Annotated in this window: 46 protein-coding genes and 1 pseudogene (2 of these 47 running past the window's edge); 27 read left to right on the top strand and 20 right to left on the bottom strand. The window is 73.4% G+C overall.

Annotated elements, in window-relative coordinates:
- A protein-coding gene (locus ACZ4QV_RS27175; RefSeq protein WP_361157153.1) for a HelD family protein crosses the window boundary here: on the bottom strand, positions 1-1,791 show its 5' portion. The gene continues 291 nt to the left of window position 1, outside the view; only the first 1,791 of its 2,082 coding nucleotides appear in the window; the start codon lies at positions 1,789-1,791; the stop codon falls past the left edge of the window.
- A 431-nt stretch (positions 1,792-2,222) separates the two neighbouring features.
- Here ACZ4QV_RS27175 and ACZ4QV_RS27170 point away from each other — a divergent pair, with 431 nt between their 5' ends.
- Positions 2,223-2,414, top strand: coding sequence for a hypothetical protein (locus tag ACZ4QV_RS27170; RefSeq protein WP_361157019.1), 192 nt, complete (start codon positions 2,223-2,225; stop codon positions 2,412-2,414).
- Between the two features lie 262 nt (positions 2,415-2,676).
- A complete protein-coding gene (locus tag ACZ4QV_RS27165; protein WP_467763554.1) occupies positions 2,677-3,918 on the top strand; it encodes a glycosyltransferase 87 family protein in 1,242 nt (413 codons plus the stop codon).
- A gap of 24 nt (positions 3,919-3,942) precedes the next feature.
- On the opposite strand, the gene ACZ4QV_RS27160 is transcribed toward ACZ4QV_RS27165, so the two are convergent.
- Positions 3,943-5,586: a DNA repair helicase XPB gene (locus tag ACZ4QV_RS27160; RefSeq protein WP_361157017.1), complete on the bottom strand. Its 1,644-nt coding sequence runs from the start codon at positions 5,584-5,586 to the stop codon at positions 3,943-3,945.
- A gap of 204 nt (positions 5,587-5,790) precedes the next feature.
- Between ACZ4QV_RS27160 and ACZ4QV_RS27155 the strand changes: the two genes are divergently transcribed.
- A complete protein-coding gene (locus ACZ4QV_RS27155) occupies positions 5,791-6,189 on the top strand; it encodes a Uma2 family endonuclease (protein ID WP_467763533.1) in 399 nt (132 codons plus the stop codon).
- Between the two features lie 43 nt (positions 6,190-6,232).
- Here ACZ4QV_RS27155 and ACZ4QV_RS27150 read toward each other — a convergent pair whose 3' ends face one another.
- Positions 6,233-8,866 (bottom strand): helicase-associated domain-containing protein, encoded by a 2,634-nt coding sequence (locus tag ACZ4QV_RS27150; protein WP_361157007.1) that lies wholly within the window; start codon positions 8,864-8,866, stop codon positions 6,233-6,235.
- A gap of 188 nt (positions 8,867-9,054) precedes the next feature.
- On the opposite strand from ACZ4QV_RS27150, the gene ACZ4QV_RS27145 reads away from it, so the two are divergent.
- Positions 9,055-10,389, top strand: a complete 1,335-nt coding sequence (locus tag ACZ4QV_RS27145; protein ID WP_361585141.1) for a hypothetical protein — start codon at positions 9,055-9,057, stop codon at positions 10,387-10,389.
- Positions 10,390-10,476: 87 nt separating this feature from the next.
- On the opposite strand, the pseudogene ACZ4QV_RS27140 reads toward ACZ4QV_RS27145, so the two are convergent.
- The 4 genes and pseudogenes from ACZ4QV_RS27140 to ACZ4QV_RS27125 form a co-directional block, all read right to left on the bottom strand.
- A pseudogene (locus tag ACZ4QV_RS27140) lies at positions 10,477-11,533 on the bottom strand (ABC transporter substrate-binding protein).
- 31 nt (positions 11,534-11,564) lie between these two features.
- A complete protein-coding gene (locus tag ACZ4QV_RS27135; RefSeq protein ID WP_361585136.1) occupies positions 11,565-12,419 on the bottom strand; it encodes an ABC transporter ATP-binding protein in 855 nt (284 codons plus the stop codon).
- Positions 12,416-13,504 carry a FecCD family ABC transporter permease gene (locus tag ACZ4QV_RS27130; protein WP_361156997.1) on the bottom strand — a complete coding sequence of 363 codons (1,089 nt, stop codon included), beginning with the start codon at positions 13,502-13,504 and terminating at the stop codon, positions 12,416-12,418. Before ACZ4QV_RS27130 ends, ACZ4QV_RS27135 begins: the two co-directional genes overlap by 4 nt.
- On the bottom strand, positions 13,501-14,529 hold the full coding sequence (locus ACZ4QV_RS27125) for a FecCD family ABC transporter permease (protein WP_361156994.1): 1,029 nt from the start codon (positions 14,527-14,529) through the stop codon (positions 13,501-13,503). The genes ACZ4QV_RS27130 and ACZ4QV_RS27125 overlap by 4 nt, the downstream gene beginning before the upstream one ends.
- Positions 14,530-14,624: 95 nt before the next feature.
- Between ACZ4QV_RS27125 and ACZ4QV_RS27120 the strand changes: the two genes are divergently transcribed.
- Positions 14,625-15,308: an HAD family hydrolase gene (locus ACZ4QV_RS27120; protein WP_467763532.1), complete on the top strand. Its 684-nt coding sequence runs from the start codon at positions 14,625-14,627 to the stop codon at positions 15,306-15,308.
- A 19-nt stretch (positions 15,309-15,327) separates the two neighbouring features.
- Here the strand turns inward: ACZ4QV_RS27120 and ACZ4QV_RS27115 are convergent, their stop codons facing one another.
- Positions 15,328-15,567: a hypothetical protein gene (locus ACZ4QV_RS27115; protein WP_030022254.1), complete on the bottom strand. Its 240-nt coding sequence runs from the start codon at positions 15,565-15,567 to the stop codon at positions 15,328-15,330.
- A gap of 223 nt (positions 15,568-15,790) precedes the next feature.
- Between ACZ4QV_RS27115 and ACZ4QV_RS27110 the strand changes: the two genes are divergently transcribed.
- Positions 15,791-16,174 (top strand): cold-shock protein, encoded by a 384-nt coding sequence (locus tag ACZ4QV_RS27110; protein ID WP_031001692.1) that lies wholly within the window; start codon positions 15,791-15,793, stop codon positions 16,172-16,174.
- Between the two features lie 22 nt (positions 16,175-16,196).
- Here ACZ4QV_RS27110 and ACZ4QV_RS27105 read toward each other — a convergent pair whose 3' ends face one another.
- Genes ACZ4QV_RS27105 through ACZ4QV_RS27090 form a run of 4 tightly spaced genes read right to left on the bottom strand, consistent with a single transcriptional unit; the run spans position 16,197 to position 19,830 of the window.
- Positions 16,197-17,048: a 1,4-dihydroxy-6-naphthoate synthase gene (locus tag ACZ4QV_RS27105; protein ID WP_467763531.1), complete on the bottom strand. Its 852-nt coding sequence runs from the start codon at positions 17,046-17,048 to the stop codon at positions 16,197-16,199.
- A complete protein-coding gene (locus ACZ4QV_RS27100; protein ID WP_361156985.1) occupies positions 17,045-17,839 on the bottom strand; it encodes a futalosine hydrolase in 795 nt (264 codons plus the stop codon). The genes ACZ4QV_RS27105 and ACZ4QV_RS27100 overlap by 4 nt, the downstream gene beginning before the upstream one ends.
- Positions 17,840-17,875: 36 nt before the next feature.
- Positions 17,876-18,388: a hypothetical protein gene (locus ACZ4QV_RS27095; RefSeq protein ID WP_361616171.1), complete on the bottom strand. Its 513-nt coding sequence runs from the start codon at positions 18,386-18,388 to the stop codon at positions 17,876-17,878.
- A gap of 26 nt (positions 18,389-18,414) precedes the next feature.
- Entirely contained in the window at positions 18,415-19,830 is a 1,416-nt protein-coding gene (locus ACZ4QV_RS27090) for an MFS transporter (RefSeq protein ID WP_467763530.1), read from the bottom strand.
- On the opposite strand from ACZ4QV_RS27090, the gene ACZ4QV_RS27085 reads away from it, so the two are divergent.
- The 3 genes from ACZ4QV_RS27085 to ACZ4QV_RS27075 all read left to right on the top strand — a co-directional run bounded on the left by ACZ4QV_RS27085 (position 19,784) and on the right by ACZ4QV_RS27075 (position 25,073).
- Complete coding sequence (locus tag ACZ4QV_RS27085) at positions 19,784-20,125, top strand: hypothetical protein (RefSeq protein ID WP_361616202.1); 342 nt, start codon at positions 19,784-19,786, stop codon at positions 20,123-20,125. The two genes, ACZ4QV_RS27090 and ACZ4QV_RS27085, sit on opposite strands and share 47 nt — an antisense overlap.
- 279 nt (positions 20,126-20,404) lie before the next feature.
- Positions 20,405-21,322 (top strand): DUF3027 domain-containing protein, encoded by a 918-nt coding sequence (locus ACZ4QV_RS27080; RefSeq protein ID WP_361585125.1) that lies wholly within the window; start codon positions 20,405-20,407, stop codon positions 21,320-21,322.
- A 484-nt stretch (positions 21,323-21,806) separates the two neighbouring features.
- Complete coding sequence (locus tag ACZ4QV_RS27075; protein WP_467763529.1) at positions 21,807-25,073, top strand: sacsin N-terminal ATP-binding-like domain-containing protein; 3,267 nt, start codon at positions 21,807-21,809, stop codon at positions 25,071-25,073.
- Positions 25,074-25,155: 82 nt separating this feature from the next.
- Here the strand turns inward: ACZ4QV_RS27075 and ACZ4QV_RS27070 are convergent, their stop codons facing one another.
- Positions 25,156-27,549 carry an HAD-IC family P-type ATPase gene (locus tag ACZ4QV_RS27070; RefSeq protein ID WP_361156973.1) on the bottom strand — a complete coding sequence of 798 codons (2,394 nt, stop codon included), beginning with the start codon at positions 27,547-27,549 and terminating at the stop codon, positions 25,156-25,158.
- Positions 27,550-27,737: 188 nt separating this feature from the next.
- Positions 27,738-28,025, bottom strand: a complete 288-nt coding sequence (locus ACZ4QV_RS27065; RefSeq protein WP_361156970.1) for a DUF2530 domain-containing protein — start codon at positions 28,023-28,025, stop codon at positions 27,738-27,740.
- 285 nt (positions 28,026-28,310) lie between these two features.
- Here ACZ4QV_RS27065 and ACZ4QV_RS27060 point away from each other — a divergent pair, with 285 nt between their 5' ends.
- Positions 28,311-29,780 carry an NCS2 family permease gene (locus ACZ4QV_RS27060; RefSeq protein ID WP_467763528.1) on the top strand — a complete coding sequence of 490 codons (1,470 nt, stop codon included), beginning with the start codon at positions 28,311-28,313 and terminating at the stop codon, positions 29,778-29,780.
- A gap of 24 nt (positions 29,781-29,804) precedes the next feature.
- Here the strand turns inward: ACZ4QV_RS27060 and ACZ4QV_RS27055 are convergent, their stop codons facing one another.
- Positions 29,805-29,993, bottom strand: coding sequence for a ribbon-helix-helix protein, CopG family (locus tag ACZ4QV_RS27055; protein ID WP_073759267.1), 189 nt, complete (start codon positions 29,991-29,993; stop codon positions 29,805-29,807).
- 130 nt (positions 29,994-30,123) lie between these two features.
- Between ACZ4QV_RS27055 and ACZ4QV_RS27050 the strand changes: the two genes are divergently transcribed.
- The 3 genes from ACZ4QV_RS27050 (at position 30,124) to thpR (ending at position 32,660) form a co-directional block, all read left to right on the top strand.
- Positions 30,124-30,573 carry a MarR family winged helix-turn-helix transcriptional regulator gene (locus tag ACZ4QV_RS27050; protein ID WP_030669441.1) on the top strand — a complete coding sequence of 150 codons (450 nt, stop codon included), beginning with the start codon at positions 30,124-30,126 and terminating at the stop codon, positions 30,571-30,573.
- A 29-nt stretch (positions 30,574-30,602) separates the two neighbouring features.
- A complete protein-coding gene (locus ACZ4QV_RS27045; protein ID WP_361585117.1) occupies positions 30,603-32,009 on the top strand; it encodes an MFS transporter in 1,407 nt (468 codons plus the stop codon).
- An 84-nt stretch (positions 32,010-32,093) separates the two neighbouring features.
- A complete protein-coding gene (gene thpR, locus ACZ4QV_RS27040; protein WP_361156962.1) occupies positions 32,094-32,660 on the top strand; it encodes an RNA 2',3'-cyclic phosphodiesterase in 567 nt (188 codons plus the stop codon).
- A gap of 275 nt (positions 32,661-32,935) precedes the next feature.
- Here the strand turns inward: thpR and ACZ4QV_RS27035 are convergent, their stop codons facing one another.
- Positions 32,936-33,934 (bottom strand): aldo/keto reductase, encoded by a 999-nt coding sequence (locus tag ACZ4QV_RS27035; RefSeq protein ID WP_361156960.1) that lies wholly within the window; start codon positions 33,932-33,934, stop codon positions 32,936-32,938.
- A gap of 89 nt (positions 33,935-34,023) precedes the next feature.
- Positions 34,024-34,713, bottom strand: coding sequence for a GDSL-type esterase/lipase family protein (locus ACZ4QV_RS27030; protein WP_361633990.1), 690 nt, complete (start codon positions 34,711-34,713; stop codon positions 34,024-34,026).
- A 200-nt stretch (positions 34,714-34,913) separates the two neighbouring features.
- Here ACZ4QV_RS27030 and ACZ4QV_RS27025 point away from each other — a divergent pair, with 200 nt between their 5' ends.
- Positions 34,914-35,930, top strand: coding sequence for a hypothetical protein (locus ACZ4QV_RS27025; RefSeq protein WP_467763527.1), 1,017 nt, complete (start codon positions 34,914-34,916; stop codon positions 35,928-35,930).
- 54 nt (positions 35,931-35,984) lie between these two features.
- Here ACZ4QV_RS27025 and ACZ4QV_RS27020 read toward each other — a convergent pair whose 3' ends face one another.
- Entirely contained in the window at positions 35,985-36,755 is a 771-nt protein-coding gene (locus tag ACZ4QV_RS27020) for a TetR/AcrR family transcriptional regulator (RefSeq protein ID WP_467763526.1), read from the bottom strand.
- Positions 36,756-36,879: 124 nt separating this feature from the next.
- Between ACZ4QV_RS27020 and ACZ4QV_RS27015 the strand changes: the two genes are divergently transcribed.
- Positions 36,880-37,887: an ATP-binding cassette domain-containing protein gene (locus ACZ4QV_RS27015; RefSeq protein ID WP_467763525.1), complete on the top strand. Its 1,008-nt coding sequence runs from the start codon at positions 36,880-36,882 to the stop codon at positions 37,885-37,887.
- A complete protein-coding gene (locus ACZ4QV_RS27010; RefSeq protein WP_361156947.1) occupies positions 37,884-38,711 on the top strand; it encodes an ABC transporter permease in 828 nt (275 codons plus the stop codon). The genes ACZ4QV_RS27015 and ACZ4QV_RS27010 overlap by 4 nt, the downstream gene beginning before the upstream one ends.
- 75 nt (positions 38,712-38,786) lie before the next feature.
- On the opposite strand, the gene serC is transcribed toward ACZ4QV_RS27010, so the two are convergent.
- Both serC and ACZ4QV_RS27000 read right to left on the bottom strand, forming a co-directional pair.
- Complete coding sequence (gene serC, locus ACZ4QV_RS27005) at positions 38,787-39,905, bottom strand: phosphoserine transaminase (RefSeq protein ID WP_361585096.1); 1,119 nt, start codon at positions 39,903-39,905, stop codon at positions 38,787-38,789.
- 17 nt (positions 39,906-39,922) lie between these two features.
- On the bottom strand, positions 39,923-40,957 hold the full coding sequence (locus ACZ4QV_RS27000) for a helix-turn-helix transcriptional regulator (RefSeq protein WP_467763524.1): 1,035 nt from the start codon (positions 40,955-40,957) through the stop codon (positions 39,923-39,925).
- A 73-nt stretch (positions 40,958-41,030) separates the two neighbouring features.
- On the opposite strand from ACZ4QV_RS27000, the gene ACZ4QV_RS26995 reads away from it, so the two are divergent.
- The 11 genes from ACZ4QV_RS26995 to ACZ4QV_RS26945 all read left to right on the top strand — a co-directional run.
- Complete coding sequence (locus ACZ4QV_RS26995; RefSeq protein ID WP_467763523.1) at positions 41,031-42,473, top strand: FAD-binding oxidoreductase; 1,443 nt, start codon at positions 41,031-41,033, stop codon at positions 42,471-42,473.
- A 71-nt stretch (positions 42,474-42,544) separates the two neighbouring features.
- Positions 42,545-45,520 carry an FAD-binding and (Fe-S)-binding domain-containing protein gene (locus ACZ4QV_RS26990; RefSeq protein ID WP_361616158.1) on the top strand — a complete coding sequence of 992 codons (2,976 nt, stop codon included), beginning with the start codon at positions 42,545-42,547 and terminating at the stop codon, positions 45,518-45,520.
- A gap of 104 nt (positions 45,521-45,624) precedes the next feature.
- Positions 45,625-46,608 carry an EamA family transporter gene (locus ACZ4QV_RS26985; protein ID WP_467763522.1) on the top strand — a complete coding sequence of 328 codons (984 nt, stop codon included), beginning with the start codon at positions 45,625-45,627 and terminating at the stop codon, positions 46,606-46,608.
- A gap of 706 nt (positions 46,609-47,314) precedes the next feature.
- Entirely contained in the window at positions 47,315-48,124 is an 810-nt protein-coding gene (locus ACZ4QV_RS26980) for a TIGR03084 family metal-binding protein (RefSeq protein WP_361156935.1), read from the top strand.
- The gene (locus ACZ4QV_RS26975) at positions 48,121-49,827 is read left to right on the top strand and encodes an acyclic terpene utilization AtuA family protein (RefSeq protein ID WP_467763521.1); all 1,707 of its coding nucleotides are present in this window, start codon (positions 48,121-48,123) and stop codon (positions 49,825-49,827) included. The genes ACZ4QV_RS26980 and ACZ4QV_RS26975 overlap by 4 nt, the downstream gene beginning before the upstream one ends.
- Positions 49,824-51,422, top strand: coding sequence for an acyl-CoA carboxylase subunit beta (locus ACZ4QV_RS26970; RefSeq protein WP_467763520.1), 1,599 nt, complete (start codon positions 49,824-49,826; stop codon positions 51,420-51,422). Before ACZ4QV_RS26975 ends, ACZ4QV_RS26970 begins: the two co-directional genes overlap by 4 nt.
- A gap of 7 nt (positions 51,423-51,429) precedes the next feature.
- A complete protein-coding gene (locus ACZ4QV_RS26965) occupies positions 51,430-53,328 on the top strand; it encodes an acetyl/propionyl/methylcrotonyl-CoA carboxylase subunit alpha (RefSeq protein WP_467763519.1) in 1,899 nt (632 codons plus the stop codon).
- A gap of 103 nt (positions 53,329-53,431) precedes the next feature.
- Positions 53,432-54,601, top strand: a complete 1,170-nt coding sequence (locus ACZ4QV_RS26960; RefSeq protein ID WP_361156920.1) for an acyl-CoA dehydrogenase family protein — start codon at positions 53,432-53,434, stop codon at positions 54,599-54,601.
- Positions 54,602-54,763: 162 nt separating this feature from the next.
- Positions 54,764-56,356 (top strand): 4-coumarate--CoA ligase family protein, encoded by a 1,593-nt coding sequence (locus tag ACZ4QV_RS26955; RefSeq protein ID WP_361585079.1) that lies wholly within the window; start codon positions 54,764-54,766, stop codon positions 56,354-56,356.
- Positions 56,353-57,159, top strand: coding sequence for an enoyl-CoA hydratase family protein (locus ACZ4QV_RS26950; RefSeq protein WP_467763518.1), 807 nt, complete (start codon positions 56,353-56,355; stop codon positions 57,157-57,159). Before ACZ4QV_RS26955 ends, ACZ4QV_RS26950 begins: the two co-directional genes overlap by 4 nt.
- A protein-coding gene (locus ACZ4QV_RS26945; RefSeq protein ID WP_361156913.1) for a TetR/AcrR family transcriptional regulator crosses the window boundary here: on the top strand, positions 57,147-57,671 show its 5' portion. It continues 162 nt past the right edge of the window; 525 of the gene's 687 nt are visible here — the first part of the coding sequence; it begins with the start codon at positions 57,147-57,149; its stop codon lies beyond the right edge, outside the window. The genes ACZ4QV_RS26950 and ACZ4QV_RS26945 overlap by 13 nt, the downstream gene beginning before the upstream one ends.

Here is a 57,671-nt window from a genome sequence, read left to right as displayed (position 1 = left end):
CTCGGCCGCGATCAGGCCGATCGATCCTTCCTTGGCCAGCGCCTCGTGGCAGGCGGTGATGACCGCGTCGTCCAGCTCCGCCGACGGCACCGGGCGGACCGCGAAGTCCCCCGCGGACTCACGGACCGAGGTGGCCTCGGTCAGGTCGGGCGCGATCGCGGGCAGCAGCCGGGAGGCGTACGCGATCACCTCGCGCGGCACCCGGAAGCCGAGCGTCAGCTCCTCGATCCGCGCGCCCGGCTTGCCCAGGTGGGCCAGCGCCTCCTCCCACGTGTCCGTGGACCACGGCGTGGTGCCCTGCGCGATGTCGCCCAGGATCGTCGCCGAACCGGTCGAGCAGCGCCGCCCCACCGCCCGGTACTGCATCGGCGACAGGTCCTGCGCCTCGTCCAGCACCACATGCCCCAGGGAGTGCGTACGGGAGACCAGGTCCGCCGCCTCGTCGATCAGCACCGCGTCCGCCGCCGACCACTTGGCGCTCTTCACGCTGCGGGCCGGCTTCGCCCACAGGATCGTCTTCTGCTCCTCCGGCGTCAGGATGCCCTCCGCCTGCGCGGCCAGGAACTCCGCGTCGCACAGCAGCCGCAGCACCAGCTTCGCCGGATCGACCGGCGGCCACACCTCCTTGACCACGGCCTTGACCGCCGCGTTGCGCGCCACCGCGTCCTGCACCCGGTCGTCCGGCGCCTCGCCCGCCTGCTCCATCCGTACGAGCACCGCGTGCGCGATGCGCTGCGGCAGGGCCTCCCGGGCCGCCCCGTAACGGATGTCGCGGCGCCGCAGTTCCTCGACGATCTCCTCGATCTCGTACGCCGGCACCCGCCAGCGCCGCGAACCGCGCACCACCACACACGCCTCGGACGGCGCCCGCACCTGCGACCACACCGCCCGGCGCAGCACCTCCGCCAGCCGCGCGTCCCCCTTGACCGTCGCCGCCGCCGCGTCGTCCGTGCCCCGCACCTCGACGTGCGCCACCAGGTCGTCGACGGTGGCCTGCTTGACCTCCAACTCGCCCAGCGCGGGCAGCACCTGCTCGATGTAGTGCAGGAACGAACGGTTCGGACCGATGACGAGCGTGCCGGAGCGGGCCAGCCGCTCGCGGTGCGCGTACAGCAGGTAGGCGACCCGGTGCAGGCCCACCGCGGTCTTTCCGGTGCCCGGCGCCCCCTGGACACAGACCGTGCCGCCGATCCCGGCGCGCACGATCTCGTCCTGCTCCGGCTGGATCGTCGCCACGATGTCGCGCATCGGCCCCACCCGCGGCCGTTCGATCTCGGTCTGGAGCAGCTTGCTGTGCTGTTCCGCCTCGGCCGGGTCGGTCAGGTGCTCGTCCTCGTACGCGGTCAGCCGTCCGCCGGTGTAACCGAAGCGGCGGCGCAGTTCGAGGTCCATCGGGTCCTTCTTCGAGGCCCGGTAGAACGGCTGCGAGACCGGCGCGCGCCAGTCGATGACCATCGGGTCGCCGTCGGCGTCGTGCACGTGGCGGCGGCCGATGTAGAAGTTCTCGCCCGCCGCGCCCTCGGCCGCGTCCACGCCCGGGGCGTGCAGGTAGTCCAGGCGGCCGAAGAACAGCGGGGTGTGGGCCAGGTCGGCGAGCGCCTTGATGCGGGCGTCGACCTCGCCCTGGAGCACTTCGGCGTTGACCCAGTTCGCGGTGACGTCCGCGATGTTGAGCGCCTCGGCGTCCGCGCGCATGGCGCGCAGCGCCGCCCGGGAGGCGGCGAGGTGGGCGCGTTCGCGCTCCAGCGGGTCGGGGTGGGCGGCTGCCTGGTCTTGGGCGTGCGAGGGCACGGTGTTGCCTCCGGCGGATCCGGCCACGGAGGTACGGGACGGCGTACTCGTACTCGTCCGTACTCCTGGGCGTCTGCAGATGCGTGTCAGATGCGTTCAGATGCGTGAAGCGGGAAGCCGGCCGGTTTCCGTGCGGCCGGCGGCACTCCGCTCAGGCTCTGAGGGAGGCGGGCAGACCGGCGATTGTAGCCAGCAGGTATCCGGGGCGCCAACGGATTTCCGCGGCGGGACGGCCGGCGGTGACGAGGGCGTGCCCGGCAGTCGCCCGGCCGTCCCGCCCCCGGCTTTCCGCCCGGCGGACCCCTGACCTTCCGCCCGGCCCCGTCCATCTCCCGTAGGGGGCGGGATCGGCCCTGGGACTGACCAAAGGCCGGTCAGGGATGGACCCGTGGGCCGATGTGCGGGCTCCTGGCGAAAACCATCATGGAGACATGAGCAGCGCAACCATCACCCCAGGCACTCTGCACCCGACCCACGGCGCCACCGCCCTCGGCGCGGACGCCGGCCACGCGCAGCACACCCACGAGCAGCGGCACATCGTCGGCAACGTCTTCCGCGCGGTCAAGGTCTTCGCCGCCGCCGCGGTCAGCGTCGTCCTCCTCGGAGAGTACGCGGAGGACTGAGCCCGGACCACGAGTACGCCGGGATTTCCGAATCCGGGCCCGCTCCAGCACCCGACCGATACCCAACCAGCATCCGGACGACCGGAAACCGTTACAAACAGTCGGTCTCGATCGACTAGCGTCGCCGCAGACAGCGTGCGTCCGGCGACGAGGAGGGGCCAAACAAGTGTCTGCCGCCGAGGGGACGCGGTCGCTACCGCACAGACGGCCGTGGACGCGGCATCTCACGCGCCCGGACAAGAAGACGATCGCCGCAGCGGTACTGCTCCTGCTGTCCCTGGCCGGGCTGGCCGCCGTGTTCCGGCTGGTGAGCCTGTCCATGTCGGACATAGCGGTCTACCGCGCCGAAGGTGAGGCCGCGGCGACCGGCGGTGACCTGTACGGCTTCACCGTCACCGAGTGGAAACTCCCCGCGACCTACCCGCCCTTCGCGGCCCTGCTGTTCATCCCGACGACCTGGCTCCCGCTCGGTGCTCTCAAGGTCGCCTCCGTCCTCGTCAACGTGGCCCTCGTCCCGGTCCTGCTGCACCTCTCGTACAAGGCCGCGTACACCCCCGGCACCGGCGGCTCCACGGGCGGGTCCCGGCTGCGGCGCGCGCGGACCCTGCCCGTCGTGCTGGCCGCCACCGCGGTCGCCGTCTGGCTCGAACCGTTCTTCCAGACGCTCGTCTTCGGACAGATCAACATCGCTCTGACCTGCCTCGTCCTGTGGGACCTGGCCCGCCCGGACGGCGCCCGCCTGAAGGGCTTCGCGGTCGGCGTCGCCACGGGTGTCAAGCTCACCCCGGCGGTGTTCGCCGTCTATCTGCTGATCACCGGCCGGGTACGGGCCGCCTGCACCGCCCTGGCCGGTTTCGTCTGCTCCGTCCTGCTCGGCGTGCTCGTCCTGCCGGACGCCAGTGTGGAGTTCTGGACACAGCGGATGTTCGAGACCGGCCGGGTCGGCAAGGCGTGGATCGTCGACAACCAGTCCTTGCAGGGCCTGCTGGCCCGCTGTCTGCACACCGAGGAACCGGGCCTGCTGTGGGCGGGCGCGGCGCTGCTGACCGGCATGGCCGGACTCCTCGTCGCCCGCCGGGTGTACGTGCGGCGCGGCCTGGACTCCTGGGGCGTGCTGTGCACCGCGGTCACGGCCCTGCTCGTCTCGCCGATCAGCTGGTCCCACCACTGGGTGTGGTGCGTACCGCTGCTGGTCACCCTCGGGGCGCACGTCCGCGGCGTACGGTGGCGCCGCGTGCTGCTGGTCGCCGTGGCGGTCCTCTTCACGGCCCGCACGATGTGGGTACTCCCGCACCAGGGCGACCTCGATCTGCACCTCTCCTGGTGGCAGCAGCCGCTGGCGGCCCCGTACCCGGTCCTGGGGCTGGCGCTGCTGGCGGCGGTGGCCTGGTGGAGCCGCCGAACCCCGGCCGCCCCGCCGGCCGTCCTGGCCCGCCGCCCCTTCCCGCTGCCGCGCACCGCCCGCCCGTCCCGCGAGCTGAGCACCCGCGTCCCCGAACGCTGAGACCGGGCCGGGGCCGGTCCCCGCTCAGTCGTCGGCGAGCAGCTCCGTCGCGTCCACGATCCGGTACGCGTACCCCTGCTCCGCCAGGAAGCGCTGCCGGTGCGCCGCGAAGTCCTGGTCCACGGTGTCGCGGGCGACCACCGAGTAGAACCGCGCCTCGTGCCCGTCCGCCTTGGGCCGCAGCACCCGCCCCAGCCGCTGCGCCTCCTCCTGCCGGGACCCGAACGTGCCCGACACCTGGATGGCGACCGTCGCCTCCGGCAGGTCGATCGAGAAGTTCGCGACCTTGGAGACGACCAGCACGGAGATCTCCCCCTCCCGGAACGCGTCGAAGAGCTTCTCGCGCTGCGCGTTGGTCGTCTCCCCCTTGATCACCGGCGCGTCCAGATGCTCACCCAGCTCGTCGAGCTGGTCGATGTACTGCCCGATCACCAGGGTCTGCTCGCCCTGGTGCCGCCGGACCAGCGACTCGGTCACACTCTGCTTGCTGGCCGTCGTCGCGCAGTACCGGTACTTCTCCTCCGGCTCGGCCGTCGCGTACGCCAGCCGCTCCGATTCGGTCAGGCTGACCCGCACCTCGACACAGTCCGCCGGCGCGATGTACCCCTGCGCCTCGATCTCCTTCCACGGCGCGTCGAAACGCTTCGGGCCGATCAGCGAGAAGACGTCCGACTCGCGCCCGTCCTCCCGCACCAGCGTCGCGGTCAGCCCCAGCCGCCGGCGGGCCTGGAGGTCCGCCGTGAACTTGAAGACCGGCGCCGGCAGCAGGTGCACCTCGTCGTAGACGATCAGGCCCCAGTCCCGGGAGTCGAACAGTTCCAGGTGCGGGTAGACGCCCTTCCGCTTGGTCGTCAGTACCTGGTACGTGGCGATGGTGACCGGCCGGATCTCCTTCTTCGTGCCGCTGTACTCGCCGACCTCGTCCTCGGTCAGCGAGGTCCGCTTCACCAGCTCGTGCTTCCACTGCCGCGCCGAGACGGTGTTGGTGACCAGGATCAGCGTGGTCGCCTTGGCCCGTGCCATCGCACCGGCCCCCACCAGCGTCTTTCCGGCGCCGCACGGCAGGACGACGACACCCGACCCGCCGTGCCAGAAGCCCTCGACGGCCTGCTCCTGGTAGGGCCGCAGCGACCAGCCGGCCTCGTCCAGCTCGATCGGGTGCGCCTCGCCGTCCACGTACCCGGCCAGGTCCTCGGCCGGCCAGCCCAGCTTGAGCAGCGTCTGCTTGATCTGCCCGCGCTCCGACGGGTGCACCACCACCGTGTCCGGGTCCAGCCGGGCCCCCACCAGCGGCTGCATCTTCTTCGACCGCAGGACCTCTTCCAGCACCGGCCGGTCGGTGCTGGTGAGCACCAGTCCGTGCGTCGGGTGCTTGCTCAGCGTCAGCCGCCCGTACCGCGACATCGTCTCGGCGATGTCCACCAGCAGCGCGTGCGGCACCGGGTAGCGCGAGAACCCGACCAGCGCGTCCACGACCTGCTCGGCGTCGTGCCCGGCGGCCCGCGCGTTCCACAGCCCGAGCGGCGTCACCCGGTACGTGTGCATGTGCTCGGGCGCCCGCTCCAGCTCGGCGAACGGCGCGATGGCCCGGCGGCACGCCTCCGCCTGCTCGTGGTCGACTTCCAGCAGCAGCGTCTTGTCGCTCTGGACGATGAGAGGTCCGTTCACGCGCCTCGCCTTTCGCGTCACCTGCACCCGGCCGTTCCCCAGCCCGACCGCGGCACCCGGCCGTCCGTACGGCCAAACGTCCAGTGTGCCTCATGGGCGGGCGGTCACATCGGGGTCGCTGCGGGGACGCGGCACCGCAGCGGGGCGGAGCGAGCGGGGCGGTGCCGAGCCGGCGGCGCGATGTCAGTGGCCGGTGTCACACTGATGTCGACGGCTCCGGTCGAGGTGCTGGGGGCGGTCAACGTGGTCCTGCCCGACGGCCTCTTCATCCCGGACATCGCCGTGGTGGATGCCGCCGCCGCTGCCGCTCAGGACCCGACGCATTTCGACGCCGAGGCCGTGCTGCTCGTGGCCGAGATCGTTTCGCCGTCGTCGTCCGGGCGCCGCACCGACCGGCTGCTCAAGCCGTCGTATTACGCCGAGGCCGGTATCGAGCACCTGTGGCGGCTGGAGCTGGAGCCCGTGCCCACCCTGGTCGTCTGCGAGCTGGAGAACGGCCGTTATGTGGAGCGGGCCGTGGCCGAGGCCGGGCGGACGACGCTGATCGAAAAGCCGCTTCCGGTCGAGGTGGACCCGGGAGCACTGGTGCGTCAGCGGCGCTGACGGGTTCAGGGAGCGGGCGCTTCCTGGAGCCGTGGCCGCCCCCTCACGAAGCCGTCTCGTCCGCCAGTTCCGCGACGCCCGTGATGCGGTGGAGGGGGAAGGTGCGGACCTCGTCGGCGGTGTGGTCGTAGGCGGTGACGAAGCCGCCTTCGACGCGGACGGGGGCGATGACGCGCTGGCTGGCGGCGCCGTCGGCGTTGACGTAGCCGATCCAGAGGGTGGCGTTGGTCAGGACGGCCGCCTGCATCGTGGCGAGGGTCTCGGCGGAGGCGGTGCGCGGCAGGGCGCCGGGGGCCGGGGTGGGGGCGCTCGCCGGCTTGCGCTCGGCGGTCGCCGCCAGGTCGCCGGCGCGGATGGCGCGGACGGCCGCTTCGAGGAGGGTGGTGTCCGGCGCGGGCGGGCCCTCCGGGACCGGGGTGGGCGCGGCGCGCTGCGGGGTGCGGTAGGCGTCCGGGCGGGCGATGAGGACGTCGCCCTCGGCGGACTCGGCGGCGGGGGCGTAGCCCATCGCGCGCAGACCCTCCAGGAGCTGTTCGGGCGCGGTGGCCGAGGCCAGCACGGTCGGGGCGAGCCGGCGCAGGCGCAGGGCCACGGCGCGGCGGTCGGCGAGGATCTCCGTCAGGAGCGCGTCGTCGTCGCAGCGTACGTAGGCGGAGGCCGCGCCGATGCGGAGCCGGCCGTGGCGCCGGGCCACGTCGTCGATGAGGTAGGCGAGCGGTTGCGGCACCGGGGTGCGGGAGTGCGCGGTGAGGAAGGACCGGAGCTCGGCGGCGGAGCGGCCGGCGTCCAGGGCACGGCGTACGGAGGCCGGGGTGAAGCGGTAGACGGTGGCGCCGCCCTTGGACTCGATGTCGGCGAGCACGCCGAGCGCGTCGGCGAGGGGGCGTTCGAGGGGGCCGGGGGCGACAGCGGTCAGGTCGGCCTGGAGGAGGACGTGGTCGAGGGGTTCGGGGAGGAGCGGGGCGAGGAACGCGGCGGCGCGCGTGGCGGGGTCCTCCGCGCCGGTGGGCGCGGCCTCGGTGCCGGCTTCCAGGAGGACCCGGGTGTGGGTGGCGAGGGCGCCGCGGCCGGTGATGCCGAGGAGTTCGGCTTCGGCGAGCGTCCACCGGGCGATACGGGAGCGCAGGTCGTCGGTGGCGGCCGGGGCCGGGGAAGCGCCCGCGTTACGGGCGGCGTTGGCGTCGGAGGCGGTGGCCGAGGGGGAAGTGGTGGCGGTGGCCGGGTCGGGGCGGCGGGCGGCCGCCTTGGTGCCGCTGTTCGCGGCGGAGACCGCCGCCGTCCGGCCCGCGCCGCGCAGCGGGCGTTCCCAGCGGAGCCGGTCCAGTACGGCTTCGGCCGGTACGGACGTGCCGGGGGCCAGGGACGCGAGCAGGGTGAGCGTCCGGCGGCGTACCTCGGGGGCCGCGGAACGGTCGAGGTTCGGGCCGAGCGCGGACAGGGCGCGGCCCTTCGGGTCGGGGGTGCCGACCAGTCCGGCCGTACGGGTCGCCGCGAGCCAGGCCGTGGCCAGCCGCGCCCAGCGTTCCTCGGCCGGCAGCCGGCGCCAGTCCTCGGCGGCCGGGGTGGGCGCGTACCGTTCGTCCGCTTCGCCGTCGGACGCCAGCAGCCCGGCGGCGTAGGCGAGTTCCAGCCAGAACGCGGCGGTCTGTTCGGTGACGTCCAGGGCGGCGGCGGTGCGCTTGAGGTCGCGGACCGACAGGCCGCCGGCGCGGAGGACACCGGGGCCGCCGAGGTCCCACTCCTTGAGCAGTTCCTCGACGGTGGCCAGCGCGGTGAACGCCTGGCCGGCGGCGGCGCTGTCCACAAGCTGTGGATCGCGTTCGGTGGTGGGCGCGAGGGCGGGCGGCAGCGGCTCGGGAACGCGGTGCGCGCGCCCCGCGCGCAGGTGGAGCGCGGCCTCGCGGGGGAGGACGACGTTGCGCGGACCGGCGGGCAGCAGCAGGCCACGGTCCAGCAGCCACTGGAGGTGCGCGGCGGGCCGGTCGGTGACGGCACCGTACGGCGGGCCCCAGACCAGCCGGTCCAGTACGTCGCGTGCCTCGCCGGGCGCCCCGTCGAGCAGCGCGGCCATCCGCGTACGGTCCTCGAACAGCCCGGTCAGGGCGGCGACGGCGGTCACCGGGTCATGGGTCGCGGCCAGCCCCGCGGCGGCCAGGATCTCCTGGAGGCGGCCGGGCGACATGCCGGACGTGGCTTCGGCGACGGTCGGCCCCAGGCCGGTGGGGGAGGGGTGCGCGGGACCGGGCGCGAGCAGTTCGCGGGCCGTACGGACGAGGCGCAGCCGGTCGTCGCCGCCCCAGACCAGCGCCTGGTCGCGCAGGGTGCGCAGGGCGCGGGGCAGTTCCGCGGTGACGGCGGCGGTGATGTCGGGGGTGTTGTCGGAGGTGAGGTCTGCCGCTTCCGTGTCTGCCGGGTCTCCCGCCATCAGCCCGAGCAGCGTCTCGAACGGGCAGGGATCCGGCGCCACCGCCAGTGCCTCGGCGGTCTGCAGCGCGAAGCGGTCCAGGCGCTCCACGGCGCGGACGACCGAGGCGCGGGTGCCGGCCCGGGTGGCGAGCTGGGTGAGATCGCCGGGGACCGGGTTGAGGAGGTCGGGGCGGGCCCGCAGCAGGTCGGCGAGCCCGCTGTCGGGGCGGGTGCGGAGCTCTTCGGCGAGCGTGCGGGGTGTTTCACTCATCCGCTACACGGTAGCGGGGGCGTGTGACGTTGGCGGGTGCAGCGCCGTGCCGGACGGCGGCCGCCGGATACGGGCGACGGCCGGCCGGGTCCGTGCACCGCGAGGGCCGGTCGGCGCCGCCGCCGCCGTAGGAGGGGCGATCGGGGGTACGGTCTCGGGAGGAACCGGGCTGTGCCACAGGGGATTTCGTGGGGATCGAGAGCGACCAGCTGGTCTTTGACTATCTGAGCCGGGTCGGTGATCTGGCCCAGCAGCGCGGGCTGTCCTCCGGGGCGCGGATGCGCCTGGTGGCCGAGCTGCGGGCGCAGGTGGACGCGGCGAAGCCGGACACCGTGCCCGGCGTGAGACGTGTGCTGGCCCGGCTCGGTACGCCCGAGGCGGTGGTGACGGCGGCGGGCGGCGGCGCGCCCGCTCCGCTGACGCCGCAGGCCGCTGCGGAACCACCGGCGCGGCCGGGCCTGCGCGACAAGCTGGGCGGGGCCGCGCGCCGCTTCGGCACGGGCGGTGCGGGCGGAAACACGGGCGGGGGCCCGGGCGTACCCGGCGAGGCGGGCGGTACCGCGGCCCCCGGGCCTCAGGACGCCGGCCCGGCCCGGAGCGGCGGTCCGGCCAGGGGCGGTGGCCTGCCGGGCCTGTCCGGCCTCGGTGAAGGGCTGCGCGGCCTGGCCGGAAAGGTCCCCGCGCCGCGCGACGGCAAGCGCCGCTCCTCCCGCGCCCGGGAACCGGAGCCGCCGCCGACCGCCTCCCCGCCGCACCTCGCCGGCTTCGACGAGCTGGGCGACAGCACCGTCGCCTTCGGTGAGGGCGCCGACGAGCCCGACTGGTGGCGCGTGGAGGACGGCCCGCTCGGTCCGTACGGGTCGTACGAGCCCGGTGAGACGGTGCCCGGCTTCGTCGGCGGCATCGAGATCCCCGAGATCCGCGAACGCCCGCCGGGCGAGCGGGAGGACGGCCCGCTGTCCCTGGAGAAGGGCGAGCGGGAGGCGGACGACGCGGAGGACGCCGACGCGGAGGCGGGCGGCGAGCACGGCGAGGAGGCGGCCGAGGCGCCGCGCACCGGCGTGCTGGCCCGGGTACTGCCGCGCGTCCTCGCGTGGCGCCGGCAGCCGGCCGCGTCGGAGCCGGCCGCGCCGGAGCCGTACGCCGAGGAGCCCGAGCCGGCGGAGTACGTCCGGGCCGCGCGGCCGCCGCTCAGCCCGGTCCTGCTGCTGGCCGTGCTGCTGCTGGTCGCGGGCGCGGTGCTGGGGTCCTGGCTGGCGCTCGCGGGCGGCTGGGCGCTCGCGTACACCTCCCGGCGGCTGCCGCGCGGCGAGGCGAGGTTCGCGGCGCTCGGGGTGCCGGGGGTGATCGTCGGCGGGCTGGTGGTGTGGCTGTGGGGCCGTGTGGACGGGCGGTGGGGCGAGCCGATCGCCGACGGGCAACTGGGGCACGAGCTGACCGGGGTGCTGCCGGTGGTGGTCCGGGTCGCGGCCGTCGCCTCGGCCCTGTTCCTGGTGTGGCGGATGCGGCGGCAACCGCGCTGAGCGGTCGCCGGGGCGGGCGGACCGTACGAGATCCGTCCCGCCCGGCCGCCGCCACCGTCCCCCTGCTGCGCCGACCGCCTGCTCCCGCTATTTCTGCGTCAGCTTCTCCTGAAGCTGGGACAGGATCTTGTCGGCCGCCGTGTAGCCGATGCCCTGGATCCACAGTTCGTCGTCGACGCGGAAGGTCCGGCCGTTCCTGGCCGCCTTCATGTTCTTCCACAGCGCGCCGCCGGTGACCCGCGTCTCCTTGGACTTCTCCGGGCTGCCGTACGCCGAGTAGAAGACCGCGTCCGCGTCGGCCCGGTTCATCTGCTCCGCGCTGACCTCGATCATCATGCCGTCCGGCGCGTCCTGCACCACGCTGGTCGGGCCGGTGCCGACGTCGTTCAGGATCGTGCCGATGTAGCTGCGGCAGCCGTAGATGCGGGTGTCGGCGCCCTCGACGAAGCGGACGACGTTGGTCGTGGTGCGCTGCGCGGCCGCGGCCCCGCCGAGCGCCGCGCTGACCCGCCGGGCGTGGGCCTCGTACGCGGCGACCGCCCGTTTCGCCTCGGGTGGCGAAGTTCTGCTTCCAGGGATAGCCGGTGGTCTCCGTCATGACCGTGGGCGCGATGGCCTTGAGCTGCGCGTACCGCCCGCCGTCGCGGACCTTGCTGGTGAGGATCAGGTCGGGCTTGAGGGCGGCGACCGCCTCCAGGTTGGGCGCGCCGATCTTGCCGACGTCCTCGATGCCCGCGAGCTTGTCCTTCGGCAGGTAATTCAGGAAGCCGCCCGCCACGTCGGAGCGGGTGGCGCCGACCGGCCGGACCCCGAGGGTGATCGCGGAGTCCAGTTCCGCGGTGTCCAGCACCACTACCCGCCGCGGCGCGTCGGGCACCTCCACCTCGCCCTGCGCCGTACGCACCGTGTGCCGTCCCGCGCCGGAAGCGGGCCGCGCCCAGGTGGTGGCGGGCTGGGCGGGGCAGTCGGCCGCCCTGGCCGAAGAGCCGGAGCCACCGGAACCGCCCGTACCGGATGATCCGGACGACCCGCCCGCACCGCAGGCGGACAGCGCCACGGAAGCGGCCAGGGCGGAGGTCACGGCGAGCGCGGCACGGCGTCGTCCGGCCCGCCGGGCTCGGCGGGGAACTGCGGAGAGCGGCATGACAAGCCCTTTCGGCTGGGGAGCGGCGCGGTCACTCAGACCCGGGCGCGGCGTCGGCCGTCCCCGGAGCCTGCCAAGGCCGCCCCGGAACCACCAGGGGCGAGCCCGTCACCGGATCCGGTACCACCACCGACTCCAGCCCGAACACCTCGCGCACCAGTCGCGCCGTGACGACCGCCGACGGCCGCCCCTGTGCGACGATGCGCCCTTGCTTCATCGCCACGAGGTGGTCGGCGTAGCGCGCGGCCTGGTTGAGGTCGTGCAGGACGGCGACGACGGTGCGTCCCCGGTCGTGGTTGAGCTGCCGGATCAGGTCCAGCACCTCGACCTGGTGCGCGATGTCGAGGTAGGTCGTCGGCTCGTCCAGGAGCAGCAGGTCGGTCTCCTGCGCGAGTGCCATCGCGATCCACACGCGCTGCCGCTGCCCGCCGGACAGTTCGTCCACCGCCCGGTCGGCCAGTTGCGTCACGTCCGTACGGTCCATGGCCTCGGTGACGGCCTGTTCGTCCGCCTCGGACCACTGCTGCCACCAGTGCTGGTGCGGCTGGCGGCCCCGCGAGACCAGGTCGGCGACGGTGATCGCCTCGGGTGCCACCGGGGACTGCGGCAGCAGCCCCACCGACCGGGCGATCTTCCTGGTGGGAAGGCGGGCCAGGTCCGTACCGTCCAGCAGGACCGCGCCCCGGCGCGGTCTGAGCAGCCGACCGAGCGCCCGCAGCAGCGTGGACTTGCCGCAGGCGTTGGGGCCGACGACGACGGTGACCGCGCCGTGCGGGATGTCGAGGTCGAGCCCCTCGACGACGGTGCGGTCCTCGTAGGCGAGCGTCAGGTCCCGCGCCGTGAGACGGCTGACGGCGACAGCCGCGTCCTTGCTGCCCTCGGTCACGCGCGTCCTCCCACGGCCCGGCTGCGGATGATCAGACGGATCAGGTACGGGGCGCCGACGGCCGCGGTCAGCACCCCCACCGGTAGTTCGGTCGGTGCGAGGAGCTTGCGGGCCAGCAGGTCGCCCGACACGACGACGACCGCGCCGAACAGCGCCGAGCACAGCAGCGGGAGCTGTGCCGTACGGGTCAGGCGGCGGGCGGTCTGCGGGGCGAGCAGCGCCACGAAGTCGACCGGCCCGGCCGCGCCGGTCGCCATCGACGCCAGCACCACGCCGAGCGCGGCCAGGCCGAGACGGGTGCGGTTCAGCCGTACGCCGAGGGCGGTCGCGGTGTCGTCGTCCGTCGTGACGGTGCGCTGGGCGCGGGCCGCCCACAGGACGGCGGGCAGCAGCGCCGTCAGCGCCCAGCCGAGCGGCGCGGCCTCGGCCCAGCCGCGCCCGTTGAGGGAGCCGGTCAGCCACACCTGCGCCTGCTGGGCCGCGGTGTAGTCGCCCTTGGTGAGGAACAACTGGGTGACCGAGCGCAGCGCGACGGCGAAACCGATGCCGATCAGGACGAAGCGGGTGGCGTGCAGGCCGCCGCGCCAGGCGAAGACGTAGCCGAGGGCGGCGGCGAGGACCCCGCCGGCGACCGACAGGTAGGGCAGGACGGCGTACGAGGTGACGCCGTACGTCATGGCGCCCACCGTCAGCGCGCTCGCGCCCTGGGTGATGCCGATGACATCGGGGCTGGCGAGCGGGTTGCGGGCCACGGTCTGGATCAGCGCGCCCGCCACCCCGAAGGCCGCGCCGGTCAGCAGCCCGACCACCATCCGGGGCAGCCGCAGCGTCCCGACGACCAGCCCGGCGGACGACGGCTGCCCGAAGACGGCCTTCAGCGCCTCGCCGGGGGCCACGAAGGACTCGCCGACGCACAGGTACGCCAGGCAGACGGCGGCGAGCAGCACGGCGAGCACCCCGGCGACGGCCGCCGCCCGCCGGTGCACGAGGAAGGAGCCGCGCCCGGCCCGCACGAGGCCGTAGCCGGCGGGCCGCGCCCGGCCGTGCCGTACCGCCGCGCCGGGGCCGGTGGCCGGTGCCGTCACGCGGGCACCGCCTTCCGCCGTACGAGGGCGACCAGGAACGGGACGCCGATCAGCGCCGTCATGACGCCCGCCGGCACCTCGGACGGCGGGAACAGCACCCGTCCGACGGTGTCCGAGACCAGCACGACGACCGGGCCGAGCAGCGCCGCCATCGGCAGCAGCCGGCGGTGGCCGCCGCCCACCGCCGCGCGGGCGAGGTGCGGTACGGCCAGGCCGACGAAGGCGATCGGTCCGGCCGCCGCGACGCCCGCGCCGGTCAGCACGGTCGCGCCGAGCCCGGCCACGACGCGTACCGCGGCGACGTGCTGCCCGAGCCCCTCGGCCACGTCGTCGCCGAGCGCCAGGGCGTCCAGGCCGCGCGCGGCGGACAGCACGAGCACCGCGCCCGCCAGCAGGAACGGCCAGATCTGCGCGGCGACCTCGCTGTCCCGGCCGGTCAACGAGCCGACCTGCCAGAACCGGAACTCGTCCAGCGCCGCGGCCTTCGTCGTCAGCACCGCCATCGTCACCGCGACGAGCAGCGCGTTGACCGCCGCGCCGGACAGCGCCAGCTTCACCGGCGTCGCGCCGCCCCGCCCGGCGGCCGCGATCGCGTACACGGCGACCGAGGCGGCCCCGGCGCCCGCGAAGGCGAACCAGACGTATCCGCCGAGGGTGTGCACGCCCAGGAAGGACAGCGCCAGGACCACGCCCACCGAGGCCCCCTGGCTGATGCCGAGGACCCCCGGGTCGGCGATGGGATTACGGGTGATGCCCTGCATGGCCGTGCCCGCCAGGGCGAGCGCGGCGCCCACCATCAGGCCGATCAGCGTGCGGGGCAGCCGCAGGAAGCGCACCACCTGCGCGGCGTCGCCGTCCCCGCCGTGCAGCAGCGCGTCGAACACCTCGGACGGGGCCAGCTGGCGGCTGCCGACCGCGAGGGAGAGGAAGACCGCCAGCAGCAGGGCGAGCACCGCCGCCGCCGTCAGGCCGACGCGACGTCTCGGCAAAGGGGCTCTGGGACTGCGGGACCGGACGACCGGCATCGGTTCCCTTCGCGGGGGCGTCGCGGGGTGCGCGCGGGCGGGGCGGAGCCAGGCGGGGCCAGTGTAGGCCCGGACCACCACGGTCATCGGCCACAATGGCCACCATGGCTTCGCACAACCCGGTACCCGGTCCCACGGTCGCCACGGCCTCGCAGCAGCTCACGGTCGGCTTCGACCTGGACATGACGCTGATCGACTCCCGCCCCGGCATCAAGGCGGCCTACCAGGCGCTGTCCGCCGCGACGGGGACGTACGTCGACGCGGACGCGGCGATCACCCGGCTCGGGCCGCCGCTGGAGCAGGAGATCCGCCGGTGGTTCCCCGAGGAGCGGGTCGCGGAGGTCAGCGACCTGTACCGCGAGCTGTACCCGGCCCACGCGATCACCGGGACGCTCGCCATGCCGGGCGCCCGCGAGGCGGTGGCCGCCGTCCAGCGCCACGGCGGGCGGGCGATCGTGGTCACCGCGAAGTACGAGCCCAACGCCAAGCTGCACCTGGCACACCTGGACATCGGCGCGGACGCCGTCATCGGCTCGCTGTGGGCCGAGGCCAAGGCGGAGGCGCTGCGCGCGTACGGCGCGTCCGTCTACGTCGGCGACCACACCGGCGACGTACGCGGTGCGCGGACCGCCGACGCGGTGTCCGTCGCCGTGGCCACCGGACCGTGCGACGCGGACGAGCTGCGCGCGGCCGGCGCCAACGTCCTCCTCGACGACCTGACCGGCTTCCCGGCCTGGCTGGAGGAGTACGTGGCGGAGCGGGCGCGGCGCAGCGCGTGACGACGCGAGGCGCCCGCGTCTACGCCGTGGAGGACTTCGCCTGCCGGCGCTGCGCCGCGACGGAACGCAGCACTCCGGCCCCGGCGATGAGGAACCCGGCGCCCATCAGCATGCAGACCCAGTAGAAGACGGACGGCAGCGGATCGGCCCCCACGAACAACGGGGTCACGGTGGCGAGAGTGGCCACCGCGCCAATCAGGAAAACAATCGCGCCGATCCGGACCAGCAGATCCCCGGCCTGGGGAGTTTCGTCAGACACATGACCAGGGTAAGTCCGGGCCAGAAGCGCGGAGGAACCACCCGGCGACGTCTTGTCACCGGGCACCGGACCATTAGCCTTGGGGGGTGGCGGGTCCGGTGGCCCGCTGCACTGCTATCCAGAGCTGTTTTTCCCGCAGAAGACGCAAAAAACACAGTTAACGCAGAAAACGCGCAATCCGGACCCCAGTGGTTTTCCGACGAGTACGAGGACGAGGACAGACGTGCCTACCGGCAAGGTCAAGTGGTTCAACAGCGAGAAGGGCTTCGGCTTTCTCTCCCGCGACGACGGCGGTGACGTCTTCGTGCACTCGTCGGTGCTGCCCGACGGCGTGGACGCACTCAAGCCGGGCCAGCGCGTCGAGTTCGGCGTAGTGGCCGGCCAGCGCGGTGACCAGGCGCTTTCGGTGACGATCCTCGACCCCGCGCCGTCGGTGGCGGCGGCCCAGCGCCGCAAGCCGGACGAGCTGGCGTCGATCGTGCAGGACCTCACCACGCTCCTGGAGAGCGTCACCCAGCAGTTGGAGCGCGGCCGCTACCCCGACAAGGCGCACGGCTCGAAGATCGCCGGCATGCTCCGGGCGGTCGCCGACCAACTGGACGTCTGACGGCCGGCCGGGCGCGGCCCGGTCAGCCGAAGCTGAGCGCATCGCGGCCGAGGGGCGGTACGAGCCCCTCGGCCGCGGCGCGCGTGAGCAGCCCGCGCACGGCCGCGTAGCCGTTCTCGCCGAGGTCGGCGGTGAACTCGTTCACGTACAGGCCGATGTGCTGGTCGGCGACGGCCGGGTCCATCTCCTGCGCGTGTTCCAGCACGTACGCGCGGGACGCCTCGGTGTCGTCCCAGGCCATCCGTACCGATTCGCGGGCCGCCGCGGCCAGCTCGCGCAGCCGCTCGGCGCCCAGCGAGCGCTTGGCGATGATCGCGCCCAGCGGGATCGGCAGCCCGGTCGTGCGCTCCCAGTGCTCGCCCATGTCGGCGAGGCAGCTCAGGCCGTAGTTCCGGTACGTGAAGCGGGCCTCGTGGATGACCAGCCCGGCGTCCACCCGGCCGTCCCGTACGGCCGGCATGATCTCGTCGAACGGCAGCACCTCGACCGCGCCGACGCCGCCCGGCACCTCTTCCGCCGCCCACAGCCGGAACAGCAGGTACGCCGTCGACCGCTCGCTGGGCACCGCCACCGTCTTGCCCGCCAGGTCCTTGGCCTCGCCCGGCTTCTTGGTGAGCACCAGCGGGCCGCAGCCGCGCCCCAGCGCACCGCCGCACGGCAGCAGCGCGTACTCCTCCAGCACCCACGGCAGCACCGCGTACGACACCTTCAGGATGTCCAGCTCGCCGCGTTCCGCCATGCCGTTGGTGATGTCGATGTCGGCGAAGGTGACGTCCAGCGCGGGGGCGCCGGGGACCTTGCCGTGCGCCCACGCGTGGAAGACGAAGGTGTCGTTCGGGCACGGCGAATAGGCGATCTTGAGCGCGTCGCTCATGGCGTCCTCCAGGAGGTGGGGGCCCCGGCCGCCGTCAGAACGCGGGGGAGCGCGGCGCAGGCGGCGGAGAGCGCGCCGAGCGCCTCCCCGATGCGCCACGCGGCGCGGTCGCGCGGGCCGACGGGGTTGGAGACCGTACGGATTTCGAGCACCGGCAGGCCCTGCGCGGCGGCGGCCTCGGCGACTCCGAAGCCCTCCATCGCCTCGACGAGGGCGCGCGGGTGGCGCGCGGCGAGGCGCGCGGCGTGCTCCGCGCTGCCGGTCACGGTCGACGCGGTGAGCACCGTGCCGCACGCGGCGCCGGTGGCCGCGGCGAGGGCTTGTACGAGGGCCGGCGGCGGGGTGTGGACGACGGTGCCGAAGCCGAGCTCGGTCACCGGAAGGAAGCCGTCCGGGGTCTCGGCGCCCAGGTCGGCGGCGACGATCGCGTCCGCGACGACCGCGGAACCGACCGCGGCGCCGGGGCCGACCGCGTCCGGACCGGGCCCGAAACCGCCTCCGATCCCGGCGGAGATGACCAGGTCGTAACCGGCTCCGGCACAGATTCCGGCGGTCAGCGCGGTGGCCGTACCGGCGGCAGCGGCGGCCGGGCCGACCCCGGCCGCGAGCACGTCGAGGACCGCGCCGGCCCGCTCGTGCGCGGACGGCGCGGCCGTCCGTACCCGGTGCAGTACGCAGCCGCCCGCGGGCAGCGCGACGATCTCCGCGCCGCCGTCACCGGCCACGCCCGCGACCACCGCGTCGCGCTCGGCCGCGACGGCGGTGACGACCAGGACACGCGGCACGGTCACCTCACCACCACCAGCCTCACGCGTACCTCAGCGGACTCAGGATTCCGCGCGCTTGAGCTTGACGTTCCACACGCCCGTGTACTTGCCGCCCTTGGTGGCCACGACGGACACCACGGTGGAATCGGCCAGACTGCGGGTCTGCTGGTTGACGAAAAGCTGGTCCGTGCTGCCGACGACCTGGTACGTCTGCTTGCTGACGTTGGTGATGGGGCTGTTGTTGGACAGCGCGATCCAGCCGTCCTCCGCCACGTCCGGCTCGACACCGAGGCGCAGCTTCTCGCCCGGGTGCACGGTGAGCGTCTTCTTCGGCTCGGTGGTCAGGCACTTGGTGAACTCGGCCTGCGCCTTCTTGTCGCTGGCGGCCAGATCGCCGAGCACCTTGCCGTCGTCGTAGCAGGCGGCCTCGGCGGTCACGGTGTCCTTGCCGGCGGTCACCGTGGCGAGCGGAGTCGGCTTCTCACAGGCGGAGAGGGTGACGAGCCCCAGGGACACGGCACCGAGGGCGGCAGCGGCGCGGCGGCCAGTACCCCAAGAAGAGAACGCGGTCATGCGGGCAGGCTATCGGTCGGCCCCGGTCACGCCACACGAGGGTGGGGCGCGCCGTGCCGCGCCGCGCCCAGCAGGCCGCGCACGGCCAGTGCCACGCCCGTCGCGACGAGCGCCGCGGCCACCGCCAGGCCCACCGTACCGTTCAGCGGCAGCCCGATCCCGACCGCGCCGCCGACCACCCAGGAAAGCTGGAGCGCGGTCTCGGAACGGGCGAACGCCGACGTACGGACCGATTCCGGCACGTCCCGCTGGATCACCGCGTCCAGCGACAGCTTCCCCAACGCCTGGCAGAACCCCGCCGTCGCCGCCGCGGCCGTCACCACCACGATCGCCAGCAGTGCGTAGAAGACCGCCGCGGTCACCGCCACGGCCAGCGCCAGCCCCAGCACCACCGCGATGATCAGCTCCGGCGCCCTGGCCCGCAGCCACGCGCCGACCGCCGTCCCCAGCGCGTTGCCCGCCCCCGCCGCCACCGCCACCAGACCCAGCGACACCTGCGGCCCCAGCCCGCCGAGCGGGTGCTCGCGCAGCAGGAACGCCAGGAAGAACGTCAGCAGGCCGGACAGCGACCGCAGGGCACAGTTCGCGTGGAGGCCGTGCAGCACGGACGGCCCGACCGTGCGGAGCCCCGGGCGCCGCCCGCCCGCCAGCGCCTTCCCCGGGCGCTCGCCCGCCGCCTTCCCCGGCAGCTCGCCCGCCGCCTTCCCCGGCAGCTCGCCCGCCGCCTTCCCGAGTCCCGCGCCGTCCTCGCCGGACGCCAGCCGGGCCCGCCCCTCGCCCTTCGCCGAGTCCACCTTGTGCGGCAGCGAGAAGGACAGGAGCGTGCCCGCCACGAACACCGTGAACGCCCCGTACAGCGGCCAGCTCGGCCCGATCAGATGCAGCGCGCCCCCCAGCGGCGCCGCCGCGCCCGTCGCCAGCAGCCCCGCGAGCGTCACCCGCGAATTGGCCTTCACCAACGAGATACGGGGCGGCAGCAGGCGCGGCACGACGGCGCTCCGCACCACCCCGTACGCCTTCGAAGACACCAATACGCCCAACGCCGCCGGATACAGCTCCAGGCCGCCGCCCGCCACCGCGCCCGACATGGTCAGCGCCAGCAGCGCGCGGGCCAGCATCGCCCCGGCCATCGCCGCCCGGCGGCCGTGCGGCACCCGGTCCAGCAGCGGCCCGATCACCGGCGCGAGCAGCGCGAACGGCGCCATCGTCACCGCCAGGTACAGCGCCACCCGGCCGCGCGCCTGGTCCGTCGGCACCGAGAAGAACACCGTCGAGGCCAGCGCCACCGTGATCAACATGTCACCGGCCGAATTCACCGCGTGCAACTCGATCAGCTTGCCGAGACCCGACTCGCCCGCGCCGTGCGCGTGGGTGGCACGCCGTATGCCACGCCCGGTGGCCGTGAACGGACGGCGCAGCGCCCGCCCGGCGGCACGGCACACCCGGCCCGCCCCGCCGCCCTCCCGGCCCGGCCGCGTGGACGCCGTCGAGACCCGCGCGCTCCTGGAGACACGCGGGCCGGTGGAGATCCGCGAAGCCTTGGCGATCCGCGGGGTCCGGGCCGCCCTCGCCGTCCCCGACCTGGAGATCCGCGACGCCCGCGACATCCGCGGCAGCCTCGACTTCCTCGACGCCCGTCCGCCAGCCACGCAGCAATACTGCCCCAACTCGCCCGGGACATGGCTCTTTCCGGGCCCTGTCGCGCCGCACCGCCCGGCCGCCGGACGCTGCCGGTGACATTTGCCGCTCCCGGCGAGGGGTCGTGCACCGTTGAAGGGGTAGCGTGTGTAGCGCGCCACCGGCGGTCGTTCTTGGCCGCGCGCCTTGCCGCGATCCCGCAGAATGGGTCGTAAGAGGTGCGCTCGACCGAGATGACCGGGCGCGGACGTCGACGCGGTCCCCAGGTCCGCTCCGCCCGCCCCGGCACGCCGGTCGTCCGGACAAGGACAGGACAGCTCCGGCTGGCGCACTCGTGAGACGGCGTGGAAGAGAGAATCGATTCTTGTGAGTGCTGCGATGCGAAGCCGTACCCCTGACCGCCTGTGCGCCGAGGCGGTCGACCTTGCCCGCGTAGCGGCCGAGGAGGCCGCGGCGCCCGGCACGGTCGGCGAGCACGTCGACGTCGTCGCCGACGGAGACCGCGTCGTCACGCACCTGTTCGAATGCAAGGAGCCCGGCTACCGGGGCTGGCGCTGGGCCGTCACCGTCGCCCGCGCGTCCCGGGCCAAGCACGTCACCCTCGACGAGAGCGTCCTGCTGCCCGGCCCCGACGCGCTGCTGGCCCCCGAATGGGTGCCCTGGAGCGAGCGGCTGCGCCCCGGCGACATGGGGCCCGGCGACCTGCTCCCCACCGAGGCCGAGGATCTCCGGCTGGAGCCCGGCCTGGGTTCCCAGGGGGCCGCGGAGGTCGCGGGGGCGGGTGGCACCCAGGTGTCACCTGGCGTCACCGAGCTGGCGGACGCCGAGGACGCCGATGTCGAGCCCGGGTCGCCCGCGGCCCAGCCCGCTTCGACCGCCCGCGGCAGCATCGCCGCCGTCGCCGACGAGCTGGGCATGGGGCGCTCCCGGGTTCTCTCCCGCTACGGTCTGCACGCTGCGGCGGACCGCTGGGAAGAGGAGTACGGCCCCAAGACCGCCATGGCCCAGGCCGCCCCCGCCAACTGTGTCTCCTGTGGCTTCCTGGTGCCTCTGGCCGGCTCGCTCCGTCAGGCGTTCGGTATCTGCGGTAACGAGTTCGGGCCTGCGGATGGGCATGTCGTGTCGCTCGGGTACGGGTGTGGGGGGCATTCTGAGGCTGCCGTCATGCCGAGGCCTCCGCGGCCGGCGCCTCCCGTTATTGACGAGACCGTTGTGGATCCGTTCACGTTGCGTCCTGACCGGACGGGGGGGTCTGTGGAGGACTCGGGGCCGGCCGAGGAGTTCGGTCACAGCTGACCTGGTGTTGGTGGGGGCGCTTCGCGCGGGGGGTTGTGCTGACGTGTGGCTCGCGCTGCGTTCGTTGTGGGGGCGGGGGCGCGCAGGGGCCAACTCTCCCCCAGCCTTCGGCCGGGGGACCCCCACGGCATCCTTTAGCTGAGGTGCATCGGATATGTGGGCCAGTGTCCGGACTGCCTGCGGGGATGGCCTCCTGCACGCCCCTCCGGTCGGATTGGCGAGCCGAGGTATCGGTGGGGGAAGTTTCCGATCACCCTGGTGCGCGCCCACCTGGTGGTGAGGCTCGCGTGAGTGCCCAGGCCGATCGCTTGGGATAGCCGTTCGACGGCCGGGCCCATCGCGCACCGGGCCAGGTGTGCCGGGGTTCGTGAGAAGTCCGTTGCGCACGGCGCGCCCCCACCAGGGCACATCCCACCCCCATGCCCCACCTTCGCCTCTCACCGGGTAGAAAGTGGAGTTCGGCATCGGAGGAACGGGAGAGAACGTGAGCGAAGCGGCAGAGGCAGATCCGTTCGGGACGGCTCGGCTGCGGCGGGGGGTGCTCGATGCCTGGGCGGCCTCGCCGGCCCGGTTCCGGGAGGATGCGAACGCCGAGGAGGACCTCGCGCTCGGCGGGTACCGTGACCGGCTCGCCGTGGAGCTGGCGCAGAACGCCTCGGACGCCGCGGGCCGCGCCGGGGTGGCCGGGCGGCTGCGCCTGACCCTGCACCCGGCCCAGGGCGGCGAACCCGCCGTGCTGGTCGCCTCCAACACCGGCGCCCCCATCGACGCCACCGGCGTCGAATCGCTGGCCACGCTGCGCGCGTCCGCGAAGCGGGAGACCGCGGCGGCGGTCTCCGTCGGCCGGTTCGGTGTCGGGTTCTCGGCGGTGCTCGCGGTCAGTGACGAGCCCGCGCTGGTCGGCCGTACCGGCGGTGTCCGCTGGTCGCTGGCCGAGGCCAGGGAGCTGGCCAGCCAGGTGGCGGCGCACAGTCCGGGGCTCGGTGGTGAGCTGCGGCGCCGGGACGGCCACGTACCGCTGCTGCGTCTGCCGCTGCCCGCGGAGGGCTCCGCTCCGCAGGGGTACGACACGTCCGTCGTGCTGCCGCTGCGTGACGGTGCCGCGCACGAGCTGACGGTGCGCCTGCTGGCCGGGATCGACGCGGCGTTGCTGCTGACGCTGCCGGGGCTGGCCGAGGTCGTCGTGGAGACTCCGGACGGCGTACGGGAGATGAGGCGGCGCCAGGAGGGCGCGTACGTCGTCATCGAGGACAGTGAGCGGGGCGTCTCGCGCTGGCGGGTCGTGAGTGAGAGCGGTGCGCTGGAGCCCGAGCTGCTGGCGGACCGTCCGGTGGAGGAACGGCTGCGTCCGCACTGGGCGGTGACGTGGGCGGTGCCGGTGGACGAGGAGGGCGCGCCGGTGCGCCCGGCGACCGCGCCGGTCGTGCACGCGCCGACGCCGACCGACGAGCCGCAGGGCCTGCCGGGACTGCTGATCGCTTCGTTCCCGCTGGAGCCGACGCGGCGGCATGTGGCGCCCGGGGCGCTGACCGATCATCTCGTGCGGCGCGCCGCCGAGGCGTACGCGTCGTTGCTGGCCGGCTGGCAGCCGGTGTCGGCGGGGACGATCGATCTCGTACCGGGGCCGTTGGGCAAGGGGGAGCTGGACAACGAGCTGCGGCGGCAGGTGCTGGAGCTGTTGCCGCGGGTGCGGTTCCTGCCGAGCGCGGCGGCACCTGCCACGGGCGCGGAACTGTCGCTGGAGACGGTGCCGCAGTCGGCGGGGCCTGACGAGCTGGCTCCGGGTGAGGGCGGCGGCTGGGGCGGTGCGCGGGGCGAGGAGGACGCGTACGTGCTGCGGCCGGTGGACGCCGAGCTGGTCGAGGGGGCCGGCGCGGACACCGTGCGGGTGCTGGCGGAGCTGTTCCCGAGTCTGCTGCCGGCGGGGCTGGAGCGGCGGTCCGAGCTGCGTGCGCTGGGGGTGGCGCGGGTGCCGCTCGGCGAGGTCGTGGACCGGCTGGCGGGCGTGGAGCGGTCGCCGGCGTGGTGGTGGCGGCTGTACGACTCGCTGGCCGGTACGGACCCGGAGCGGCTGAGCGGGCTGCCGGTGCCGCTGGCCGGGCCTGCCGGTGAGGACGGGCGGGCCGCGCGGACCACGATCGGGCCGCGGCAGGTGCTGCTTCCGTTGCCGGACGGCGACGGCGGTGACGCCGCGGAGCGGCATGCGACGCTGGCCCGGCTGGGGCTGAAGGTCGCACATCCGGAGGCCGTGCATCCGCTGCTGGAGAAGCTGGGCGCCACCCCGGCGGCGCCGCGTGCCGTGCTGACGACGCCGCAGGTGCGGGCGGCCGTCGCGGGTTCCCTGGACGCGGCGGAGGACGACTACGCCTTCGGTTTCGACGGGGAGCCGGCCGGGCTGGGGGGAGAGGAGCTGGCCGAGGCCGTGCTGGGGCTGGTGCGCGATGCGCATCTGGCGCCCGGTGACGAGCCGTGGCTGGCCGCGCTCGCGCTGCCGGACGAGGACGGTGAGCCGGCACCGGCGGGTGAACTGGTACTGCCCGGGAGTGATTTCGAGCGGGTCATCCGGGAGGGTGAACTCGCCGCGGTCGACGCCGGGTTCGCGGAGCGCTGGGGCGAGCAGCCGCTGACCGCCGTGGGCGTGCTGGCGGGCTTCGCCCTCGTACGGGCGCAGGACGTGGTGCTGGACCCGGACGAGCTGGAGCCGCGCGACGGCGACTTCACCGAGCCGGACGACGCCGGTGTGCTGGACGCCGTGGACGTGTGGTGCGAGGACGTCCTCGACGGGCTGCCGGAGACGCCGGTGCCGCCGGTCGCGATGGAGCTGGTGGCCGTACGGGACCTGGATCTGGTGGACGACGACGCGTGGCCGCAGGCGCTGGCGATGCTGTCGCGGCCGCCGCTGCGGGACGCGCTGACCGCGCCCGTACGGGTGCTGCTGCCGGACGGTACGACCGATTCGGTCCGCCCGTACACGGCGTGGTGGCTGCGCGGGCACCCGGTGCTGGACGGCCGCCGGCCGGCCGGTCTGCGGGCCGCGGGCGGCGATCCGCTGCTGGCGGGGCTGTACGAGTCGGCCGACGCGGGCGAGGTGGACGCGCAGGTGCTGCGCGCCCTCGGGGTGCGGACCTCCGTGGCGGCGCTCCTGGAGGAGCCGGGCGGCGCCGCCGAGCTGCTGGGCCGCCTCGCGGACCCGGAGCACGAGGTGGGCTCCGCGCAGTTGCACGCGCTGTACGGGATGCTGGCGGACCTGGACCCCGATCAGGTGACGTTGCCGGAGGAGGTGCGGGCCGTCGTGGACGGCGAGGTGCGCATCGTGGACGCGGCGGAGGCCGTGGTCGCGGACGCGCCGGACCTGATGCCGCTGGCCACCGGGCTGCCCCTGCTGCCGGTCCGTCCGGCGCGCGCCGCTGAGCTGGCGGAACTGTTCCAGGTGCGGCGGCTGAGCGAGGTCTTCGCGGCGCCGGTGGTCTCGGAGGGCAGCCGGCACGAGGTCCCGGAGCCGGTCCGTACGCTGCTGGGCCCGGACACGCCGCAGTCGTACGTCGAGCACGAGGAGCTGACCGTCGAGGGCGGCACCGAACTCGACTGGCGCTGGACGCCGGACGGCACGCTGCACGCGGCGACCCTGGAGGGGGTCGCCGCGGGGCTCGCCTGGGCCGCCGGCCAGTGGCCCCGCCGCTTCGAGGCGGCGGCGCTCCTGGAGGACCCGGACCGCGCGGAGGAGCTGGCGGAGGCCCGCTGGTTCGACTGAGGCCGTTCCGGGGCGGGGCGGGCGGGCCGCGGTGACGCGGTCGGCCCGCCCCGTTCCGCGTGGCCGGAAAGCGCGGAGCCGACTACGCCGGGAAGCGTCGGCCGATGAACCGCCAGGCGACTTCGAGCAGGATCGCGGCCGCGGCGGCGATGCCCACGGCGGCCCACGGCATCGTCGTGCCGACGAGTTTGAGGTCGAAGAAGTTCTGGAGCCAGGGGACGACGAGCACGATCAGGAAGCCGAGGCCCATCGCCAGGACGAGGCCGACACGCCACCACGTGTACGGGCGGGCGATGATCGCCAGGACCCACATGGCGCTGAGGAAGAGGGTCAGGGTGGCGGCGCTGGTCTCGGCGGGGAGGGCGTCCGGGCCGCTGTAGTGGCTGCGGGCCAGGAGGTACGTGGCGAAGGCGGCGAGGCCGATGATCAGGCCGGAGGGGATCGCGTAGCGCATCACCCGCCGTACGAAGTGCGGTTTGGCGCGCTCCTTGTTGGGGGCGAGGGCGAGGAAGAAGGCGGGGACGCCGATGGTGAGGGTGGACAGCAGGGTGAGGTGCCGCGGCAGGTAGGGGTACGGGATCTGGCAGCAGGCCACGAGGATCGCGAGCAGCACCGAGTAGACGGTCTTCGTCAGGAAGAGGGTGGCTACGCGGGTGATGTTGCCGATCACCCGGCGGCCCTCGGCGACGACGGACGGCAGCGTCGCGAAGCTGTTGTTCAGCAGCACGATCTGGGCGACGGCCTTGGTGGCCTCGCTGCCCGCGCCCATGGAGACGCCGATGTCCGCGTCCTTCAGGGCGAGGACGTCGTTGACGCCGTCGCCGGTCATGGCGACGGTGCGGCCGCGCTTCTGGAGCGCTTTGACCATGTCGCGCTTCTGCTGCGGCGTGACGCGGCCGAACACCGCGCCGTCCTCCAAGGCCTTGCCCATGTCGTCCGGGTCGGCGGGGAGCTTGCGCGCGTCGACGGGCGAATCGGCGCCGGGCATGCCGAGTTTCCCGGCGACGGCGCCGACGGAGACTGCGTTGTCGCCGGAGATGACCTTGGCCTGGACGCCCTGGTCCGCGAAGTAGCGCAGGGTGTCCATCGCGTCGGGGCGCAGCCGCTGTTCGAGGACGACGAGGGCGGTGGGGCGTACCTGGTCGGCGACACCGGCGTCGTGCAGGCCGCGTTCGGCGCGGGCCAGCAGGAGGACGCGCAGGCCCTGGGCGTTGAGGTCGTCGACCTCCGGGAGCGTGTCGTCGCCGGAGGGCAGGAGGACGTCGGGGGCGCCGAGCAGCCACGTGGTGTGCTCGCCGTCCGGGCCTTCGAGGGCCGCGCCGCTGTACTTGCGGGCGGAGGAGAAGGGCAGCGCGTCGGTGGCGCGCCGGCCGTCGCGGGCCGGGTACGCGTCGATGATCGCCTGGAGGGAGGCGTTGGGGCGCGGGTCGGACGCGCCGAGGGCGCCGAGGATCTGCCGGCAGTGGTCCTCGTCCGCACCGCCGAGCGGGCGCAGGTCGCTGACGTCCATGCCGCCCTCGGTCAGCGTGCCGGTCTTGTCCAGGCAGACCACGTCGACGCGGGCCAGGCCCTCGATGGCGGGCAGCTCCTGGACCAGGCACTTCTTGCGGCCGAGCCGGACGACGCCGATGGCGAAGGCGACCGAGGTGAGCAGGACCAGGCCCTCGGGGATCATCGGGACGATGCCGGCGACCATGCGGCGTACGGCCTCGTCGCCCGCCATGTTGAGCGTGAACAGGTGGCTGAGGATCAGGCCGACGGCGGTCGGCACCATCATCCACGTCACGTACTTGAGGATCTGGCTGATGCCGGTGCGCAGCTCGGAGTGGACGAGGGTGAAGCGGGACGCCTCTTCGGCGAGCTGGGCGGCGTACGCCTCGCGCCCGACCTTCGTGGCGGTGAACGCGCCGCCGCCGGCGACCACGAAGCTGCCGGACATCACCTTCTCGCCGGGCTGCTTGACCACCGGGTCGGCCTCGCCGGTCAGCAGCGACTCGTCGATCTCCAGGCCGTCGCTCTCCAGGACCTCGCCGTCGACGATCACCTTGTCGCCGGGGCCGAGTTCGATGACGTCGCCGAGGACGACCTCGGAGGTGGGGATCTCGGCGGCCGTGCCGTCGCGCCGTACGGTCGGTTTGGACTCGCCTATGACGGCGAGGCTGTCCAGGGTCTTCTTGGCGCGCAGCTCCTGGATGATGCCGATGCCGGTGTTGGCGACGATGACGAAGCCGAACAGGCCGTCCTGGATCGGGCCGACGATCAGGATGATCACGAACAGTACGCCGATGATGGCGTTGAAGCGGGTGAAGACGTTCGAGCGGACGATGTCGGCGGTGGAGCGCGAGGACCGTACGGGGACGTCGTTGACCTCGCCTCTGGCCACCCGCTCGGCGACCTCGGCGGCGCTCAGGCCGCGGTGGGCCGGTTCGGTGGCCTGCGCGCGGCCTCCGGCTTCGGTCTTCGCCCGCTGAGTCATGCCTTCGACGTTACGGGCGGAACGGGCGATTCACCCGCTGGATGCGCACAGGAAGGTGGTGCGAGTTGTTGGAGGGGCGCGCGTCAACCGTGAGGGGGCGGGATGCGTCCACTATGGGGTGAAAATGTCCGCGGGGCGGGACGACTGCTCCACCGTGCCGGGACGGCGGCCCGGCGTGCGCCGGCGGATCAGCGCGCGTCCGCCGCCGCCCGCTCGGAGCCCGGGGCCGCGGCGGCCGCCGCGCGCTTGATGGCGGCGTCGCGCTTGCGGACGTACCAGATGCCGAGGATGCCGAGACCGCCGCCGGCCAGACAGGTCCAGACCCACCAGGTGCGGTCGTGGTCGGCGAACCAGCCGTAGAAGGGGAGCTGGGCCAGGAAGAGCACGAACCAGATGATGGTGCCGCCGGTGATCGTGCCGACGACGGGGCCCTCAAGAGGCTCCGGGGCCTCGCGCAGTTCGGACTTCTTCCACATGGGGCCAGCTTACGGGCAGCCACCGACAGGGCCGGTACAAGGCCGGTCATGGCAGGGTGGCGGGCGGGGCGGTGCCGCGGGCCGGGTCCCGGGCGGCGGCCGGCCCTGTCCCGCAAGGGTCTACGCGCGGAGATAGCGATCACCGCCTTGTTTATTCATACTGAACCTATCCGGTTCTGACTGGTTTGATTCGTCGAATCCTCCAATCTGATCCGGCTTGTTTGTGTTCTGGGCCCGATCCGGGGCCCCCACGCCCTCCCAGGCCCGTACGACTGAGGTCCGCGCATGTCCCCCTCGGCCACCACGCCGGTCGACGCCGTCCAGAGCCCAGGTCCGCAGCAGCCCAAGAACGGTCTCGACCGGTTCTTCAAGGTCTCCCAGCGGGGGTCCACGGTCTCCCGTGAGCTGCGCGGCGGTCTCGCCACCTTCTTCGCCATGGCGTACATCGTCGTGCTGAACCCGATCATCCTCGGCGCCGGCCAGGACAAGTTCGGGCACCAACTGGACAACGGTCAGCTCGTCACCGCCACCGCGCTGATGGCCGGCCTGTCCACGCTCCTGATGGGCGTCATCGGCAATGTGCCGATCGCCGTCGCCGCCGGCCTCGGCATCAACGCCGTCGTCTCGCTCCAGCTCGCCCCCAAGATGAGCTGGCCGGACGCGATGGGCATGGTCGTGCTCGCCGGTCTGGTGCTGATGATCCTGGTCGCCTCCGGTCTGCGGCAGCGCGTCATGGACGCCATTCCGAACGGGCTGCGGCGCGCCATCGCGATCGGCATCGGCCTGTTCATCTCGCTGGTCGGCCTGGTCGACGCGGGCTTCGTCAGCCGCAACCCGGACGCCGCGCACACCACCGTGCCGCTGGCACTGGGCCAGGGCGGCCAGCTCCAGGGCTGGCCGGTGCTGGTCTTCGTGGTCGGCCTGGCGCTGATGTTCCTGCTGACCGTACGGAAGACCAAGGGCGCGATCCTGATCGGCATGGTCGTGATGGCGGTCGTCGCGATCGTCGTCAACGCGATCGCGGAGATCCCGGACGCGAGCTGGGGCCTGGCGGTCCCGAACGTGCCGGACGGCATCGTCGGCGCGCCGGACTTCGGCCTGGTCGGACAGATCAGCCTGTTCGGCGGCTTCAAGGAGGTCGGCCTGCTGACCGGCTGCCTCTTCGTCTTCACCGTGCTGCTGTCCGGCTTCTTCGACGCGATGGGCACGATCATCGGCGTCGGCGAGGAGGCCGGGCTGACCGACCAGGACGGCAACCTGCCCGGCATGGGCCGCATCCTGATGGTGGACGGCATCGCGGTCGCGGCGGGCGGCGTCGGCTCGGCGTCCGCCAACACCTGCTTCGTGGAGTCCACGGCGGGCGTCGGCGAGGGGGCCCGTACGGGGCTGGCGAACGTGGTGACCGGCGGGCTCTTCCTGCTGGCGCTGGTCTTCACGCCGCTGGCGACGGTCGTCCCGTCGCAGGCCGCGACGCCCGCGCTGCTGGTCGTCGGCTTCCTGATCATGTCGGCCAACGTGCGGGACATCGACTGGAGCGACTTCACGATCGCCGTTCCGGCGTTCCTGACGATCATCTCGATGCCGTTCACGTACAGCATCACCAACGGCATCGGCATGGGCGTGCTGGCCTTCATCCTGCTGCGGACGGCGACCGGCCGCTTCAAGGAGATCCCGTGGCTGCTGAACGCCGTGGGAGTGGCCTTCCTCGTCTACTTCCTGCTCGATCCGATCGAGCAGGTCCTGGGCGTGCACTAGCGCGCGCCGCGTGGGCGGTGCGGTTCAGAGCGGCGGTGCCGCGTAGAACCGCTCCGTCCGGTCCACCGACATCTTGAATCGTTCGTCGAAGTCTTCACGGATGAGCGTCCGGGTCACATAGTCCTGGACGCTCATTCCGCGTTTCGCGGCGTGCTGCCGAAGGCGCTCCAGCAGTTCCCCGTCCATGCGCAGGCTGAGCACTCCCGATCCCATACCGCCACGGTCCTCTCATGCCCTGGTCAGGCGGGTCACTTTCCGCTGCGTCCTCACTCGGAAGGGTGTGGCGGGTGGTCGCAGGTGTACGGGCTTTCATTAGAGAGGGTAATGAGTTATGCTAACGAACATGCCGGAACTGTCCCTGGGCGACGACGCTGCCGCCGACGCCGACGCCGTGAACGCGCTGCGGTCCGCCGTGATGCGGCTGTCCCGCCGACTCAAGCACCAGCGGGTCGACGAGTCGCTCAGCCCCACCGAGATGTCGGTGCTCGGCACCCTCGCCCGGTGCGGGCACGCCACCCCGGGCGAGCTGGCGCGCAAGGAGCACGTCCAGCCGCCGTCGATGACCCGCATCGTCGCGATGCTGGAGGCCAAGGGCCTGGTCCGGCTCGAACCGCACCCGGACGACCGCCGTCAGAAGGTCGTCACCCAGACCGAACAGGCCGAGGCGATGCTCGAAGAGAGCCGCCGCAAACGCAACGCGTGGCTGGCCGAGCTGGCCTCCGGGCTGGACGAGGACGAGTGGGCCGCACTGCGGACCGCCGCACCCGTGCTGGAGAAGCTCGCCCAGTTGTAGAGACCGAGCGCCGAGGAGGCGAACCCACTTTGAGTACGGGATCCGGAGCAGACTCCGCCCCCGCACCGAACTCCGACGACACCACCGCCACCGACGCCGCGACCGCGCCCCCGACAGGCACCAAGGGCACCGCCGCCGAACCGCGCGGGGGCATGTTCCGGTCGCTGAGAGTCCGTAACTACCGTCTTTTCGCCACCGGCCAGGTCGTCTCCAACACCGGCACCTGGATGCAGCGCATCGCCCAGGACTGGCTGGTCGTCAGCATCACCGGTTCGTCCGCCGCCGTCGGCATCACCACCGCGCTGCAGTTCCTGCCCATGCTGCTCTTCGGGCTGTACGGCGGGGTCATCGCCGACCGGGTCTCCAAGCGCAAGCTGCTGCTGGTCACCCAGGCGTCGATGGGCCTGACCGGCCTGGTGCTGGCCGTACTGACCCTCAGCGGGCACGTCACGGTCTGGCACGTCTACCTGATGGCCTTCGTGCTCGGCCTGATCACCGTCGTCGACAACCCGGCACGGCAGGCGTTCGTGGTCGAGATGGTCGGCCCGGACGACCTGCGCAACGCCGTCAGCCTGAACTCCGCCAACTTCCAGTCCGCCCGGCTCATCGGCCCCGCCGTGGCCGGTGCGCTGATCACCTCCCTCGGCAGCGGCTGGGCCTTCCTCCTGAACGGCCTGTCCTTCCTCGCGCCGCTCGCCGGACTGCTGCTGATGCGCACCGGCGAGCTGCACAAGGTCGACCGCGCCCCGCGCGGCAAGGGCCAGTTGCGGGAAGGCGTGCGCTATGTCGCGGGCCACCCCGAGCTGATCTGGCCGATCGTCCTGATCGGCTTCATCGGCACCTTCGGCTTCAACTTCCCGATCTGGCTGACCGCCTTCGCCGACAAGGTCTTCCACGGCGGCGCCGGCATGTACGCCTGGTTCAACGGCCTGATGGCGGTCGGTTCGCTGGCGGGCGCCCTGCTCGCGGCCCGGCGCGGCACCTCGCGGCTGCGGCTGCTGGTGGGCGCGGCGCTGCTGTTCGGCGTCCTGGAGATGGCCGCGGCCCTCTCGCCGACCGCCTGGGTCTTCGGGGCGCTGCTGATCGTCATCGGCGTCGTCGGCCTGACGATCAACGTCACGGCCAACTCCAGCGTGCAGATGGCGACCGATCCGCTGATGCGCGGGCGGGTGATGAGCCTGTTCATGATGGTCTTCATGGGCGGTACGCCGCTGGGCGCGCCGCTGGTCGGCTGGGTCACCGACGCGTACGGCGCCCGGATCGGCTTCCTCGCGGGCGGCCTGGTCTCCGCCCTGGCCGCGGTCGGTGTGGGCTTGGTGCTGACCCGTGCGGGCGGCCTGCGGGTCCGGATAGACCTGCGCCGCGGCCACCAGCACGTACGGTTCGTGCCGCGGGAGCGGGACAGCGAGCCGGAGCGGCTGGCCGCGGCGGCCTGAGGCAGCGGTACGGCGGTGGGGCCGGGGACGCGAGCGCGCCGCGGCTCCGGCCCCACCGCCTGTCCCGTGCGCGACACTGACCGCATGAGACTCTTCGCCGCCGTACTGCCGCCCGAGGCCGCCGTCGACGAACTCGACGCCCGGGTACGCCGGTTGCGTACGCTCCCGGACGCGGACCGGCTGCGCTGGACCGGGCGGTCCGGCTGGCACTTCACCCTCGCCTTCTACGGCGAGGTGTCCGACACCACCCTGCCCGACCTGCGCGAACGGCTGGCGCGGGCCGCGCGGCGGTACGAGCCGTTCCCGCTCGGCCTCAAGGGCGGCGGCCGCTTCGCGGACCGGGTGGTGTGGGCCGGCGCCGACGGCGGTCTGCCCGCCCTGCGCAAGCTGGCGGACTCGGCCACGGCGGCCGCCCGCCGGGCCGGGCTGGAGATGTCCGGCCACCGCGCGTACACCCCGCACCTGACGGTCGCGCGCAATCGCGCGGAAGCCCTCGACCTCGAACCGTTCGTCGACGGCCTGGCGGACTTCGAGGGCAGCGTGTGGACGGTGCGGGAGCTGGCGCTCGTCCGCAGCCGCCTGCCGGTCTCCGGGGTGGCGGGCGAGCAGCCCCGGTACGAGACGGTGGCGGCCTGGCCGCTGGGTAGGTGAGCGGGCCGGTTACGCTCGAAGGGTGGACCCCAAAACCCGTAACCGGATCATGTCCGGCCTGTTCGCCGTGCTGCTCGTCGTCGTGATCGTGGCGGCCGCCCTGCGCTGACCCGCCGGACGGCCCCGAGGACACCGCTCCCGAACCCGTCCCACCTGGCGAATCGCCGGGCGGATCGCCAGGTGGACGGGCCATGGATCACCGGGCGGGCTCGCGTCGGACCGCCGGTGGATCACCGGGCGGGCCCGCGTCGGACCGCCGGTGGATCACCGGCGGCTCACCAGGCGAACGCCTCCGGCGACGGCCCGGTGCCGGGGAAGATTTCGTCCAGCGAGTCCAGCAGCTCGGCCGACAGCTCCAGCTCCACGGCGCGCAGCGCGCTGTCGAGCTGCTCGGCCGTCCGCGGCCCGACGATGGGCCCCGTCACACCGGGCCGGGTGAGCAGCCAGGCCAGCGCGACCTCGCCGGGCCGCAGCCCGTGCTTGTCGAGCAGGGCCTCGTAGGACTCGATCTGCGCGCGGATCGCGGAGTTCGCCAGCGCGCCGGCCGAGCGGCCCCCGTTGGTACGGGCGCCGCCGCCCTCGCGCTCCTTGCGTACGGCGCCGCCGAGCAGCCCGCCGTGCAGCGGCGACCAGGGGATGACGCCCAGTCCGTAGGACTGGGCGGCCGGGATCACCTCCATCTCGGCGCGGCGCTCCGCGAGGTTGTACAGGCACTGCTCGCTGACCAGGCCGAGCGAGCCACGGCGCGCGGCGGCCTCGTTGGCCTGCGCCAAGTGCCAGCCCGCGTGGTTGGAGGACCCGGCGTACAGGATCTTGCCCTGCCGCACCAGGACGTCGATCGCCTGCCAGATCTCGTCCCACGGCGTGTGCCGGTCCACGTGGTGGAACTGGTAGAGGTCGATGTAGTCGGTGTTCAGCCGCTTGAGGCTGGCGTCCACCGCCCGCCGGATGTTCAGCGCGGAGAGGCGGTCGTGGTTGGGCCAGACCTGCTCGCCGTCGCCGCCCATGTTGCCGTAGACCTTGGTGGCGAGCACGGTCTTGTCGCGGCGGCCGCCGCCCTGGGCGAACCAGGAGCCGACGATCTCCTCGGTGCGGCCCTTGTTCTCGCCCCATCCGTAGACGTTGGCGGTGTCGAAGAAGTTGACGCCCGCGTCGAGCGCGGCGTCCATGATGGCGTGGCTGTCGGCTTCGTCCGTCTGGGGGCCGAAGTTCATGGTGCCGAGGACGAGTCGGCTGACCTTGAGTCCGGTGCGTCCGAGCTGCGTGTACTCCATGGGGCCATAGCCAACGCCTTGGAGTGCGCTCGAATCAAGGAGTGTGCGGCGTCCGTGTGCCCTCGTACGGACGGCGGGCCCGCGCGCCCTCAGGCGTCCACAGCCGTGTACGGGGCGCCCACGTCCCACGCCTGGTGCAGGGCGTCCGCGAAGGCGGCCGCGAGCAGGTGCTCGCCCGACGCGGCGGGGTGCGTGCCGTCGTAGGTGTCCCGGTCCAGGTCGTAGCCGTCCGGGTGGGAGGCCAGCAGCAGCGGCGAAGCGGGGGTGGACAGCTCCGCGACGGCCTTGGCCAGCAGCTCGTTGAAGCGCTCGCACTCGGCGGCGAAGGGCGCGTCGGACAGGGCGCGGGTGTTCGGGATGACGGGCATCAGCACGGCCCGTACGCCCGCGTCGGCCGCCCGTGCCTCGGCGACGAAGCGGTGGACGTTCGCGGCGGTCTGCTCCGCGTTCGTGTAGAAGCCGAGGTCTATCAGCCCGAGCGAGACCAGCAGCGTGTCGGCCTTGTGCTTGCGCACCGCGTCGCCGATCAGCGGCACCATGTGGCACCAGCCCTCGCCCCAGCCGGCGAGGTGGCGCCGGGCGCGCTCGGGGAAGTCCGGGTCGCGGTAGGCGTGCGAGGCCGCCGCGTCGGCGGACACGTCGTACAGCTCGGTACGCGGTCCGACGATGCGGTAGGGGCCGCCGTAGGTCCGGTTGAGGTGCTGCCACATCCGGTAGCGCCAGGTGAAGTCGCCGGCGCGGCCGATCGTCATCGAGTCACCGACGAACATCACACGCATACGACCTCCCGGCCGCCCGGCCCGGGCGCGCCGGAGTGCGCTGTCGGGGTGGTCATGCGGAGATCATAAGGAGCCGGACGTTCCGGGCGGCGGGCGGGGCGAGCCGCGTCCCGCGCCCGGACGGGCGGGTACCGGACAGGTGTGGCCCCCGGGGCAGGGCGGGCCGCACCGCCGCGCCGCCGAAGTGGGAGGCTGTGCCCATGCGTTCGCTACTGTGCGCGGCCGGGGCCGCGGGAATTCTGCTGTGCGCGGCGGCCGGGCCGGCGGCGGCCGACGGCGGAGGAGGGTCCGAGGGGTTCACGATCGAGGACCAGCGGATCACCGAGTCCAGCGGCCTGGCGGCCAGCCGGGCCCACCCCGGCGTGTACTGGACCCACAACGACAGCGACGACGGGCCGTACGTCTACGCCGTGGACGGCCGGACCGGCCGCACCGTCGCGACCGTCACCCTGCGCGGCATCGGCGACCCCCGCGACGTGGAGGCGATCTCGGTCGGGCCGGACGGCAACGTCTACGTCGGGGACATCGGCGACAACCTCGGCGGCACCTGGAAGCACGTATGGATCTACCGCTTCCCCGAGCCGAAGGAGCTGCGCGACCAGACCGTCGATGCGGCGCAGCTCACAGTCACGTACGACGAGGGCCCGCGGGACACGGAGGCGATGATGGTGCACCCCAGGACGGGGCGGGTCTACATCGCCAGCAAGAAGAAGAGCGGTGGCGCGGCCCTGTACGAGGGCCCCGAGCGGCTGTCGGCGCGCGGGACGAACACCTTCCGCCGGATCGCGGGCATCGACCAGTGGGTGACGGACGGCGCGTTCTCGCCGGACGGCACGCGGCTGCTGCTGCGCGGTTATTTCGGCGCGGAGATGTACCGGTGGGAGGGCGGGCGCCCCAAGGACATCGGCAGCGTGGGTGTGCCGTTGCAGATGCAGGGCGAGTCGGTGACCTTCACTCCCGACGGGCGGACACTGCTGTTCGGGTCGGAGGGCAAGGGCAGCCGGGTGCAGCCGGTGGGGCTCAGCGGCGACCAACTGCCGGAGTCGGCGAAGGGGGCCGACAGTAAGGGCGACGGCGACGGCACCGGTAAGGGGGACACGGCGGACGGCGGCCAGGGCGAAGCGGGCAAGAACCGCAACGTACTGCTGGCGGCGGCGACGTTCGGGGTGGCGACGGTGGTGGTGCTGGTGCTGCGGAGGATGTTCCGACGGAGGTGAGCGGCGGGGGGAGAACGGGCGCGCCCGGTCTCCGGGGCGCCGCTCCCTCGGCCGTCAGCCGTCTCGCTTCCCGATGTACGCGGCGAAGCCGTCGAGCAGGCGCCCCAGACCCCATTCGAAGAGGGCTTCGCCGTCGTCGGCACAGTCGTCCTCGAAGGTGAAGGTGTTCTCGGAGAGCCCGGCGAGGTGCGGGTAGCGGCCGCTCTCCATCGCCTTGACGAGGAAAGGGCCCTGGATCTTCCACCACTCCTCGTCGGTCATGCCGGTGCGCTTCTCGGCCATCGCCGAGTTCAGCCGGGTGCGTGCCGCGCCCGCGACGTACCCCTCCACGATCATCAGCAGCCGCATCTTCTCCGGGTCGGGCAGGGAGAGGCCGGACATCCCGCGGACCGTGTGCTCCAGGACGTCCACCGCGTGGGGGCCCAGCAGCGGGCGGGTCTGGTCGACCTGGAGCAGCCAGGGGTGGCGGAGGTGGAGCTGCCAGGCGCGGCGCGCGACGTTCTCCAGGACGGCCCGCCAGCCGGCCTCGGGGCCGGGGAACGCGTCGGCGCCGAACGCCGCGATCTTGTCGAGCATCAGGTCCAGCAGCTCACCCTTGCCCGGGACGTAGCGGTAGAGGGACATCGTGCCGACGCCCAGGTCGGCGGCGACCCGGCGCATCGAGACCGCGCCGATCCCCTCGGCGTCGGCGACCGCGATCGCGGCGGTGACGATCCGGTCGAGGGTCAGGCCGGGCTTGGGGCCGCGGGTGGGCCGCCCGGCGGTGCCCCAGAGCAGCTCCATGCTGCGTGCCGCGTCGCCGCTGCCGCTGTGTTCTGTCGTCATGGTGCGCTCAGTCTAAGCGGCCGCGGGAAAACCGGGTACGCCGTACGCGGTTGTTGGGTACGGTGGACCCGATAACTGAGTACGGCGTACCCGATTTCGGGGACCGGGAAGGACGGGGAGGCGCATGACGACATCGGCATCCGAGGCGGCGGTCCTGGCGGAGGGCCTGACGAAGCGGTACGGGGACAAACGGGCGCTCGACGGCTTCGACCTCGCCGTGCGGCGCGGCACCGTGCAGGGCCTGCTCGGCCCCAACGGCGCGGGCAAGACCACCGCCGTACGCATCCTGGCGACCCTGCTGCGCCTGGACGGCGGGCGGGCGGCGGTCGCCGGGCACGACGTGGCGCGCGAGCCGCACGCCTTACGCAAGCGGATCGGCCTCGCTGGGCAGTACGCCGCGGTGGACGAGATCCTCACCGGGCGGCAGAACCTGGAGATGTTCGGGCGGCTCTTCCACCTCGACGGGCGGCGGGCCCGGGCCCGCGCGGACGAACTGCTGGAACGCTTCGGCCTGTCCGACGCGGCCGGCCGGCAGGTCAAGCACTACAGCGGCGGCCTGCGGCGGCGCCTGGACCTGGCGTCCAGCGTGCTGCTCGCGCCCGAGGTGCTGTTCCTGGACGAGCCGACCACCGGGCTCGACCCGCGCAGCCGCAACGAGGTCTGGGAGACCGTACGGGGCCTGGTCGCGGGCGGTACGACGGTTCTGCTGACCACGCAGTACCTGGACGAGGCCGACCAACTGGCCGACCGGATCGCCGTCATCGACCACGGCCGGACCGTCGCGGAGGACACCCCGGACGGGCTCAAGCGCGGCATCGGCGGCGACCGCGTCCAGGTGGTGCTGCGCGATGCCGCCGAACTGCCCCGGGCGGCGCGGATCGTGGCCCGGGCGGCCGCGGCCGGCGCCGCGCCGGACACGGACGTGGCGGAACGGCGGGTCGGCGCGCCGGTGACGGACGGCGTGGCGGCGCTCACCGAGGTGGCGCGGGCGCTCCAGGACGCGGGGCTGGACGTGGCGGACATCGGGCTGCGGCGGCCGACGCTGGACGAGGTCTTCCTGCGGCTGACCGGCCACCGTACGGCGGAGGCGACCGCCCCCGTGCCCGCGCACCGGACGGAGGCCGCTGCATGAACGCCCCTGTTCCCGCCGGCGCCGCCGCCCCCGAGCGGCGCCTGTACTGGGCCTTCGCCGACTGCTGGACCATCGTCCGCCGGGACCTGACCCACCTCGTCAAGCAGCCCGTCACCATCGCCTGGCAGCTCGGCTTCCCGATCGTCTCCGTCCTGCTCTTCGTCTACGTCTTCGGCAGTGCGATGGACGTCGGCGGCGAGGGCTCCTACCGGGACTACGCCATGCCCGGCATGTTCGCCATGACCATGGCCTTCGGCTTCATGAACACCGCGATGCTGGTCGCGGTCGAGAAGGAGCGGGGCGTGACCGACCGCTTCCGTTCGATGCCGATGGCGCGGTCGGCGGTGGTCAGTGGCCGGGGCGTGGCGGATGTGTGCGGGGCGGCGCTGGACCTCGCGGTGCTGGCGGCGATCGCCGTCGTCGTCGGCTGGCGCTCGGACGGCGGCACGCTCGCCACCCTGGCCGCCTTCGCCCTGCTGCTGCACCTGCGCTTCGCGCTCATCTGGGTCGGGGTACTGCTGGGCCTGCTGGTTCCCGACCAGGAGGCGGCGGGCGGACTGTTCGCGCTGGCCTTCCCGTTCGGCATGATCTCCAGCGTCTTCACGCCGCCGTCGATGATGCCGGACTGGCTGGGCGCGATCGCGATGGGGAACCCGGTCTCCTCCACGGCGAACGCCGTGCGTCAACTCTTCGGCCACCCCGGCACGTTGGGGGAGAGTTGGATCGAACAGCACGCCCTGCTGATGGCGGTGGTCTGGCCGCTCGCCCTCACGGCGGTCTTCCTGCCGCTGGCGGTCCGCCGCTTCCAGCGCCTCGGCCGCTGAGCGGCCGTACCACGGAACGCCGTCCGGCCCCGGCGGATGCGACCGCCGGGGCCCGGACACGTACCGCGGTACGTCCTACAGCTTGCCGATGACGTGGTCGATGCAGGCGGTCAGCGCCTCGACGTCCGCCGGGTCGACCGCAGGGAACATCGCCACCCGGAGCTGGTTGCGGCCCAGCTTGCGGTACGGCTCGGTGTCGACGATGCCGTTGGCGCGCAGCGCCTTGGCGACGGCGGCCGCGTCGATCGCGTCGTCGAAGTCGATGGTGCCGATGACCTGCGAGCGCTTGGCCGGGTCGGTGACGAACGGCGTCGCGTACGGGGAGTCCTCGGCCCAGCCGTACAGCGTGCGCGAGGAGGTCGCGGTGCGCCGTACCGACCAGTCCAGGCCGCCCTGGCCGTTGATCCACTCAAGCTGCTCGTTGAGCAGGAACAGGGTGGCCAGCGACGGGGTGTTGTACGTCTGGTTCTTCAGCGAGTTGTCGATCGCGGTCGGCAGCGAGAAGAACTCCGGGATGTGCCGGCCGGAGGCGTGGACGCTGCGGGCGCGCTCCAGGGCGGCGGGCGAGAAGACGCCGATCCACAGGCCGCCGTCGGAGGCGAAGGACTTCTGCGGCGCGAAGTAGTACACGTCGGTCTGCGCGATGTCCACGGGCAGGCCGCCCGCGCCGGAGGTGGCGTCCACCAGCACCAGCGAGCCGTCGTCCGCGCCCGCCACGCGCCGGACCGGGGCGGCGACACCGGTGGAGGTCTCGTTGTGGGTCAGGGCGTAGACGTCCACGCCCTCCTCGGCCTTCGGCTCCGGGTGGCTGCCCGGGTCGGCGGAGACCGTCGTGGGCCCGGCCAGCCACGGCGCCAGCTCGGCGGCCTTGGCGAACTTCGAGGAGAACTCGCCGAAGGTCAGGTGCTGGGACTTGTTCTCGATCAGGCCGTGGGTCGCGATGTCCCAGAACGCGGTGGAACCGCCGTTGCCGAGGACGACCTCGTACCCCTCGGGCAGCCGGAACAGCTCGCGTACGCCGTCGCGGACCCGGCCGACCAGGTTCTTGACCGGTGCCTGGCGGTGGGACGTACCGAGAAGGGAACTTCCGGTGGCGGCGAGGGCGTCGAGCGCCTCCGTACGCACCTTGGAGGGGCCCGCGCCGAAGCGACCGTCGGCGGGCTTGATGTCAGCGGGAATCTGGATATCAGCCACGGGCGAAGCGTAATCCGTCACGGGGCCCGATCAGGACCAGGGTCCACCGGGTGAGACGGAACGGGTGCCGCCGTCCGGCCCGTGTCCGGCTGCCGGGTGTCCACGTACAGGGCGGTGACCGAGGCGGCGGCCCGCGCCAGCTCCGCGCGGGCCTCCGGCGGGTCCAGCACCTCCAGGGACGTGGTGAACTGGAGCAACTGGCGGACCGCGCGCAGCTCCTGCAACGCCAGTTCGACCGTCACCCACGTCCCGCCGGTGTCCTGCGGCGGCTCCACCAGCGCCGTACCGATGACGCGGACGAACAGGTCCAAGCGGGACCGGAGCACCCGGGCCGTCACCCGCAGCCCGGCCTGCCGGGCCTCCACCTGCTGCCGCAGCGCCTCCCACGCGTCGGCCAGCTCTACGCCGTCGCGGCGCCGCACGGGCGTGTCGAGCACGGTGGCCGCGACCACCCGGTCGGCCCGGAACAGTTGTCCGCGCCGCCGCCGGTCCGCGACGAGGTACCAGGTCCCGGCCTTGGAGACGAGTCCGTACGGATCGACGGTGTACGTACGCGGGTCGGTCTCGCCACTGTGCCGGTACCGCAGGCGCAGCCGCCGGTCGGCGAAGACCGCGGTGTGCAGGCTGTCCAGGTCCACGGCCGGCCGCGGCCCGGAGAGCCAGCGCCCGGGATCGACCAGGATGCGGCGGCTGGTCAGCTCGGCGGCGGGCCGGTGCGGCGCGGGCAGCGCGGCCATGACCTTGCGCAGCGCGGAGCCGAGCGCGTCGTCCAGCCCGAGCGCGTGGTGCGCCCCCTCGGCGGCCAGCACGAACAGCGCCCGCGCCTCGTCGGTGGTCAGCCCGGTCACGTCCGTACGGAACCCCGGCAGCAACGCGATCCCGCCGTGCCGCCCCCGCTCCGCGTACACCGGGACCCCGGCCGCCGACAGCGACTCGACGTCGCGGTAGATCGTCCGTACGGACACCTCCAGCCGTGTCGCCAGCTCGGCGGCCGGCACCCGGCCGCGGGTCTGGAGGAGCAGGAGGATCGAGAGGAGGCGGTCGGATTTCACGCGGCCCAGTCTCCCGGAGAAGGCGACGGAAAACCTGACGGCCGGTGTCAGGTTATGGCGGGACAGTCCCCGCATGAAGACCACGCACAGCGATGCTTCCGCCGTCATGTCCGGTTCGTCCGCCGCTTCCGCCGCTTTCGCCGCCGCCACCGCGTCGGTCCTCGCCGAAGTCCCTGCTCCGTACGGCGCCCTCGGCACCCTCGCCGAGCTGGCCGACCGCGTCACCGGCATCGTCCTGGTGCCCGGTGACGACGGGTACGAAGCGGAGCGGGCCGGGTTCCAGAGCGGGCACGTCCACCGGCCTTCGGTGATCGTCGGGGCGGACACGGCGGCGGACGTCGTGGCGGCGGTGCGGTACGCCCGGACCAACGGGCTGCCGGTGTCCGTGCAGTCGACCGGGCACGGGCTGTCGGCGGTCTCCGACGGGGGAGTGCTGGTCAGCATGTGCCGGATGGACGAGGTGCGGGTCGACGCCGAGGCGCGCACCGTGTGGGCCGGGGCGGGCGCGCTCTGGGCCGATGTGATCGAGGAGGCCGCGCCGCACGGGCTGGCGCCGGTGAACGGGTCGTCGCCCGGCGTGGGGGTGGTGGGCTACACGCTCGGGGGCGGGCTGGGCATCCTGGGCCGGGAATTCGGCTACGCGTCGGACCGGGTGCGGCTGGTGGAAGTGGTCACCGCGGACGGCGTGCTGCGCTGGGTCACGCCGGAGCGCGACGCCGTCCTGTTCCGGGCGCTGCTCGGCGGCGGGCACGGGCTGGGGGTGGTGACCGGCCTGGAGTTCGGGCTGGTGCCGGTGGAGCGGGTGTACGGCGGTCAACTGGTCTTCGGTGCCGACCTGATGGACGAGGCGCTGGCCGCGTACCTGGCCTGGACCGAGGACCTGCCCGACGCGCTGACCTCGTCGGTCGGCCTGATCGCGTACCCGGACGTCCCGGCGGTGCCCGGCCGGCTGCGCGGCCGTCACCTCGCGCAGGTCCGGATCGCGTACACGGGGCCGGTGGCCGAGGGGGAGCGGCTGGTCGCGCCGCTGCGCGCGGTCGGGCCGCGGGTGGCCGACACGCTGCGCGACATGCCGTACACCGCGTCGCACACCATCCACCAGGACCCGGAGACACCGCACGCCTACGACGGCGACAGTGTCCTGCTCAGCGGCCTGGACGCGGCGGAACTGCGCGAGGTGACCGCGCTGACCGGGCCGGACGCCCCGATGATGACCGTGGTGCAGCTCAACCACCTCGGCGGCGCGCTCGCCGCCGGCGGTGGCTCCGTCGGCCACCGGGACGCGCGTTACCTGCTGCGTCTGCTGTCGCCGCTGGACGGCACGGACGTCGCAGCCGTGCGGGCCCTGCACGCGCGGGTGCGGGCGACGCTGGCGCACAGGGCGGTCGGCCGCAGCGTCAACTTCCTGTTCGGCGATCACGGTGACGCGGTGGCCGACGCGTACGAGGAGGACGTGTACCGCCGGCTGACCGCCGCCAAGGCGGCGTACGACCCGGAGAACCTGTTCCGCGCGTAGCCGGGCGGCACCCGGACACCGGGCAGGAAAACGGAAGGGCGCGCCCCCGGCCGAGTGGGCAGGCTGGGGGCATGGCTGATCTTACGAAGACACGCGGGACACCGGACGGGACACGGGAGCTGGCCCGGGAGTTGGCGGACGCCGTACGCGGCGAGGTCTCGCTCGCCGCCGGGGACCGGGCCCTGATGACGATGGACGCGTCCAACTACCGCCGGGTGCCGCGGGCGGTGGTCGCGCCACGGGACGCGGAGGACGTCGCCGCCGCCCTGCGGGTGTGCCGCGAGCACGGTGTGCCGGTGGTGCCGCGCGGCGGCGGGACGAGCATCGCCGGGCAGGCCACCGGCGTCGGTGTGGTGCTGGACTTCACCCGGCACCTGCGGCGCATCGTGTCGCTGGACGCCGAGGCCGGTACGGCGGTCGTCCAGCCGGGCGTGGTCCTGGACGACCTGCGGGCGGCGGCCGGCGCGCACGGCCTGACCTTCGGGCCCGACCCGTCCACCCACAGCCGCTGCACCCTCGGCGGCATGATCGGCAACAACTCCTGCGGCTCGCACTCGGTGGCGTGGGGCACCACCGCCGACAGCGTGCGGGAACTGGAGGTGCTGACGTACGGGGGCGAGCAACTGCGCGCCGGGCGGGGCACGGCGGCACTGGACGCGCTCCCGCAGCGGCTGCGGGACGGCGTACGGGCCCTGGTGAACGGCGATCTGGCGCTGCTGCGCACCGGCTACCCCGAACTCCCGCGCCGCATCTCCGGCTACGCGCTGGACGCCCTGCTGCCCGAGAAGGGCACCGATCTCGCGCGGGCGCTCACCGGCAGCGAGGGCACGCTCGGCGTGCTGACCGAGGCCACCGTCGGGCTGGTCAGGCCGCCCGCCGCCAAGGTGCTGGCGGTGCTCGGGTACGCGGACGAGAGCGCGGCGGCCGAGGCGGCGCACACGCTGCTCCCGGGGTCCCCCCGGTCGAGCGGAGCCGAGAGTGGGGGAAGGCCGCTGACCGTCGAAGGCATGGCGGCCGACCTGGTGGGGGACGCGTCGGGGCTGCCCAAGGGCGGGGCCTGGCTGTTCGTAGAGATGGGCGGCGCGACGCCCGCCGAGGCGCTCGCCCGGGCCGAGGAACTGTGCCGGGGCGCGGGCGCGGCCACCACCGATCACACGGTGGTGACCGACCCGGTGCGGCAGCGGGCCTTGTGGCGGGTGCGCGAGGACGCCGCCGGGACCGCGACCCGCATGCCGGACGGCTCCGAGGCGTGGCCCGGCTGGGAGGACTGCGCGGTGCCGCCCGAGCGGCTCGGCGCCTACCTGCGGGACTTCCGGGCCCTGCTGGCCCAGCACGGCCTGCGCGGTACGCCGTACGGGCACTTCGGTGACGGCTGCATCCACGTCCGTATCGACTTCGACCTGCTGAGCGCGCCCGGGATCCGCCGGTTCCGCGAGTTCTCGTGCGACCTGGGCGACCTGGTCGTGGCCCACGGCGGCTCGCTCTCCGGCGAGCACGGCGACGGCCAGGCGCGCGCCGAACTGCTGCCCAAGATGTACGGCGGCGAACTGGTCCGCCTCTTCGAACGCTTCAAGGACCTGTGGGACCCGGCGGGCGGCCTGAACCCCGGCATGCTCGTCCGGCCGGACCGGATGGACGAGAACCTGCGCTTCGCGCCGCTGCCGCGGCGGCCGGTGGACGTGGAGTTCGGCTACCCGCACGACAACGGGGACTTCTCGGCGGCCGTACGGCGCTGTGTCGGCGTCGCCAAGTGCCGCGACAGCGCCCCCGCCGCCTCGGCCGTCATGTGCCCGTCGTACCGCGCCACCGGCGAGGAACAGCACTCCACCCGGGGCCGCGCCCGACTGCTGCACGAGATGCTCGCGGGCGAGGTGATCACCGACGGCTGGCGTTCCGAGGAGGTACGGGACGCGCTGGACCTCTGCCTGTCCTGCAAGGGCTGCCGCAGCGACTGTCCCGTGGGCGTGGACATGGCCACGTACAAGGCCGAGTTCCTGCACCACCACTACGCGGGACGGCTGCGGCCCGCCGCGCACTACTCGATGGGCCGCCTGCCGCGCTGGCTGCGCGCGGCCGCTCCCGTCGCGCCGCTGCTCAACGCCCTGGCCAGGACACCGCTGGCCGGGGCGGGCAAACGCCTCGGCGGGATCGCGCCGCAGCGGGCGATTCCGGAACTGGCCGGTGAACCGTTCGTACGGTGGTGGGCGAAGCGGATGGCCCCGGAGGGGCCGGGAAGGGTGGCGGGGTCGGCAGGGTCGGCGGAAGCGCCGGAAGCCCCGGCAGTCCCGGAACGGCCGGCGCTTCTGCTGTGGCCGGACACCTTCACCAACTACCTCGCCCCCGAGGTGGGCCGTGCCGCCGTCCACGTCCTGGAGGCCGCCGGACTCGACGTCCGCCTGCCTACGGCGGGCCGCCGCCGGGCGTCGCTGTGCTGCGGCCTCACCTACGTCTCGACCGGCCAGCTCGACCAGGCGCGCGCGGTCATGCGCCGGACGGTGGACGCCCTCGACCCGCTGCTGGCGGACGGCACCCCGCTGACCGTCCTCGAACCGAGCTGCGCGGCCGCCCTCCGCACCGACCTGCCCGAACTCCTCTCCGACGACCCACGGGCCGCGCGGGTCGCCGCGTCCGTACGGACCTTCGCGCAGACCCTGGAGGAACAGGCGCCCTCCTGGGAGCCACCGCGCGTCGACCGCCCGGCCGTCGGCCAGACCCACTGCCACCAACACGCCGTACTCGGGGAGGCGGCCGAACAGCGTCTGCGCGCCCGGGCCGGGCTGGACGGCGCGCTGAGCGGCGGCTGCTGCGGACTGGCCGGGAACTTCGGCTTCGAGCGCGGCCACTACGACGTGTCCGTGGCCTGCGCGGAAGAACAGCTCCTGCCGTCCGTACGGGAAGCCGGCCCCGGGGCCGAGGTGCTCGCCGACGGCTTCTCCTGCCGCACCCAGATCGATCAGCTCGCCGGGCGGCGTGCCCGGCACCTGGCGGAGGTGCTGGCGGAAGGGCTGGCCGGCAAGCCGGCCGAGGGGGCCCCGACGCGGCCCTGAGGGGCCTGAGGGTACGGACTGTGTCTGCCCGGCCTGCCCGTCAGGCGTCACACCTGGTGGAAATCACATTTCACGGCGCGGGAGGCGGGCCTTAGCGTGGGCGTGTGAACGAGTCGCGCCACGAGTCCAGCAGCCTCCCGCCCGTACCTCCGGTCCCGGAGCCGGTCCCGGTCACGGTCCCGGCCCCCGCGGCGGTCCCGGCCTCCGCCGAGGTCCGGGCCGCCGAACAGGACGCGGCGGCGGGCGGGCGCCTGACGTCCGTGGCGCTGGTCATCGGCGGCATCATCTCGTTGCAGTTCGGCGCCTCGGTCGCGGTACTCCTCTTCCCGCGGGCCGGCGCGCTCGGCGTGGTCACCCTCCGGCTGGTCGTCGCCGCGCTCGTCCTGATGATCGCCTGCCGCCCGCGGCTACGCGGATACTCGCGGGGCGACTGGGCCACGGTCCTCGCCTTCGGCGTCGCGCTGGTCGGCATGAACTCCCTCTTCTACGAGGCGATCGACCGCATCCCGCTGGGCGCCGCCGTCACCCTGGAGTTCATGGGCCCCCTGATCCTGTCGGTGGTCACCTCGCGCCGAGCGTTGAGCCTGGTGTGGGCAGCGCTCGCGCTGGGCGGAGTGGCCCTGCTCGGCCGGGAGGGCTTCGACGGACTGGACCCGCTCGGCGCCGGCCTGGCGCTCACGGCCGGCGCGCTGTGGGCCGCGTACATCCTGCTGTCCTCCCGCACCGGACAGCGTTTCCCCCAGGCGGACGGACTGGCCCTGGCGATGACGGTGGCAGCGCTGCTGAGCCTGCCGCTCGGCATCTCCACCGGCGGTACGGCCCTGCTGGACCCGGTCACCATCGGCCTGGGCGGCGCCGTCGCCCTGCTCTCCTCGGTCACGCCGTACACCCTCGAACTGCTCGCCCTGCGCAAGCTCCCCGCCTCCGGCTTCGCCGTGATGATGAGCCTGGAACCGGCCGCCGGCGCCCTGGCCGGCTTCCTGGTCCTGCACCAGTCGCTGGGCTGGGCCGAGGTGGTGGCTATCGGGCTGGTGGTGTTGGCGAGTGTGGGTGCCGTGCGGAGTTCGGGGGGTGGTGGGAAGGGGTGAGGTTTTCGCGCTTCGCGCGGGGTGTGTGCTGATGCACGGTTCGCGTTGCGTGCGTTGTGGGGCGGGGCGCGTAGGGGGCCAACTCTCCCCCAGCCTTCGGCCGGGGGTACCCCACGGCATCCTTTAGCTGAGGTGCATCGGACAGTGGGCCAGTGCCCGGACTGCCTGCGGGGATGGCCCCCTACGCACCCCCTCCGGTCGGATTGGCGAGCCGAGGTCGGGGGGAGTTTTCGATCACCCTGGTGCGCGCCCCCGTGGTGGTGAGGCTCGCGTGAGCGTGGGCGACACTGCTGCTCTCCTCCGGCCGCTCTCCCGCGCTGCGCGCGAGGGATGAGCGATCGGGCTTGCGGGAGTGCCCAGCCCGATCGGCAGGGATGGCTGCCGGACGGCCAGGGCTGGGGACATCCCCCGGGGCCCCGCAGGCAGTCCGCACGCTGGCCCACGTATCCGATTCGCTGAAGCTGAAGGATGCCCTTGGGGGTTCCCGGCCGAAGGCTGGGGGAGAGCGGCCCCGCTGGAGTGGCCCCGAGCCTCCCACCGGAACGCTCGCGCACCACGCGCGCCCCCATCGGGTCTCAGGTTCAGAAAATCATGCAGGCGTGCTTGATTGTTTCTGGTCGCGCTGTCACGCTCGGTTCCGCAACTCGTACCGCATGAGTCAACGTGCCCTGCCCGCACGGCAGATGGCCGACGAGGGGAGTGCCGCGTGTCCGACGCCGAGGCCGTACTGGCCGATCTGAGGGACGAAGGGGACGCGCTCGACGTGTTGGTCGGCGGGCTCGAGCCGGAGGGGTGGGCGCTGTTGACCCCGGCCGAGGGGTGGACCGTCGCTCACCAGATCGGGCATCTGGCCTGGACCGATCGGCAGGCCCTGTTGTCCGCGACGGATCCTGTGGCCTTTCAGGGCGCCGTTCGGAGGGCCCTGGCTGCTCCCGCGACCTTCGTCGACGAAGGTGCGGCGGAGGAGGCGCAGGCGCCGCCCGCGCGCCTGCTGGCCCGTTGGCGGGCGGGACGGGACGAGTTGCAAGAGGTGCTGGCCGCGCGGCCCTCGGGGGAGAAACTGCCGTGGTACGGGCCGCCGATGAGCGTCGCTTCGGTGGCTACCGGGCGGCTGATGGAGACCTGGGCGCACGGTCAGGACGTCGCCGACGCGCTCGGAGTGTCGCGTGAACCTACTGCGCGGCTTCGGCATGTGGCCCGCATCGGGGTGCGGGCGCGGAATTTCGCTTATGCGGCCCATGGGTTGCCTGCTCCGGAGGAGGAGTTCCGGGTCGAGCTGCGGGCTCCCGGTGGTGGTGTCTGGGCGTACGGGCCGGAAGGTGCGGCTCAGCGGGTGACGGGGGACGCGCTCGGTTTCTGTTTGTTGGTGACTCAGCGCGCCCATCGTGACGATGTGGATGTGCGGGCGGACGGGGCGGACGCCGACCGCTGGCTGGGTATCGCCCAGGCGTTTGCCGGTCCGCCGGGGAAGGGGCGGGTGCCGGGCGGTCGCGGTGGCCGGGGGAGTGCCCGGTGACCGGTGGAGGGGGAGTCCTGCGTGTGGGCAATGCCTCCGGGTTTTACGGCGATCGTTTTGATGCCGTACGGGAGATGCTCACCGGCGGTCCGTTGGATGTGCTGACCGGCGACTACCTCGCTGAGCTGACCATGCTGATTCTGGGTCGCGACCGGCTCAAGGACCCTGCGCGTGGTTATGCGAAGACGTTTTTGCGGCAGTTGGAGGAGGGCCTGGGGCTGGCCGTCGAGCGTGGGGTGCGGATCGTCGCCAATGCCGGAGGGCTCAATCCTGCCGGGCTGGCCGGTGCCGTGCGGGAGTTGGCGGCGCGGGTCGGTGTGACGGTCCGGGTGGCGCGTGTGGAGGGGGACGATCTGATGGCCCGGTACGCCGGGCGTGCGGGTGTGGTGACGGCCCATGCCTATCTGGGCGGTGAGGGTATCGCCGCGTGCCTGCGGGCCGGTGCCGATGTGGTCGTGACCGGCCGGGTCACGGACGCCGCGCTGGTCAGCGGGGCGGCAGCGGCGCATTTCGGGTGGACGCCCGCTGACCACGACCGGTTGGCCGGGGCGGTCGTGGCGGGGCACGTGCTGGAGTGCGGTACCCAGGCCACCGGCGGCAACTATGCGTTTTTCGCCGCCCACGACCTGCGCCGGCCCGGGTTTCCGGTCGCCGAGATCGCCGCTGACGGGTCCTCGGTGATCACCAAACATGCTGGTACGGGCGGGGCGGTGACCGTCGGCACCGTTACTGCGCAGTTGCTCTACGAGACGGCCGGCGCGCGCTACGCGGGGCCGGATGTGACCGCGCGGCTGGACACGGTGCGACTCACGCAGGACGGGCCGGACCGGGTCCGGATCGACGGGGTGCGCGGTGAGGCGCCGCCGCCGACGCTGAAGGTGGGCCTGACCCGGCTCGGCGGCTGGCGCAACGCGGTCACGTTCGTGCTGACCGGCCTGGACATCGCGGACAAGGCCGCGCTCGTACGGGAGCAGATGGAGGCGGCCCTCGACGCGGCGAAACGCCGCCCGGCGTCCGTGGAGTGGTCGTTGGCCCGGACCGATCATGTGGATGCCGCCGTCCAGGAGGAGGCGAGTGCCCTGCTGCGGCTGGTGGTGCGGGACCCGGAGCAGGACGCGGTGGGGCGGGTGGTGAGCGGGGCGGCTGTCGAGCTGGCGCTCGGGAGCATTCCCGGCTTCCATGTGACGGCGCCGCCGGGCAAGGGGGAGCCGTACGGGGTCTTCGAGGCGGAGTACGTGGCCGCGGAGGACGTACCGCACCGGGCCGTACTGCCGGACGGCAGCCGCGTCGAACTGCCGCCACCGGCGGAGACCCGCGAGATCACACCGCTCGCCGAGCCCGCCCTGCCCGAACCCCTCGCCCATGACGGCCGTCTGCGCCACGCTCCCCTCGGGCTGGTGGCCGGTGCCCGCAGTGGTGACAAGGGCGGGTCGGCCAACGTCGGGGTGTGGGCCCGTACGGAGGCGGCCTGGCGCTGGCTGGCGCACGAGCTGACCGTCGACCGGCTGCGCGCGCTCCTCCCCGAGGCGGCGGAGCTGCCCGTCACCCGGCACGTGCTGCCCAACCTGCGCTCCCTGAACTTCGTGATCGACGGCCTGCTCGGTGCGGGCGTCGCCGCGCAGGCCCGCTTCGACCCGCAGGCCAAAGCCGTGGGGGAGTGGCTGCGCGCCCGCCACCTGGAGATACCGGAGGTGTTGCTGTGACCGTGCTCGGCAGCCGGCTGGACCCGTCAGGGCCTGAGTACGTGGCGAATCGGGAGGCGATGCTCGGCAGGCTGGCGGAGGTCGGTGCCGAGCATGCCAAGGCCATCGGTGGGGGTGGTGCGAAGTACGTGGAGCGGCACCGCAAGCGCGGCAAGTTGCTCGCCCGTGAGCGGATCGAACTGCTCCTCGACCCGGACACGCCGTTCCTGGAGCTGTCGCCGCTGGCCGCCTGGGGCAGCGACTACCCGGTGGGTGCGTCGCTGGTCACCGGCATCGGGGTGATCGAGGGGGTGGAGTGCCTGGTCACGGCCAACGACCCGACCGTACGGGGCGGGGCCAGCAATCCCTGGACGCTGAAGAAGGCGCTGCGCGCCAACGAGATCGCCTTCGCCAACCGGCTGCCCGTCGTGTCGCTGGTGGAGTCCGGCGGCGCGGACCTGCCCAGCCAGAAGGAGATCTTCATTCCGGGGGGTGCGCTGTTCAAGGACATCACCCGGCTGTCCGCGGCCGGTATTCCCACGGTCGCCGTGGTCTTCGGCAACTCCACGGCGGGCGGCGCGTACATCCCGGGCATGTCCGACCACGTGATCATGGTCAAGGAGCGGGCGAAGGTCTTCCTCGGCGGGCCGCCGCTGGTCAAGATGGCCACCGGTGAGGAGAGCGACGACGAGTCGCTGGGCGGCGCCGAGATGCACGCCCGTACCTCCGGGCTCGCGGACTACTTCGCCGTGGACGAGCCGGACGCGCTGCGCCGGGCGCGCCGCGTCGTCGCCCGGCTGAACTGGCGCAAGGCGCATGGCGATCCGGGAGTCGGCGAGCCGCCCAGGTACGACGAGGAGGAGCTGCTGGGCATCGTGCCCGGTGACCTCAAGGCGCCCTTCGATCCGCGTGAGGTCATCGCGCGCGTCGTGGACGGGTCGGACTTCGACGAGTTCAAGCCGCTGTACGGGCCGAGCCTGGTCACCGGCTGGGCCGAACTGCACGGCTACCCGGTCGGTGTCCTCGCCAACGCGCAGGGCGTGCTGTTCAGCGCGGAGTCCCAGAAGGCCGCGCAGTTCATCCAGCTCGCCAACCAGCGTGACATCCCGCTGGTCTTCCTGCACAACACCACCGGCTACATGGTCGGCAAGGAGTACGAGCAGGGCGGCATCATCAAGCACGGCGCGATGATGATCAACGCGGTCAGCAACTCGCGGGTGCCGCATCTGTCCGTGCTCATGGGGGCGAGTTACGGCGCCGGGCACTACGGCATGTGCGGCCGCGCCTACGACCCGCGCTTCCTGTTCGCCTGGCCCAGCGCCAAGTCCGCCGTGATGGGGCCGCAGCAGTTGGCGGGGGTGCTGTCGATCGTGGCGCGCGCTTCCGCCGCCGCCAAGGGGCAGCCGTACGACGACGAGGCGGACGCCGGGCTGCGCGCCATGGTGGAGCAGCAGATCGAGTCCGAGTCGCTGCCGATGTTCCTGTCCGGGCGGCTGTACGACGACGGCGTCATCGACCCGCGCGACACCCGTACCGTCCTCGGCCTGTGCCTGTCCGCCCTGCACACCGCCCCCGTCGAAGGCGCGCGCGGCGGCTTCGGCGTCTTCCGGATGTGAGGAACCAGTGATCTCTTCCCTCCTCGTCGCCAACCGTGGCGAGATCGCCCGCCGGGTCTTCCGCACCTGCCGGGAACTGGGCATCGCCACGGTGGCCGTGTACTCCGACGCGGACGCCGACGCGCCGCACGTCCGCGAGGCCGACGCCGCCGTACGCCTCCCGGGCAACGCCCCCGCCGACACCTACCTGCGCGGCGACCTGATCGTGAAGGCCGCGCACGCTGCCGGTGCCGACGCCGTCCACCCCGGCTACGGCTTCCTCTCCGAGAACGCCGGCTTTGCCACCGCCGTCGCCGACGCGGGCCTGACCTGGGTCGGTCCGCCGCCCGCCGCCATCGAGGCGATGGCATCCAAGACGCGCGCCAAGGAACTGATGGCGGCGGCCGGGGTGCCGCTGCTCGCCCCCGTCGATCCGGAGCGGGCGACCGCTGCCGACTTGCCGTTGCTGGTCAAGGCGGCGGCTGGTGGTGGTGGGCGCGGCATGCGCGTCGTACGGGAACTCGGCGCGCTGCCGGGGGAGATGGCGGCGGCGCGGGCCGAGGCCGCGGCTGCCTTCGGGGACGGTGAGGTGTTCGCCGAGCCGTACGTCGTCGGGGGCCGGCACGTCGAGGTGCAGGTCCTCGCCGACGCGCACGGTACGGTCTGGACGCTCGGCACGCGGGACTGCTCCCTTCAGCGCCGCCACCAGAAGGTGATCGAGGAGGCTCCCGCTCCCGGCCTCTCCGACGAGCTGCGCGCCACCCTGCACGCGGCGGCCGCCGACGCCGCCCGCACCATCGGATACCGGGGCGCGGGCACCGTCGAGTTCCTCGTCTCCGCTGCCGGCCACGCTCACTTCCTGGAGATGAACACCCGCCTTCAGGTCGAGCATCCGGTCACCGAGGCGGTGTACGGCGTCGATCTCGTCGCGCTCCAGCTACGGGTCGCCGAGGGGGAGGCGTTGCCGGACGCGCCGCCCGCGCCGCGCGGCCACGCCGTCGAGGCCCGGCTGTACGCCGAGGACCCGGCGGCGGACTGGCAGCCGCAGACGGGCACGCTGCACTGTCTCTCCGTGCCCGATGGCGTCCGGCTCGATGCGGGTGTGGACGACGGCGCCGTCATCGGCGTGCACTACGACCCGATGCTCGCCAAGGTCATCGCCTGGGCACCGAGCCGCGCCGAGGCCGTACGGAAGCTGGCGGGCGCGCTGGAGCGGACCCGGGTGCACGGCCCGGTCACCAACCGCGACCTGCTCGTACGGTCCCTGCGGCACCCCGAGTTCGCCACCGCCACGGGCCTGGACACCGGGTTCTACGACCGCAACCTGGGGGGCCTGACGGAGGCCCCGGACGCCACGGCCACCGGCCTGTGCGCGCTGGCCGCCGCCCTCGCCGACGCGCACGGCCGGTCCCGCTTCGGCGGGTTCCGCAACGTACCGTCGCAGCCGCAGACCAGGACGTACGCCTGCGGTGGCAGCGAGCACGAAGTCCGCTACCGGCTGGACCGCGACGGGCTGTGTGCCGAGGACTTCCCGGGCGTACGGCTCCTGTCGGCCGCGTCCGGGCGGGTCGTGCTGGAAGCTGGCGGTTTGCGGCGCGAGTTCGTCGTCTGCCGCTACGGCGACCAGGTCTTCGTGGACTCCGCCGTCGGCTCCCGCGTCCTCGTCGCCCGGCCCCGCTTCCCCGACCCCACCGCCCGTACGGAACCGGGGTCGCTGCTCGCCCCGATGCCCGGCACGGTCGTCCGGGTGGCCGACGGCCTGGCCGAGGGCGACCGCGTCGAAGCCGGGGCGCCGCTGCTCTGGCTGGAGGCGATGAAGATGGAACACAAGATCACCGCACCCGTCTCCGGCACGCTGAGCGCCCTGCGCGTCAAGGCCGGTCAGCAGGTCGAGGTCGGCACGCCGCTGGCCGTCGTCACCGAGTGAGCCACCGGCTCCTCAGCCGGTCCCGAAGCTGGTCCGGAAGCCGTTTCCCAGGCCGGTCCGAGGCCGGCCCCGAGTGACGTCCTCCCCCTCCGAAGGAGCCCCCGTGAGCAACCCCGTGATCGAGACCGAGGAACACCGCGCCCTCCGCGCGTCCGTCGCCGCGCTCGGCAAGCGCTACGGGCGGGAGTACTTCGCCCGTGTCGTCGCCGAGGGCAAACACACCGACGAGCTGTGGACCGAGGCCGCCGAGCTCGGCTACCTGGGCGTGAACCTGCCCGAGGAGTACGGCGGCGGAGGCGGCGGCATCACCGAACTCTCCATCGTGCTGGAGGAGCTGGGCGCGGCCGGCTGCCCGCTGCTGATGCTCGTCGTCTCACCGGCCATCTGCGGCACGGTCATCGCCCGCTTCGGCACCGAGGAGCAGAAGCGGACCTGGCTGCCCGGTCTCGCCGACGGCTCCCGCAAGATGGCCTTCGGCATCACCGAGCCGGACGCCGGCTCCAACTCGCACCGCATCACCACCACCGCCCGCCGCGACCCGGAGACCGGCGGCTGGGTCCTCAACGGACGCAAGGTCTTCATATCGGGTGTGGACATCGCCGACGCCACCCTCGTCGTCGGCCGTACCGAGGACGCCCGCACCGGCAAGCTCAAGGCGTGTCTGTTCATCGTCCCGCGCGACACCCCCGGGTTCGGGCGCAGCCTGATCGCCATGGAGCTGGCGGCTCCGGAGAAGCAGTTCGAGCTGACCCTGGACGACGTCCGGCTGCCCGCGGACGCTCTGGTCGGCGACGAGGACGCGGGACTGCTCCAGCTCTTCGCCGGGCTCAACCCGGAACGCATCATGACCGCCGCGTTCGCGCTCGGCATGGGCCGGTACGCGGTCGAGCGGGCCGTCGACTACGCCCGCACCCGGCAGGTCTGGAAGGAGCCCATCGGCGCCCACCAGGCCGTCGCCCACCCCCTCGCCCAGGTCCACATCGAACTGGAACTGGCCCGCCTGATGATGCGGAAGGCCACCCATCTGTACGACGCGGGCGACGACCTGGGCGCGGGCGAGGCCGCCAACATGGCCAAGTACGCGGCGGCGGAGGCGGCCGTGCGGGCCGTGGACCAGGCGGTGCACACCCTCGGCGGCAACGGCCTGACCCGCGAGTACGGTCTGGCCACGCTGATCACCGCGGCCCGGGTGGCGCGGATCGCGCCGGTCAGCCGGGAGATGATCCTCAACTACGTCTCCCACCAGAGCCTCGGGTTGCCGAAGTCCTACTGAGAGCCTGTCTTCGCACCCCCGTCTGCGCCCCGGCGCCGGGCGCGGCATCGCGGTCGCCGTACTGACAACCGCACCGGCAACCGCGATGCTGCACGCACACGGACAGGCGCCCGCCCGCGACCCGCACCGGCCCGGACGCGCGCCGCTGCTGAGGGGATGGCCATGGTCTTTCACAGTCAGTACGCCGATGTCGCACCCGTGGACCTGCCGATCCACGAAGCGGTACTGGGCCGGTCGGCCGCCGAGCACGCCGCGCTGCCCGCCCTGATCGACGGCCAGGACGGCACCACGGTCAGCTACGCCGAACTCGACGGCGCCACGCGGCGGATCGCCGCCGCGCTGGCCGACGCCGGTGTCCGGCCCGGTGACGTGCTCGCCCTGCACAGCCCGAACACCATCGTCTACCCGGCCGTCTTCTACGCCGCCTCACGGTGCGGCGCGGCCGTCACCACCGTCCACCCCCTGGCCACCTCCGCCGAGTTCGCCCAGCAGCTCCGCGACTCCGGCGCCAACTGGATCGTCACCGTCTCCCCGCTGCTGGAGACGGCCCGCAGCGCCGCCGAACAGGCGGGCGGCATCACCGAGGTGTTCGTCTGCGACGGCGCCGTGGGCCACCGCTCCGTACGCGACATGCTCGCCTCCACCGCGCCCGAACCCGCCGTCCCCGTCGACCCGGCGCGGGACGTGGCCGTCCTGCCGTACTCCTCCGGCACCACCGGGACGCCCAAAGGCGTCATGCTCACCCACCGCTCCATCGCCACCAACCTCGCCCAGCTCGACCGGCTGATCAGCAGCGGCCCGGGCGACCGCGTCCTGGCGGTGCTGCCGTTCTTCCACATCTACGGGCTGACGTCCCTGATGAACGCCCCGCTGCGCAACGGCTCCACCGTCGTCGTGCTGCCCCGCTTCGACCTCGAACACTTCCTGCGCACGATCGAGAAGTACCGGGTCAACGCGGTGTACGTGGCTCCGCCCATCGTCCTGGCCCTGGCCAAGCACCCGTCCGTCACCCAGTACGACCTGTCCTCGCTCGACTACGTCGTCAGCGCGGCCGCCCCGCTGGACGCCCGCCTCGCCGAGACCTGCGCCCGCCGCCTGGGCATCCGCCCCGTCATGCAGGCGTACGGCATGACCGAACTGTCGCCCGGCACCCATGTCGTACCGCTGGACGCCACCGACGCGCCGCCCGGCACCGTCGGCAAGCTGCTGCCCGGCACCGAGATGCGCATCCGCTGCCTGGACGCCGACAAGGACCTCGGCACCGGCGAGAGCGGTGAGATCCTCATCCGCGGACCGCAGGTCATGAAGGGCTACCTCGGCCGTCCCGCGGAGACCGACGCGATGATCGACGCCGACGGCTGGCTGCACACCGGTGACATCGGGCAGGTGGACGCGGACGGCTGGCTGTACGTCGTCGACCGCGTCAAAGAGCTGATCAAGTACAAGGGCTACCAGGTCGCCCCGGCCGACCTCGAAGCGGTGCTGCTCGCCCACGAGGGCATCGCGGACGCCGCGGTGATCGGCGTCACCGACGCGGACGGCAACGAGATCCCCAAGGCGTACGTCGTGCGGCGGCACGGCGAGCAGGGGGCCCGGCTCACCGAGGACGACGTCATCACGTACGTTGCCGGACAGGTCGCCCCGTACAAGAAAGTACGGCGGGTGGAGTTCACGGACACCGTGCCACGCGCCGCCACCGGCAAGATCCTGCGGCGCGAACTGCGCGCCAGGGAAAGGAGTTCCACGGCCTCATGACCGATGCCACGCCGGACGCCTCGCCGGCTGCCGCGCCTTTGGTGCGGCACGCCCATGAGCGGGGCGTCACCACCCTCACCCTCGACTCCCCGCACAACCGCAACGCGCTGTCCCGGCGCCTGGTGACCGAACTCCACGCGGCGCTGGCGGCCGCGGCCGCCAGTGACGACACCCGGGCCGTGCTGCTCACGCACACGGGGACGACGTTCTGCGCGGGTGCCGACCTCGCGGAGGCGACGGAGGAGGCGGCCACCGGAACCGGCGCTTCCGCCTCCGGCCCGCCCGGCCTCGTCCGTCTCCTGCGCACCGTCATCGAACTCCCCAAGCCGGTCGTCGCCAAGGTCACCGGCCATGTACGGGCCGGCGGCCTCGGCCTTCTCGGCGCCTGCGACCTGTCCGTGGCGGGCCCCGGCGCCAGCTTCGCCTTCACCGAGGCTCGCCTCGGTCTCGCGCCCGCCGTCATCTCCATGCCGCTGCTGCCCCGTATGGACCCGCGGGCCGCCGCCCGCTACTACCTCACCGGCGAGCGTTTCGACGCCGCCGAGGCGGCCCGTACCGGCCTGGTGACGCTGGCCGCCGACGACCCGGACGCCGCCCTGGAACCGGTCCTCGCCGGCCTCCGCAAGGGCTCGCCCCAGGGCCTGGCGGCCTCCAAGGCCCTGGTCACCGCGGAGGTGCTGCGCGTCTTCGACCGGGACACGGCGGCGCTCGCCGCCACCTCGGCCCGCCTCTTCGCCTCCGACGAGGCCCGGGAGGGCATGACCGCCTTCCTCCAGCGCAGGGAACCGTCATGGGCACGGTGACGCCCGCGCGCAACCCCAGGGAACCGCAGCAGGAACGCAGCCGCGCCACCCGCCGCGCGCTCCTGGAGGCGGCCGTCTCCTGCCTCGCCGAACGCGGCTGGAGCGGCAGCACGGTCTCCGTCGTCGCGGAGCGGGCGGGCGTCTCGCGGGGGGCCGCCCAGCACCACTTCCGTACTCGGGAGGACCTGTTCACGGCGGCCGTCGAGCACGTCGCGGAGAAGCGCCAGGGGGCTCTCAAGGCCGTCGCGCACGATCTGCCGCCCGCCGGGTCCGCCGCCCGTACCCGCATCGTCGTCGAGGAGATCGTCAACCTCTACACGGGCCCCCTCTTCCGCGCCGCCCTGCACCTGTGGGTGGCCGCCTCCGACGAGGAGCAGCTCCGGGACCGGGTCACCGCTCTGGAGGCCCGCGTCGGCCGTGAGGCGCACCGTACGGCGGTCGGCCTCCTGGACGCGGACGAGTCGGTCGCCGGCGTCCGCGAGACCGTCCAGGGACTCCTCGACATGTCCCGG

It is taken from the genome of Streptomyces sp. NPDC026394 (assembly GCF_055567735.1).
The sequence above is the reverse complement of the archived record's forward strand: the minus strand, read 5'-3'. Positions and strand labels throughout refer to the sequence as shown.

Coding starts and splice junctions, on each gene's coding strand:
- ACZ4QV_RS27170 (WP_361157019.1), top strand. CDS start 2,223: ATGAGCAGCGCAACCATCACCCCAGGCACTCTGCACCCGACCCACGGC.
- ACZ4QV_RS27155 (WP_467763533.1), top strand. CDS start 5,791: ATGTCGACGGCTCCGGTCGAGGTGCTGGGGGCGGTCAACGTGGTCCTG.
- ACZ4QV_RS27150 (WP_361157007.1), bottom strand. CDS start 8,866: ATGAGTGAAACACCCCGCACGCTCGCCGAAGAGCTCCGCACCCGCCCC.
- ACZ4QV_RS27125 (WP_361156994.1), bottom strand. CDS start 14,529: ATGCCGGTCGTCCGGTCCCGCAGTCCCAGAGCCCCTTTGCCGAGACGT.
- ACZ4QV_RS27120 (WP_467763532.1), top strand. CDS start 14,625: ATGGCCACCATGGCTTCGCACAACCCGGTACCCGGTCCCACGGTCGCC.
- ACZ4QV_RS27105 (WP_467763531.1), bottom strand. CDS start 17,048: ATGAGCGACGCGCTCAAGATCGCCTATTCGCCGTGCCCGAACGACACC.
- ACZ4QV_RS27095 (WP_361616171.1), bottom strand. CDS start 18,388: ATGACCGCGTTCTCTTCTTGGGGTACTGGCCGCCGCGCCGCTGCCGCC.
- ACZ4QV_RS27080 (WP_361585125.1), top strand. CDS start 20,405: ATGCGAAGCCGTACCCCTGACCGCCTGTGCGCCGAGGCGGTCGACCTT.
- ACZ4QV_RS27070 (WP_361156973.1), bottom strand. CDS start 27,549: ATGACTCAGCGGGCGAAGACCGAAGCCGGAGGCCGCGCGCAGGCCACC.
- ACZ4QV_RS27065 (WP_361156970.1), bottom strand. CDS start 28,025: ATGTGGAAGAAGTCCGAACTGCGCGAGGCCCCGGAGCCTCTTGAGGGC.
- ACZ4QV_RS27060 (WP_467763528.1), top strand. CDS start 28,311: ATGTCCCCCTCGGCCACCACGCCGGTCGACGCCGTCCAGAGCCCAGGT.
- ACZ4QV_RS27055 (WP_073759267.1), bottom strand. CDS start 29,993: ATGGGATCGGGAGTGCTCAGCCTGCGCATGGACGGGGAACTGCTGGAG.
- ACZ4QV_RS27050 (WP_030669441.1), top strand. CDS start 30,124: ATGCCGGAACTGTCCCTGGGCGACGACGCTGCCGCCGACGCCGACGCC.
- thpR (WP_361156962.1), top strand. CDS start 32,094: ATGAGACTCTTCGCCGCCGTACTGCCGCCCGAGGCCGCCGTCGACGAA.
- ACZ4QV_RS27035 (WP_361156960.1), bottom strand. CDS start 33,934: ATGGAGTACACGCAGCTCGGACGCACCGGACTCAAGGTCAGCCGACTC.
- ACZ4QV_RS27030 (WP_361633990.1), bottom strand. CDS start 34,713: ATGCGTGTGATGTTCGTCGGTGACTCGATGACGATCGGCCGCGCCGGC.
- ACZ4QV_RS27025 (WP_467763527.1), top strand. CDS start 34,914: ATGCGTTCGCTACTGTGCGCGGCCGGGGCCGCGGGAATTCTGCTGTGC.
- ACZ4QV_RS27020 (WP_467763526.1), bottom strand. CDS start 36,755: ATGACGACAGAACACAGCGGCAGCGGCGACGCGGCACGCAGCATGGAG.
- ACZ4QV_RS27015 (WP_467763525.1), top strand. CDS start 36,880: ATGACGACATCGGCATCCGAGGCGGCGGTCCTGGCGGAGGGCCTGACG.
- ACZ4QV_RS27010 (WP_361156947.1), top strand. CDS start 37,884: ATGAACGCCCCTGTTCCCGCCGGCGCCGCCGCCCCCGAGCGGCGCCTG.
- ACZ4QV_RS26995 (WP_467763523.1), top strand. CDS start 41,031: ATGAAGACCACGCACAGCGATGCTTCCGCCGTCATGTCCGGTTCGTCC.
- ACZ4QV_RS26990 (WP_361616158.1), top strand. CDS start 42,545: ATGGCTGATCTTACGAAGACACGCGGGACACCGGACGGGACACGGGAG.
- ACZ4QV_RS26955 (WP_361585079.1), top strand. CDS start 54,764: ATGGTCTTTCACAGTCAGTACGCCGATGTCGCACCCGTGGACCTGCCG.
- ACZ4QV_RS26950 (WP_467763518.1), top strand. CDS start 56,353: ATGACCGATGCCACGCCGGACGCCTCGCCGGCTGCCGCGCCTTTGGTG.